Genomic DNA, 57671 nt, shown 5'->3' with positions numbered 1-57671 from the left:
CAGTGCATAAACACTGGGTTAGAGCCGCCCCAATATGTCCCATAACTTAAAAATAATGGGACAAAATTCTAGAGTCTTATTCCCCACCCCAGATTTTATCCGTAAATACATAAACCCTGGGTGTTCCTACTCCTTTGACTCTTGGTTTATGGGTTGGCATGCCATCTGTTGCCGGCTTTAACCAGCCTTCATTTATTAACACACGAGCAACTGTTCGTGGTTCAAATCCCTGACATAATTCTTTTTTAAATACTTCTGTTAAAACCATATACACACGAAACCCCGCATCATCGGTTGAATAAAACCCGGCACGATTTTGAATCCGTTCGTTGTTTGGCGTTCTTATATTATCAAACCGACTGGCGCCATGGGACTCAAAAAAGGCTCTAACTTGAGCCAAGATTGCCCTGTCTTCTCGATTACCCTCTATGCCAAAATGCTCCAGCCATGCTCGATAACATTTATAGGCTGCGTATGTAGACTCGCCTTCTTTCCATCCGGTCAATTCATATTGGCTGGCCAATTCACCTGCAACAGCAACCAATGCAAAACGTCGCGCCACGCGGATAATTTGTCCCGTTGAATCTGGTAAAATAACACTATTTACAAATTCTTGTATCCCATCAGCAATGCGTGTTGCAATGCTTTGTTGGTTTGTCACCACCTTTTGAAGCCATGCCATACCCACACCACCATAATACTTACTGGAATATTCCTTTAAAGATAAAGCCATGCTAGCGGGACTGAGTTGATTATGGATTTTTTCAAAAATCCCTTTATGCAAACCAGCATCAGCTTCAATATCCGCTAAACGTATTTCTTGTCCTGCATTAGTTTTCTGCCCTGCTCTGGCCATGAGAGACATTAAGGACTCTTCCCCAGCAGAAAGAAAGAATAAGGACCATCGAGACGATTGTTTCACTGTTCCATGTCGCGATGCCCGTGTTTTTCCTTGACCATTGGCCAACAAGTAAGCGGCCTCCCCTGCTTCTTTAGGATCTATCTGGCTTAACTCATCCAAAATTAATAAACCATCATTATGCAAAGCAGCCAGCCCTTCAAGACCATTAGTTGTACTGCGCCATAATCGGCAATAAGTCAGTGGATTCCCCCACACCGAAGCCGCTACTTGTAACGCAGTACTTTTGCCGCTTGAAGAAGCGCCTCTGAAATGAAAACCACCTGAGTCTTCACCAGCAATTTTTGCCAATGCAGGAGCAAAAGCAGCAGAGATGGCAAAAATTAATCGAGAATTACCCGACGCAAGACGTCCTATTGATTCTCGCCAATCTTCTACAGTACCTGATACAGACATGGCTGATTCGACCGCATGACTGTTTTGAAAAACAATTTTCTCAGATGAATGACCAATGATTTGTGACCCAGTAACAAAGAAGTTTTCATGCCAACCCAGTTTGTCGACACAACGTGCTCGGTCTTCTACAGGAAAGACCTGCAAATAGGTAGTCAGTAAATCCCGGGAAATTTTATGGGGCGAGATACTTAAACCAAGGCGCGCCAATTCTCGCCTGACCTCAGAAGCATCTCCTTGTAACAAAGCCAGGGGCATTGCCCATTGATGAAGCACCCCATCATCATCCTGCCATTCAAGTAATCGCCCCCATTCACCACTTTTGGAATCACGCGTTTTAGCCACCACATACAAAGGAGAACAAATCCAGCGTGGTGCCATTGGGTTGCCATCTTTGTCTTTTCCAAGGAAAGATACGCCCTGCTCATTTAATTTAAAACAACCTCCAGCGTATTCACAGGTTATAGGACTATGACCGTTTTGGTTTTTTAACGTAATAATTTGATTTTGCAGCATCACTGTTTCTCCAACCACGCTCATGGAAGATAGAAACCTATCCATCCGTGAACAAATCTATTGCTATATTTATTCGTTGACCAGTGAAAGGAATTCTCCTTCATCACCAGTAGAGCGATAAATTTTTTGTTGTTGGAGAAAAGACAGCACATCACTTTTGCGATACAAAACCTTATGGCCTATTTTAAGATAGGGAACACCCTTTCCTTCCCAACGATTGCGCTCCAAAAGTTGGGTAGAACAGTCTAAAACAGCGGCCAAAGTGTGTTGATTAAACAACGCGGAAGTTGGTGCAGACTCAAATTCATTTAACAGTTGTAAACGAGATGGTTTTTTATTCATATAGAACCTCATCAAATGATTATTCATTCAGCTTAATGCCGACGCTATGCGTCCTGCTCGATGAATATCAGTTGACTGTCCGGCCGGATAGTAGTCGTGATATTTCATTTTCCGTGACTTTTACAGGAACGTGGACCCGTAAAAGTTTACAGCTCGCAAGAAGTATTGCTTGGAATTTAAAAGGGAGTCAAGCGCTTTCAAGGCCTGTGATCTCATTGTTATTCAATGATATTTATTGTTACTAAAAAAATTTTTCTGGCAGAATCTGTCCCATTTGTCCCAAGTGAATATTTTACCTTGGGACACCTAAAATATAGTGTTTATGCGATTGTCCCGAGGCCCCAATTGTCCCAATTTTTAGATAATGAGTTACATTTAAATTTCTGCAAATCATACTTGGTTTCAACACATGACACATTGGAACTATAATTTCTGGTATTCAAGGTTTTGAGATTAAGAAACTTCGTTCATTTTTTATGCTGTTCATTTTTAATGAACACACCATAATTTTGAACAAATATTTATGAAAGAACACCATGAAATCTAGTGATGATGCAACAATTTGGGGCAAAATCTGATGCTCAAATACGATAAAGCTGGGATTCAATGATTGAGCTTGTATTTGTTTGGTTGCACTTCATTTAGCCAAGTTGACTTGAAACAAGTATATAAAATCAATTATACTGTACATGTACAGGAAATATGGAGAAAACCATGCAAACAGTGTCTTATACTCATATGCGCGAACATTTATGTGAAATCATGGAAAAAATCGCCAATGGTGAACAAATCTGCTTTACTCGCAAAGGACAAGAACCTTTTATCATAGCTAAAGTTGGCACACCAACCGAGGCTCAGCTTGAAGAAGCAAAACATAAAAAACGCGCCCAAACTGTGGCCAAATTAAAAGAGCGACATGCTGCGACTATTAAAGCCTTAGCGGATAAATAATGGAATTAATTTTTTTAACGGTAGAAGATGTGATATTTATTCAAAGCGAAATCTTATCTAATGCTTCTGCTACTAATATAGGAAAACTTGAATCAGCGCTTAAACGTGCGGAACAGTATCATCATTATGAAAGTATCAATGATATTCTTGATTTAACAGCTATCTACATCATTGGCATTGCCAAAGCACATGCTTTTCCCGATGGAAATAAACGAACTGCCTTTTTGAGCGCAACTTATTTTCTTGACTTGAATGGTTATGCCTTGGAGGAAAATAGTGAATTACCAGATATTATCGAACAAGCAGCTTCAGGAATTGTTGATAGACATCGGCTCGTTGAGCTTTTAAAACCCTATATTTTTACTAATGAATAAGGTCAGTTAAATCCCGTTTGCAAACAAACGGCTAGCTGGGTAAAGACCCAGATAATCCAATCTTGGACATAAAAAAATTAAAAGGCGAACCTTATTTTCGTCTGCGTGTTGGTTCATGGCGAATTATTTTCGACAGAGATGATGAAGTAAGAATTATCTCTATTGAGAAAATTAAACCGCGTGGAGGTGCTTATAAATGAATTTGCAAACAATTAAATCACTTGATGGCAAAGTAGAGTATGTTTTATTACCTGTAGCCACTTACAATGCCTTACGTCATCAAATTATTGAGCAATTAAAACATACTCAAGAAAATGAGGATTATGAGATCTTTAATCCTGCTGATTACGTTGATAATCCAGTAGCCTTGGTTCGTATTCATGCTGGGTTGACTCAAGAAGAACTAGCCACTTTGATAGGCGTCACTCAAGCCTACATTAGTAAAATTGAGAATCAAGAGAAAGTTACACCTAAAATGTTAACTAAAGTCAAACAGGCTTTATCTAATTGTCATGATTAACGAGCCAATAATCCCGTATCACGGCACTTGCCTAATACGAATTACGTTTACTATATTTTGCTCCTATCTCTCCAATCTCCCTATTGCCCATTGTCCAGCTTAGTGAAACAATCCAATTTCTTTAAATTGAGGTTTTAAATAAGTGAACCAAAATAATCAAGATAAAATATACTTTTCTTGCGAAGAGTTTTACAACTCCTGTTTGAAAGCATTGAAAAAAGCATATACTAGAGGTGGCCTAAAAGATTTACGAGGAATGAACAAAACAAAAGACAACCGTCCTTTCAACGATGACTTAAAAAAAACCAAAGAAGAGCTTTTTCCTCTGGCTCTTTTCCTTAAAAAAACCCCTCAGATTTCTAGTATCTCAAAAATATTACTTCCAATTGACAACAGCAACTCAGGATTTGATGCTCAAATATGTCTAGATGATGGAGATGAAATTTTTATAGAAGTTACCTCTACTTTAGACGGTAAAGCTCGAATAGAACATTTTCAATATCTAGAGGCCATGAAAGATGAGACGAGAACTTCCTTTGATAAGAATACAGAGGAATTAAGCTGTAAAATTGAAATCGATTATGAAAAAGAAATAAATCGAATTAAAGAGGTCATTTTGAAAAAAGCGAATAAAAAACAATATGAACAATACAAGCCTGTTTTACTTGTTAACTTCGATAACAATATGAGTATGAATTTTTTATATGAATATGAGTTTAATCGCCTTAAAAAAGACATTTCTGAATTTATTCTTGTTCAAAAAAGTCTCTTAGAAAAGTTTTCAAAAATAATTCTGATAAAATTTACCCATCATCCAAGTTTTCTAAAAAAATTTTATAATGAAGAAATTGTCACTGCACCAAATGAAAACGAAGAGGAGGTTTTCATTTGGTGTGCTTATCCGCCTATCCAACAGCAAGCATAAATTTGTCAGAAAAGAGTCTGATTGGAATTTTTCGAGTATTTATAAATACATACGCATGGTAATCATCGACTAGAATTGGGCTTGGAGTGATATATTACAAATAGTGGATCAATTTGGTGAATAGGCACAACTTGTCGGGTCAAGGCCCGTCCTACGCGAGCTAACGATGACATCTCTAATCTGCTTCCAGCACTAATATTTTTTGGGTAGATAACTGTAACAACTATAATTTTTCATGTTTATCAAAAATATCCACTTCAAAAAAAACAGGGAATTTATCCCACAACAATTTTTTCTCCTCTTCATGTGGCATAGCAATGCAATTAATTAAATTATTTTTTTGTACTTCATTCAAAGAATCAAAAAATGATGGTTGAATAATAACATCCTCAGACTCAAGAAATGACAATATATTTAATATACGCTCAACTCCTAATTCTGTAAGTTCATCAAAAAAATTCTTCATATAGGATGAGTGTTTGTCGATCCAGGCTATACAAACAATGCTTTTTGTTTGTAATGGTACAATATTTAGCGACATCAATGGTTGAATCGGATAATCATAAATAGCTTGATACTCATCAAAAAGAGGATTAAAAAGTGTTGAAATTGAAACAGGAAGTTTATTTGTCATCATGAAAAAATATTTTATTTGGTTATATTCCTTCGTAGCTTGAATTTTTTCAAGTATCATTCTTAGCCTTTTGATATCCTTGTTTAAAAAGAGTTGGATTCCCTGTATTTTGTATTTTATATCTCCAATATAATGAGCTAAATCTAAAATATCCTTTGTTGAGAATTCTTTGCTTATTTGATTCAGTTGAAATTGATATTTTTGGAATGCTAATTCTTTTCGAAATTGTTCATAGCATAATGCTCTAAAAAAATAGAGAAAAGCATCTTTATCATCGATTTGATTCTTTTGTTGGTCAATTGTTGAAAATAACTTAGTATCATGATCATTACAAAAACCTTTAAATACAGATGATTGACTAATAGGTGTTAGTTTAATTGGATACTTACAGAAATCAAAAAAACTTCTAGCAAGACCATAAACTTTTTTATTATTATCACACAACCTTGCAACTAGGCTTTCTGTTTGAGAATGTGATTCGATAGCCTTTTTTGAACAGCCAAAAGCAAAGCATGTATGCTGATAATTTTTTAGCTTAAATTTTTTCTCCAATTGAGCTAATAATTTTTTTTGTTCGAGATTCATATATTAGCCATGCATTTAATAAATGTTCATTTCATCTTCATGTTACCCGTATCCCATATTAAATCACTAATGCTCCCTCTTCTAAAAATACCTATTCAGGCCTAGCTAGAGCTACCATAAGGCATATGTAATTTTAATCGATAACATATTAAGGTTTTTTAAATCCTTCATAAGTCCATTTTATTAACAATCCGACTATATAAAGAAATACCAAAGGTAATATCCACATTAGAAAAGCATTTTCTAATATACTTATTTGCTCATTTCGTAATTGTTTTTGCGCAAACTCTTTATCAATCGCAAGATCACAAAATGGATTTTGAGAATCATTACATACATATTCTTTAGTAGTTTCTGTAGGAAAAATAGTCCATGTCATAAAAACTATGACAAAAAAATAAAGTATTCCAGTTGTTACCCATAATCTTTGCCATCCATTTATCTTAATTTTCATTCCTCTATTCCATTATTAATGAGTAATATTTTGTTAAATTATAGAGCTATTTTATTTATTAGTTTATTTCCACCTTGCATAAGGTCGAGCCAATGTTCTGGAAAAATTCTTTTGATAAACAGAAACTGTTCCAATTCTTCTTTTATTGCAAGTTTAAGGCTTAATCATTTCCATGATTTCAATTCGTTATCTAATTAAAAACTCAAATCGGTAATACTAGTGAATTTTAGAAATTAAACCAAAGAAAATAAACTAATTAAATGGCAATTTAATTGCGACACAGATGCGACACAAAAAACTTACCACAATGAGAAATTACGTAACTTATTGATTTTACTATGCCGCTGCGCAGAATCGAACTACGGACCTTCTGATTACGAATCAACTGCTCTACCGACTGAGCTACAGCGGCTTATAAAAAAGTATACTTAAGTTTAATGATGATGCAACAGCTTATTGTCCTTATCTAAACGAGCGTAGAATTGTTGGATTATTAATTTTATTGAAAAATTAAATAAAAAGGACTTTTTTAATGGGTTGTTGTGAATACTAATTATGAATGCTCAAGCTTTAGCTCATAATAATTTTTATCAAATTAGCAAAAAAATATTCAAATAGTTGAAAAATGATTTATAATATCGCGTTGAATCTGCTTTTACATTAGTAGAAGAAAAATTTAATGTAATATATGAAATATTTTTCAGCTTTTTTAATTGAGAATAGTTTTAAATTATTGCAGATGAATATAACATAGCGTCACCCAAAATCATGGCAACCTGTGAGAAATAAACAGCTCGTGAAAAATAGTACCGTAGAAACAGATAAAACCGTTAAAGACAGTGGCTATAGCCGCCGACTAAAAGACCGTCATGTGCAGCTTATTGCATTAGGGGGAATTATTGGCTCAGGCTATTTTTTAGGTACAGGGGAGGTTATCAACCTGGTCGGCCCATCTGTATTTTTAGCTTATATACTGGGCGGTTTAATCATTTTCTTAACTATGCTGTGTATGGGTGAACTTGCTGTAGCTATTCCCATATCAGGTTCATTCGTTACTTATACCGCTGATTTTATATCTCCATCCGTTGCTTGCGGCGTAGGGTGGTCCTATTGGATTAGTTGGGTAGCCTATATCCCTGCTGAATGTGTGGCGGGGGGTATAATTATGGAAATGTTTACCGGGGTGAATGGTTATTTATGGGCTATTTGTTTTGGTTTTCTGATTACTTATATTAACCTTGCAAAAGTCGATACTTTTGGTGAAATTGAGTTTTGGCTTGCTTTAATTAAAATTTTAGCTTTATTCGGCTTTGTTATTTTAGCAATTTTAATTTTCTTTGGTTTCATCCATGGTCCAGAGTCTCAAGGCATAATTGGGACTAAATATATTATAGGTGATGGAGGTTTCCTTCCTAATGGAACTATGCCATTGTTAACTGCTATGGTTCTCTTGCTTGTAAATTATCAAGGATCTGAAATCATAGGCCTTGCTGCTGGAGAATCAGAAAACCCGGCAAGAATGATTCCACATGCCATCAGAAATGTCACTTTAAGAATTCTTTTCATCTACATCATCCCAGTATTTTGCTTGGTATTAATTTTTCCTTGGCAAAAAGCGGGGCTATCAAATTCGGTATTTGCTGATGCACTTAACTTCTACAATTTAAAATGGGCCGGAGCAGTAACAAGCTTTGTGACCCTTAGTGCAACTTTATCTTGTGCCAACTCTGGATTTTACGGCACTGTACGTGCCCTGAATGCCTTAGCCCGTGATGGAATGGCACCTCATACCTTTGCAAAATTTAATGAAAACTCCGTACCTCAAAATGCTGTTATTGCTACATTAATAACTATTTGGATCCTTTTAGGTGTAGGTTATTTTTTTGGACAAACAAAACTTTATATAGCCCTACTTCTGGTATCTGGTTTTACTGGCACCCTTGCATGGATTTCATTATGTACATCACAAATTCGCTTTAGAAGTAGATTGTATCAAGCAGGATATACAACAGAAAATCTCCGTTATGTAACCCCTTATTCCCCGTATACAGGAATTCTTGCCATCGTACTTATGTTTATTGCTTTGTTTTTCCTTGTACTCAATAAGGATCCCACCTATAAACTCGCTTTTTATATTGGTACAGTTAGCTTTGTGATCCCCATAATAATCTATAAAACCTTTGACCTATCTAAGAAAAGGAAAAAAGCATTACATTTAAAAACCAGAGTTAAATTTCAAGATCTATTTCCTCCAGTTTGATTGATTTTGCTAGAAATATGATAAAACTCGAAGTAAGTTATTCTATTAGCTAATAATTTACTGATTTTATTAATATAAAATGACTTGAGTATATATGAAGGGAATTCATAGCAATAGGATTGCAAGACACAGTCGTTTAAAAAATATCAATAGCCGCTGGCCAACTTGGCTTGCCCTTATTATTATTGCTTTATGAAGCTTTACCGCAAATATTTTATTGGGGTCCAAGAGGCTTACTCCTTGGCTTAGTAAGCTTACTTCTGATTCCACTAATAATCACACTATGGAATAATAACAATCGTATTAATCACTACCTTATCTTGGCGATTAATATTCTCATCACCCTCTATACAGTCATTTCAGTAAGCCGGTTGATACTTGCTACAATTCATGGACAAATTGGCCCAAACCACTTACTACTTTCTTCAGTCATCTTATGGACAACTAACATCCTGGTTTTTGCATTATGGTATTGGAGTTTGGATGCTGGGGGCCCAGTGCAGCGAGAATTAAAAGAAAGTGCAGGCTCAACTGCTTTTTTATTTCCTCAAATACAACTTTCTCTAACACAAACGATTGGAATAGCCGAGCCCCTAAAAAACTGGACGCCAAATTTTGTAGATTATTTATTCCTGGCTTTTAACACCACAACGGCCTTTTCCCCAACAGATACACCAGTATTAACCCGTTGGGCAAAATGCATGACCATGCTCCAGGCTCTTATCTCATTAACCATTATCTTAATGCTTGCGGCGCGCGCGGTTAATATTCTGAATTCTGGTTCGGATTATTTCGTATCATAGAATTTAAAGTGGCCATAGGCTAATGTAACTTTTGTCCATTAGGTACTTTGGGGTCGGCCGTAATCAAACATATCGCTCCATTTTCATCTGAAAATCCAACCAATAAAAATTGTGAAATAAAGCCTGCGACGTTTTTTTCGCCTAAATTAACACATCCTACTACAGAGCGGCCTAATAAAGACTCTGGGGTGTAATGTATCGTAACTTGTGCGGATGTTTGCAATACACCTATTTGCTCACCAAAATCAACCCATATTTTGTATGCTGATTTTTTTGCACGTGGAAACTCTTCAACCTTAACAACTGTACCTGAACGCAATTCTATTTTTGCAAAATCATCATAAGAGACTATCATTCAAAACCTCTTGCCCTTAATATATAAAATCAATTAAATACTTTATCTAGAACAGTTGCATGTAATTCGGGAACTAAACTTCTTAATAAAATAAGTAACTCATCTTCCTGGTTTTCCATACACGCATTATTGAGTAAGTGCATTGTTTGCATTAGTTCATCCCAGTTTAATTCACGAAATTTTGCTTTAAATAATTTTTCATGCTCTGTTGACTCCAATTGTTCTGATTCATGGAAAAGTTCCTCAAACAATTTTTCTCCCGGACGTAAGCCTGTATACTCAATCATGATATCTTTTCCAGGCTCCTTCCCAGCTAAGCGGATCATTTGTTCTGCCAAGTAGCTAATTTTAACTGGCTCCCCCATATCCAGCACAAAAATTTCACCGCCTTTTCCATTAACCATAGCCTGTAAAATTAACTGGCATGCCTCTGGTATAGTCATGAAATATCGTTGCATATCAGGATGAGTCACCTTTATTGGGCCCCCATTTTGCAATTGCTTTTGGAATAGTGGAACCACACTTCCTGCAGAACCTAAAACATTCCCAAAGCGAACTGTAATGAATTGAGTCTTTACCCTGCTATCGAGATTCTGACAAAAAATTTCTGCAACTCTTTTAGTGGTTCCCATAATATTAGTTGGATTTACTGCTTTGTCAGTGGAAATCAAAATAAATTTTTCAGTATGGGCGGCCACACTTGCTTTTGCAACTATCTGTGTTCCTAAAATATTATTCACAACAGCAACCCGTATTTGATTTTCCAGAAGAGGAACATGTTTGTAAGCTGCCGCATGAAATACAATTTCAGGAGAGTACTCATTAAATAATTGGTTAATCGCTATTTCATCAGTAATGTTTACTAATTTAAGCTGTAATGGAATATCTGGAAAATTCTGTTTCAACTCAAGTTCAATTTGATATAAGTTAAATTCACTGTTTTCAACAATGACCAAACTTTGCGGTTTAAGCGCTAAAATTTGCCTGCATAATTCAGAGCCAATCGAGCCCCCTCCTCCGGTTACCAATACTCTTTTTTCAGAAATCTCCGCGATTAATTTATCCCATTGCAAATAAACTTGTTCCCTGCCTAATAAATCCTCTATATTTACTGGCCTCAAAGCATTCACTTCTACTCTACCAGCAGCTAAATCATTAAGGCCTGGAAGTGTACTAAAAGGAACTTTGCTGCTTTCGCAAGCGGTGACAATACGCCGCATAATCGAAGAGCTTGCTGATGGAATTGCAATAAAAATCAAATCAATCGCATACTCTTTAACTCGCATGGTAATTTGGCTAGTAACGCCCAGTACAGGAACTCCATGAACCTCCAAGCCTTTCTTCGATAGATTATCATCAATAAAACCAATCGGTTTGTACTGATTGCTCCGTTTTAAATCCCGGACTAATCCCTCCCCTGCCATACCAGCACCGACTATAAGCACGCGCTTCATTTCAGTCGTCTTACTGCCCCTGGCGCGTCGGTCCCAATAAAGTCTCCTTAATAATCTGGCACTACAAAGAAAAGCAGTTAAAATAACGCAGTACAAAGGGAATATTGAACGAGGCAGCTCATGAAGAATTGAAGTTAGGTATAATACAGGAATTGCTATTGTCGTGGCAGTTACAGATGCTTTTAATATTCGAATTACATCGTTTAATGAAAAAAAACGCCATAACCCGCGATATGTTTTAAAATAGAAATAGCAAGTAAGCTGAATTACAGTTAACAAAGCCAGTGCATAAAAGGAATGTGTGGACGTAAACCTATCTGGGAAAGGCTGTAGATTGTATCGTAACCAATACGCAGCATACCAAGCTAGGGGAATTGCTAGAAGATCATTCAGAAGAACGGGGGATTTTATATACAACCTCTTCAAAAAAATTTTCACAATTTCTATCATATAATAGTCCTTCTGAACCCATCTGTGGTCCAGGGATAGTACATTAGGTTTATCTTTATAACATCAAAAAATTGCTTTTTATAATGGAAATCCCTAATAAATAATATATTGTCCAATCGGCAAAATCTCAGAAGAGTTTGTATATATTTCATAACGATAAATTGAATCATGGTTATTAGCCATATAAATTTAGCTTAATGTATAATTATTTGGCTTGTTTAACAATTTTTTTGTATCACCAAGTCTATATATTACTTTCCCTTGCTCAATTAATGAAGTCAAAATAATAAGCACGCCCCTTCAGACTTAATAGATATAAAATCATTAAATAGAAAAATAATACAATGAAATTACAATCATACTCCCCTAATTGCAATTTCATTGCGCTAATGCCATAAAAGTTAAAATAACGAAACACCAAAGATTGATTCGTGATAATCGATCATGTAAAAAAACAATTACAGGATCGTCATTTTCAATATCCTGCATTGCCAACCAAGCAAACCGCCATAACGCGATCGCTGCAAAGGGCACAGTCAACATAAAGTAAAACGATTGATCTCTGGCATAAATAATATAAAAGACATAAGTAAGAAAACTAGCGACGCCTATAATCATTATTAGCCAATGAAGCATGAAAGGATTATATTTCTTCAGTACCTTACGTGTTGTATGTTTTAGGCCTAATTGCATTTCCATTCTACGTTTATTTAACGCAATAAAAAGGCTCACTAACGTTGCAGCAACTATGAGCCAAACAGAGATAGATAAACCAATACCTGATGTACCTGCTAAAACCCGTAACATGAATCCTGCAGCAATACAAAGTACGTCAATAACAGGAATCAACTTAAAAAGATGGTTATAGGCTATATTTATTACTAAATAAACACACAGGATAATTGCTAATGTTTTGGAAATTAACCAACCTAAAGTAAGCCCGACAAGTAAAAGCAAAAACAGCATGAAAATTGCCTCAGAAACTGTAATTTTCTCACTTGCTAATGGCCTATGTCGTTTATGGGGATGTAAACTGTCTTCAGTTCTATCTTCAATATCATTATAAATATAAACGGCACTGGAAATAAGGCAAAATGCTAAAGTAGCTAACAGTGCGGGAATAAAATATCCCGGGATAGGTGTATAGCAAAATCCGAGCATCACAAATGCACCTTTAGTCCAATGCGAGATGCGAAGAAGCCTAAACAAATGATTAAGCCTTTCTATTAGGTCTACCTTTTGCGTGTTGTTTATCAATTCACTTACCTTATCATAAAAAACTTGGTTTGATGAAAAATACTATAGTCAATAAATTAAAAGTATCACAATCTTAAAAAAAAGCATCATTTCAATAGGTTAATCTTTAAATAAACTAAAAACATTCAATTTATTACAACAATTTAGTAAAAAATAATCAAATAACATTGCATTTATACAATTTAGAAGTAAGATAAATAGTTAATGGAACACTAAGTACATTACGTACTTTACCAAAAGGACGAGGAACATTATGCACTTTATTCTTGCACCAGGGAATCTTGCCAAATTCGATAACATACGTAAAGCTTATGAAATTGAAAAACATGTTGATCTGAATGCAAAACCTTCACTAATCGGTACCCCTATCTTTTTTGGTGGAACTGATGTTATCAGTAGAAACAAACAAGTTTCATTTTTGGAAAAGGTGAATGCAATTCTTAAAATTCATTTATTAAATGAAGAAGACATTAAAACACCACAACAGCGGCAAGTTTATCTAATTGCGGCACGGTTCATGGTTGCAGCCTGTCTTTATGTACAATCCCAAATTAATGGCTCAAAAAGAAACTCGGCCTTATATAGAATAATCGAAGATAATTTAGGAATAAGCCCTGAAAACTTCCTAGACGATGAAGACAAAGAAACATGCTATTTAACAGCTGGACGACTTATTAGTACCCCCAGTGCCTTCGAGCATTCTAATATGACGTTACAGAAAAAGGGAATAGCTCCATTTACTGAAAAAGAATGGGAGCAATTCTCGACATTTTTAAAAGAAATGTGTCATAAAAAAGAAATAAAAGATCCATCCGCAAACTTCCCGATTATTTCACTAACCCAGCCTTTATTTGGCACAGCTTTTTCCTATGTTGGAGCAACTGTTGGCGTAGTGTTAGCAGAAGGGGTAAGTAACTCAACCTCAGCGATTAGCCCACGTGTGCAGTTAACAGCCCTGGTTGGTAGTACCTTATTAGTATTCAGTCCCGCAGGGACTACTGGTGTCGCTCTTTTTGCACCTGTCATAGCGACAAAGCTTCTTACTTCTTTTTGTACTATCAGTTTGGCCCATGTTATGGGTAAAGCAGCAGGATATTTGGGGCAAGGAGTAGGGATAGGAGTAGGACTTCCTTTCGATCTTGCTTATAATCTATTGTGGTCCGTTTGTTCCTTGATTGCTCGGTACTACAGTAAGGCACCTCAATTTGCAGTTATGGATGGGATACGTATTGTGGATGGTGCCACAATTATCGCAGGGATTCCTATTCAACTTGTACCTGAAAATGCATTACCTACTGGATGTACCAAAAAAACCCTCGAAATCACCGAAGAAGGTGAAGTACGCATTGAAGGTGAAGAAGTCCAAGACTTGCCGATGCAAATCCCTCCTGAAGTACTCGAAGAGCTCAATAAACAAATAGTCCTTTATACCCCAAATAAAGGGGGCACCGAAATAAAGCAATCAGAAAATAAAGAGCCTATAATCACTGAACCTGATGAGGTTGAAGGATTATCCCTAATTTAAAACAAAAAACAGTTAAATCGTGGGAGTATTACTCTGGAGATTTAACTGCTTTTTAGCTCTTAATGAAATCATTTACTCATTAATATCCAAGCACGCCCCAAGGCTACACCATTAAGGCCGATTATCAATTTCCTTGCGTTGACTGGGCAGGAAGTCTTTTCTATCAAGTCCCATAGCCACAGCCAAAGCTCCGGCCACATAGATGGAGGAATAGGTACCAATAAGGATACCAATGATCAGCGCTAAAGAAAATCCATGTATAGCCTCACCACCATAAATAAACAAAGCAAGAACGACAAACAGGGTCAGTGTAGAAGTCATTATAGTTCGTGAGAGCGTTTGGTTAATTGAGATATTCATAATTTCAATAGAAGTAGCGCGACGAATTTTAACAAAATTTTCACGTACCCTATCAAAAACTACAATCGTATCATTTAATGAATATCCAATTACTGCTAACAATCCAGCTAATGCCTTTAGATCAAATTCGACACCGAAAAAAGCAAAAATTCCCAATATCAAAACAGGATCATGTACAAGGGCAACAGCAGAACTCACCGCAAGTCTATACTCGAACCGCATTGCAATGTATATCATTGTCGCTAATAAGGAGACAACAACCGCTAATGCGCCTTTAGTTGCCAATTCCTGCCCTACTTGAGGACCAACAAATTCAACGCGTTGCTTGTTTGCTCCTGGTAAAGCGGTCATTACTTGATCGACCAAACGCGCTTGTTCTTTGTCTTCCCGTGGAGCAATACTGATTAATACATCTTTAGACGTACCATAACTTACAACCTGCGCCTCTTTAAATCCGGCTTTAGCCAAGCTTTCTCGAATTGAGGGCAAATCAGCAGCGGAAGAATAAGAAACTTCAATTTGAGTTCCACCCGTAAAATCCAGTCCCCATTTCAAACCATGAATGGTCAAAGCACCAATAGAAAGAACAAAAATCAATATAGAGAACATTGCCGTCCAACGACGAGCCCCCATAAAGTCCACGTTTGAATTTGGATTAAAAAATTCCATCTGAGCCTCGTCTTCAAATACCTATAGATAGTTTTTTTACGGTTCTGCCACCATAATACCAATTTACAATTGCACGGGTATAAGTAATACCGGTGAGCATGGAGGTTAATAATCCTAATGAAAGAGTTACTGCAAATCCACGCACAGGCCCAGTACCCACTGCAAAAAGAATGATTGCCACAATCAGGGTAGTTATGTTCGCATCAAGAATGGTTGAAAAAGCACGCTCATATCCAGCATAAATTGCTGCTTGAGGTGACAAGCCATGTCGTAACTCCTCTCGGATACGTTCATAAATCAGCACATTCGCATCTACAGCCATACCTACCGTCAATACAATTCCAGCAATACCTGGAAGCGTAAGGGTTGCATCAATTACAGATAACAAGGCACTTAGCAAAACCAGATTAAGTAATAGAGCAACATCTGCTATAAGCCCAAAAAAACGGTAATAGCTCAGCATTAAAATTAGAATTAAGCCCATACCTACTTCGAGGGAAATGATGCCTCTGCGGATATTTTCTTTTCCTAAAGTTGGTCCTACGGTACGCTCTTCTATCGGATAAATTGCTGCTGGTAACGCTCCTGCCCTTAACAATAAAGCCAAATTGCTTGCTTCTTTAGAATCAGTAAGCCCGGTAATTTGGAAATTATTGCCTAAAGCATTTTGAATCACAGGGGCGCTAATAACACGCTCTTCACGATGGGTAATTCTCTTTTCAACCCCATTTACGGTTTGTATGTTATTTTTAGTTTCAACATACACAATGGCCATACGTTTACCAATATTTTCGCGAGTAACTTTAGTAAACAAACTTTCACCGCCCCCACCAAGTTGTATTTGTACTGCTGGAGTTGCCGTTTGCTGATCATAGCTAGAAACTGCGGAAGTGATTGAATCACCACTAAGGACTACTTGTCTCTTTAGTAAGATAGGATATCCATCCATCATCAACAATTTATCATTGACAGGGACAACACCCGTTTGTTTAGCAATTTGTGGGTCATTATCCTGATCTACCAAATAAAATTGTAGGGTAGCAGTACCGCCCAGAATTTGCTTGGCACGTGCCGCATCCTGTATTCCTGGTAAATCCACAGCAACTCGAGTCGCCCCTTGTTGTTGTACTACCGCCTCACCAACTCCTAGTTCATTCACTCGATTACGCAAAATACTCATAGTTTGTTCAATGGTATTTTGTCGCATGGTATTTAACTCAGTAGGAGAAACTGATGCCATAATTCCATTATTTGCTTTACTTTTTACAAAAATAAGATCAGGTATTTTTTCTTTTAAACCTATAAAAGCATTATCCATAGATTGAGGATCACGGAAACGTAGCTCAACACCTTTATCAGGTATAAAACGTATGCCGGTGTAACGAATACCAAGCTCACGTAACTCCTGACTGATATTTTTCATGATTCCTTCATAGCGGCGACTAATCACACTTTCTACATCAACTTCTAATAAAAAGTGCACTCCACCTCTAAGGTCCAGACCTTGCTTCATTGGCGCAGCATGAATGGCATCTAACCAGCCTGGGGTAGAAGGTGCTAAATTTAAAGCCACTGTGTACTGAGATCCTAAAGCATTTTTTATAGTGTCGCGAGCTAATAATTGAGCATCAGTAGATGAAAAAACCACTTCCACACCTTCGTTTTGAACAACAAGGGATGTATAGTGCAGCTTATCCTTATTTAAGATATTTTCTACCTGATTTTTTAATTCATCATAATCTACTGGTGTTTCAGATGATATTTGTACTACAGGATTTTCTGTATACAAATTAGGTATGGCGTAAACTAACCCAACAACTGCTATGACAATCAGCATCAGGTTTTTCCATAAAGGATATTTATTTTGCATTTTCCGTGTACCTATGACTTTTTAAAGAGATTTTAAAGTACCTTTTGGCAATACAGCACTCACCGCGCCTCGTTGTAAATTAATCTCCACACCTTCTGCAAGACTGATTTTGATGTATTGCTCATCTAAACTAACTACTTTGGCTAGTATTCCCCCTGAAGTAATTATTTCGTCACCTTTTTTTAACTTACTTATTAAATCACGATGCTCTTTTGCTCTTTTGTTTTGCGGTCTAATGAGCATAAAATAAAACAACACAAAAATAGCGGCGATCATAATGAGTGAAAAAGTTCCATCTGCTTGGGGTGTTGGTGTAGTCCCTGCAGCAGCCATAGCATCGCTAATAAAAAAACTCATACTATCTCCTTTAATCTACGATTGATAATCGCGTGACATCATATAGCGAATTCCTCTTAAGGTAAATGAATCAAAGTGGAAATTAAAACAGTTTTTCATAATATTACCTTCAATTTTCTAAGCTATAATTTCCAATAACAGTTTAAAAAGGGATATAAATGAGCAATCTGATGCTTGTTCTACTGTTAATTTCAATGAGCTACCCAGTATCGGGCTATACATTAGCTGAAAAAAATTTCAATCATTCAAAGCAATCAACAATACTTATTATAAAAAAAATTCCTCTTGTTATTCATGGAAAAAAAACTGAAGTATTTAAAATCGAACAACCCGATGGTACTTGGGGTTATAAAGGAGTAAAGGGACAATACTTTGATGCAGTAGTTAAAAATTTGACTGATCATCCTACAGTCGTTCATTGGCATGGACTAATTCTACCTAACGCAGAAGACGGTGTTCCCTATGTCACGCAGCAACCTATCCCACCACAAGGAGAGTATCACTATCGTTTTAAATTAAATCAGTCAGGAACTTATTGGATGCATTCTCATTTTGACTTGCAAGTCCAGCGGTTTCTTTCTGCTCCATTTATCATTTATGAACCCCAAGAAATAAATAATGAACATGACGTGGTTTTATTTCTCAGTGATTTTAGCTATAAAAAACCAAAAACCATCTTATTTAAATTAAAACACAAAGGAACCGCATCTTTAAAAAAGATGAAGGATATGAATCAAAAATCAGAAATAAATACGACCGCGATGAAAAGTAATGCGTCAGAGCCTGATTTAAATGATGTGAAATATGATGCTTTTTTAACAAACTATCATAGTCTTTCCAATCCAGAGATACTTACAGTTCATAGTGGGGAAGTAATTCGCCTCCGTATTATTGACGGTGCAGCAATGACTAATTTTTTTATTAATCTGGGAAAACTTCAAGGTAAAGCAATCGCTGTTGATGGGCAACCTATCAAAGAAATCTCCGGAAATCAATTTCAGCTTGCAATTGGACAGCGTATTGATATTCTCATTAAAATCCCTAAAGGTGAGGGAGCATATCCTATTTTGGCTCAGGGAGCCGGAACCCAAATGCAAACTGGGTTAATATTGGCTACTCCAGATGCCCCCAAAATATCAGTGCCTGAAAAAGCAGCTACGGTTGCAGGGGGACTAAATAATGAACAAGAGTTCAAAAGTCATGCATTAACCCCTCTCTCTATAAAACAGCCAATGCAAACATTAACTGTCACTTTAGAAGGTGACATGATGAATTATGTTTGGAAAATGAATAATCAGGCTTGGCCTGATATCACCCCATTAAGTGTTGATAAAAACAAAAGAACAGAAATAGTTTTAATCAATCAAACGGACATGCCCCATCCAATGCACTTACATGGCCATTTTTTCGAAGTCACAGAAATTGATGGCAAATTACTTAAAAACGGGCCCAAGCGAGATACCGTTTTAGTTTTACCTCATTCTACAGTCAAAATACAATTTGATACTGATAACCCCGGAAACTGGATGTTTCACTGCCATATGCTCTACCATGAAGCGACTGGAATGATGACTTTTATTAATTATAAGGGCGTAAAAGTTCCAGACTTTAAACAGGATGCTTTCCATCAATGAAAGCCTTCTAATAAAATAGAACTTCATCTGCCACATTCCACTCATCCCGATAATGAATCAATACCATGAGCCAAATGATAAACACTACGAAACCCAGCCTCTTTTAAGCAGATTACTGCTTGCTGGCTTCTGCGACCCGACTTGCAATAAATAAGGATAGGCTCTAGGGGATTCAGCTCATTTAGACGTGCAGGCAATTGTGCCAATGGAATTAATTTCCCCCCCAAATTTTTATCGCTGTGTTCCTCTGCTGTACGGACATCCAGCAATAATATTCCTGGATTAGCCTCTAAAAAATGGGATAAATTCTCTCCTGAGACTGTAATCTCATGATTCGACTGAAGACACATTCCAAAATCACGCTCATTTAGACTTTGACCATAAACACAAAACGGACACTCTTCATTTTTAGTAAGCTGAATGTTTTTTATATCCATGGTTAGAAAGTCGATACAAAGCAAGCGATTCAGTAATGAAACACCACTGCCAGTAATCCATTTAATTATTTCTGTTGCCTGCAAAATACCCAATAGCCCGGGAAGAGTGCCTAAAACACCACCAGTCTGACAACTTTCACCCGTATTAGGAACAACTGGAAATAAACAATGTAAACATGGATTTTTTTTTCCATGAAATAAAGAGCAATGTCCCTGGAACTGATAAGCGCTTGCATAAACGTAAGGCTTTTCGAGCCCATAACAAATATCATGAACTAGATAGCGTGTATAAAAATTATCAGAACAGTCAGCGACAAGATCGTATTGGGTAATGATTTCTTCAGCATTATCTGCAGTTAAACGAAATGCATACGAATGTATATTAATATTTGAATTTAACGCCTGCAATTTGATTTTTGCAACATCAGCCTTTGCCTTGCAAACATCTTTTTCCTGATAAAGAATTTGGCGATGCAGATTACCTTCCTCAATGGTATCATCATCGATAATCCCTATAGTCCCAACTCCTGCACCAGCCAGATAAGCCAACAACGTAACCCCTATTCCGCCAGCACCTACGCACAATACTCTTGCATTTTGCAGATTTTCTTGCCCAGGAATACCTAGTTCCTCTAATTTAATTTGCTGAGTATATCGTTTTAACTCAGGTAAAAAAGACATTTTTAGTTCCTCTCAACATAGAGCTAAATAGTTTAACAAGACTAGGGAGCTCAGAAAACAGCATAAAAATCCATTTACGTTTAAAAAAAATGGTACAATTATTTATACTCACTATCACAAACACCATAAATTTGTTTACAGGTCATGTGAAGACCTTTACCATTTAGCTTTTTCCAATACTAATTGGAAATGGGGAGAAATGAGAGTATTAGTCACAGGAGCTCGAGCTCCAGCAAGCATGGATATTATCCGTACTCTGATTCGAGAAGGCCATGAAGTATTCAGTGCAGACAGCATGAACTTTCCCTTGGGTCGTTTTGTCACAGGTATTCAGAAACATCTGACTTTCCCAAAACCCAACCGAGATTTAGATGCTTTTTTAAAAACGCTCAAGAGCTTATTGATTGAGTATCAAATTGATTGGTTGATCCCCACATGCGAAGAAATTTTCTTTATTAGCCAAGGCCATGAAGAGTTATCCAAACATACTCAATTGTTTTGTGAACCCTTTCACAGACTCAATCCATTGCATAACAAATACGAATTCAATCAACTTGCATTACAATATGGGCTTAACGCGCCCGAAAGCTGGTTATTACGCACTGAAGAGGATAAAAGACATATTCCCGCAAATACAGATATTGTTTTAAAACCTATATTTTCACGTTTTGGGGAACATGTAATTCTCAAACCCAGTCAAAAAGTGATTGATGAATTAGTTTTGGATGTGCCTTATCTAGCCCAGCGTTTCATTACCGGCAAGGAATATTGTGCCTATGCTATAGCGCATGAAGGAGAGGTATTAATCCACTCATGTTACCACCCCAAATATACCGCAGGACCTGCAGCTGGAATTTATTTTGAACCTGCAGATCCAGAATCGATTAAACAATTCATGCAGATATTTTGTAAGCAATATCAATTCAGTGGGCAAATTGCCTTTGATTTTATTCTGGATGAAAATAGAGCCTTTGTTTTGGAATGCAATCCAAGAACAACCAGTGGCTTTCATTTGGTTGCCCCCTACCTCAATTGGCTACACATTTGGGATAGGAAAAAGCAAAATTATCAACTAACAGAACAAGCAGTAATGCTTGGACTTGGAATGATGATGCATGGATTGCCCTATTTGCGTAAAAATCCCAAACGATTTATCGCTGACTATCGTGCAGCAAAAGATATTTTAAATGATCCAGCCTATCCCTGGTTGGAGCTTAAAAGCATGCTGACCTTGTTTAATATCGTTTTTCGTATGGTGAAAGAAAGAAAAAGCTTTCACGGAGCCTCTACAGATGACATTGAATTTAATGGGCATTTATGAACTTTAATGAAAAAAGTCAAAAGTACAGCGAGCCCTTTATTCAAGGTCCAACGCAAAAATGGATGCTCAACGTAGAGTCATGCATGTTTTCTTTAAACATCGGCGGCTTTATCTTTCCTGTGACTATCAATAATCAGGAATATCACTCTTCATACGTCTGTTCCCCATACAATGCTTTAGTCACTTATGGACAAGATGAGCTTTTTAAAATTAAAAACTATCCTTTAAGGTTGGTTTTAAACGGACTGATGAAAGCTCTGGGTGGTTTTTTAAGAGCAGTGCATATTAATCAAAATATATGCATCAATAATTTCTACTTGTCGACCAATCCCTACCCTGATTGGAAGGGTAAAGGTGCGGAAGATGCCTTAAAGAGCTTATCTGCACGTTACCCAAATCATGCGATCATGTATCGTTCTCTCAATGAGTATACAAATAAAGAACTTATTGAGTATTTACGTCAGTTGGATTTCTTCTTTGTGGCATCACGCCAAGTTTATATCTTTGATAATAAACTCTGTATGTTCAAGAAACGCAATAACACGCAAAATGATCGTAGGGCTTTAGCTAAAGGAGAGTTTGTGCTTGTAACGCACGAGCAAATTACAGAGCAAGATTATCCTGTTATTGTACACTTGTATCATCTGTTGTATCTAGAAAAATACTCCCAGCATAATCCTCAATTTAGCGAAGATTTAATTGCTTATTGGCATAAAAATAAGTTACTGACTTTTTTTGGCCTCAGGGACAAGAACGGGGCGCTACAAGGAATTATGGGAATATTTGATAGTGAAACAGTAATCACTGCACCACTGGTTGGCTACAACACTCATCTTCCCAATCAATGTGCCCTGTATCGCATGCTGATATATTTAGTATTGGACTATACCGATAAAAAAGGGATTTGCCTGAATTTAAGCTCTGGTGCTTCAGGTTTTAAGCGTTTGCGCGGGGGACAGCCTTTTATTGAATATTCTGCAGTGTACACCAAACATTTACCTCTTTATCGACGGATAGCATGGAGAATGATTCAAGGTTTACTCAATAGCCTTTTTGTCTCTCTTTTAAAAAGGTATCAATTATGAATTTAAAGAACCAATGGTTGCCTGTAGCTTGGGTTAAAGAGATTAAAACACGTCCACAGCGTTTTTTATTGTGCAACATGCCTTTGGTGATTTTCAAACTGGAAGAAAAAGTGATCGTACTGCAAGATCGCTGCCCACACCGAGGAGTGCCCTTGTCAGAGGGCACATTAACAAAAGATGGCATTCAATGTTGTTACCATGGTTGGCGTTTTAATGCGCAAGGACTCTGTGTCGCAATTCCTGGCCTTAACAAACCTATAGATACCCGGCATTATTGTGTCCCTGCTTATGAAGCTCAAGTGCATCTAGGCATGGTTTTTGTTTGTTTAGAGCCTGATGAACTTACTCTGCCCTTATATTCAGTGCCCATACTTCAGGGTCAAGATTACACCTCACATAGCATGCAATTTCAATTAAAAGGTGATTTACTGAATCTATTGGAAAATGTCTTGGATGCGACACACACCCATTTTGTTCATTCAGGTTTATTAAGACATAATAATAAGAGGCAACTGATAACTGCAACCTTAACCGTTGAAAAATTTCATGCGGAGATTCGTTATGAAAATGAAAACAAACAATCGGGTTGGGTCAGCGCTCTTTTGGAAAAAGATCGCCAATTTTCCATAGGGCGATTTCATTCACCATTAATTGCTGAGTTAGAATATCATGGCCATCAACATTTGACTGTTGGATTTACTTTTTTCTTGAGTCCTGTTAATGATTCGAATGAATATCGAGTATTTGCATTAATTATTTACAGAAATCATTGGTTCAATCGATGGGTAAAAAAATACCTTCTGTTGCCTTTTATCCATGCAGCATTCAAGCAAGATAAAACAATTTTGAACAAACAAAGGATGAATGGGTTATATTTTCCAAATAATCTTTTTAAATCGACAGAATTGGATATTTTGCGCCCCCATATTGAACGAATTTTATTAGGGAAAAGCATAGCGACAAAGAAAGTGTTAAAATTTCTTTTGTAGAATTCATTGTATTAAAAATCAAGAAAGTTTTCTATTTCCAAATAGGAATAGCTTAGTTTAAATACTCTTTAGGTCTTAAGAATTCCCTCATACCTTTTTACTACAATACCGTCCAGGGTCTTATAGTTCATGCCCCTATATCTCGTGTTCTATATGGCGAATGATATTGCAAACAGATGCAAAAAATAACAACTTTAATACCAATTGGAGAAAATATAAAATGAAAAATGAACAAAATCAGCAAGATATTTATGGAGTATTAGGGATAGCACCAACTGATGATTTTACTACGGTAAAAAAAGCATATATTAAAAAAGCTTTAAACACTCATCCTGATAAAAACCCTGGCAAATCTGATGAAGAATTCAAAATAGTACAAAATGCTTGGGAAACAATAAATAGCAAAGAAAAACTTCATTTATATTTTGAGCTTTACCAGCAAAACCGAGTTGACTTGTTTGTCGAAAATCTGTCTGCAAATTTTTCTAACTCTTCATTTTCGTTTCCTGAAGAAAAAAATCAACCAAACAATTCCATACCCTCAGATGCCCTAAGTGAATATCGATCCGGGGAAGTGGATGTGTTTATCCCAGTACCTTTTGCTCCCGCTCATGAGCCTGGACTCACCCAGTATCGAGTTGATCTTTCCCTTGATCCAAAAGACCAAGAAAGCAACCTGGAAAATATCAGTAAATTTATTATGAACTCAAATGATGGCACTTATCAAATTGGTGTTACCCATGAGGAGGCAGTAAAAATTGCCAATCAGCATAGCCATAATTGCATGTCCCTCATTGTCAGGGTTAGATTGCCTATCACACGCTTATCAGATATCAGGGCTTCAGAGCAAGAACTTGAGGGGCCATATATATTGAATGCACGTGCAACTGATAAATATTTTTCTTTACAACCTAATACAGTCATCAACAAGGAAGATATTCATACAGTACAAGCTATGAGTCCTAAAGAGTATCAAAACTCAATTCGTTTTATGCACCTTTTAGCAAGAGCAGGCTCTCGCATCGAAGCAATTTATAGTGAAACACCTGCTGCACTCTATGTCAAAGGTCAAAAGCAAAACGCATTAGAAGAAGTAAAACCAGAGCATTCTTCACATACCATCACAGGGCTTCATGTTCGTGATAATATTCGTGCAGGTTTTAATTGGTTATTCTTCCATTCCTCAACATCAAGCTCTTCTTCTAAAACAAATGCTGAAGATCAAAGCTCAGAAAGAAAACATTATTTTTTAAACAATAAGTAATAAGATTCTTCCCTCATGATGCACCAGGCATTATTGAGCCTAAAAATTTTGGCAACTGTTTAGGATTAAACCTTCTAGACAGTTGCTTATTTAACAACACAATAACGCATGTCGTAATGAAGATTAATCGATATAATCGATTACCACTTATATTTGAAGGATACTTAAAAATTGTTCAGTAGCTCTTCGTGGATTATGGGCTTTTGTAATTGCAGAAATAAGAGCCACCCCCGAAACTCCTGTTGCGACTACGTCCGACATACGCTCAATATTGATGCCTCCAATTGCAACCAAAGGATAATTTAAAGTACGTTGCCAGCGTTTTAATCTTTCAATTCCTTGGGCCAGGAACGGCATTTTTTTACTAGTGGTTGGATAAATAGGTCCAATCGCAATATATGAAGGATTAATTGCATGCGCTCTTGCCACCTCGTAATAGCAATGGGTACTGACGCCCAATAGTAATCCTTTTTTTCTAATAGCATTGATGTCAGCAGCATCTAAATCAGATTGCCCCAGATGCACTCCATCGGCTTCATATTTTAATGCTAATTCCCAATAATCATTAATATATAAAGTAGCGCGATGTTTTTTAGCCAAAGCAATACTTCGCTGCACCTCTTTTTCTAAAGTTTCTGTTTGTTCTTTTATCCGTAATTGAATGGTTTTCACCCCCACATTCAACAACAGCTCAACCCAAACGGAACTATCCACAACAGGATAAAGACCCAGGTGATGACAAAGCTTAAAAGGTTGTGGCTTTTCATATAATGGCATTGACGCAAGATAAGGTAAATCGACTTCATCTTCAGGAAATCCCCCAAAATCAAAACCTGTATGTGTTCGGCGAATAACCTGATGAGTATACATTCTTGCTATAATGATTGCGTCTTCTAACGAATAACCAAGAGCTAAAGATGCAGTAATAGCCGCTGAAAGGATTGAGCGGAGCCCGGAGTATTTTGTATAGGAAATACGACTTTGAGTCAACCAAAATGAAGTTACACCATTAGTCCAATAATCATGGCACCAAGCCTCATGCAATTGTTCGCCTAAAAGAAGAATACTTTGGTTGCCCAGACTTAATAATTCGTGAGCTGCTTCTTGCATCGACTGATGAGAAGCAATCTTATAACCTAAAATAAGTTCCGCTTCATGGGTATCCAACACCAAAAGGTTAGCTAAAGAAAACCAGGGAATTAAGTCACTTCTTTTGTAATATACTTTTTGTAGTAATACATATGCATCTAAAACAACAGGAATTGAATAACTCTTGGTTAAATAAATCTCTTCTAAAGAGATTTGCAAATTTACTTTTATTGCATCAGGCATACTTTTAACATGAAATGGGGATCGGTGTACTTCAACCCCAAAGTCTCGAAAAGTATATGAATCTTCCTCTATTTCCGCATCTGCCCACACTATTTGCATTAGGGAAACTCCCGATGCCAAAATGGCGTATCAATTAAAGGGGTACATGATTGGGCTGTCATTCGCTCAGCCATAATCCCAGCTTCAAATGCATTGCGACCTGCAATAACCGCATGGGCAAACGCTTCTGCCATAGTCACTGGATGGATTGCCAAGGCAACTGCGCTGTTAAGTAAAACTGCGTCAAAACCTAACTCTAAAATATGAACCGCATGAGAGGGTTTCCCAATTCCAGCATCGACGATAAGCGTCATATCAGGTAATCTTTGCCGTAAAGTTTCCAATGCATAGGGATTCAATAGGCCTTTCCCAGAGCCAATAGGCGCAGACCATGGCATCAAAATACGACAACCACAATCAATTAACCGCTGGCACAATATCAAATCATCAGTACAATAAGGAAATACTTCAAATCCCCGTTTTACTAATTCTGCAGCAGCAGCTACTAACTCAAACGGATCAGGCTGTAAACTATAATCATCCCCTATTACCTCTAATTTAATCCACGGAGTTTGAAAGAGCTCTCGCGCCATTTCAGCAGTAGTAATCGCTGTTTGTGCATCACGGCACCCTGCTGTATTAGGAAGTAAATGACAAGGTAACAATTGGATTGTTTTCCAAAATAAATCACTTCCTTGCCCATAGGACATCTGACGCTTCATAGAAACAGTGATTACATTTGTTTTGGAAGCATGGATTGCCTGGGTCATCACCTCAAGTGAGGGGTAAGCAGCCGTCCCTAAGAGCAGGCGACTCGTAATTGTTTTATCGGCTAAATTCCACATGTTTTAACCACCCTGCATGGGTGTAATCAAATCAATACGATCACCTTCTTGCAAAATCGTGCTGCAAAACATGGATTTAGGAATAAATTGATTATTTATAGCAATCGCAATGTGTGCTGCACTCTTATTTTTTTGCTCAAGCATTTCGTGTAGCGTACACGAAGAATCTAAAGATAAGGGTTGATTATTAATATAAATAATCATACATAAACCTCCCATAGTTCTGGATAATAAACCTTTTTATAATTGCTTTTGAGTCCACGTAACACCTCTTCTACCAATGCCGGGGCAATTAAATATCCATGACGATAAAGCCCATTAACCGCAATAAACTGTTTTGCATATTTAATACGGGGCTGATGATGAGTTAAAGTTGGTCGACAATGGGTTACTGTTTTAATGATCCGTGCCTCAGAAAAACCTCGATGTACATAATAAGCAGCTGTTAATAATTCAAGAGCAGTATGTACTGAAATCGAACTTAAATCTTCTGTTTCTATTTCACTTGCACCAAGAAGGTAATAAGAATCCGGACGTGGAACAATATAAATGTTGTATCGTGGATGTAAAAGCCTTATAGGCCGTTGCAAGTTGACATCAGGCGCATGTAACCAAATGAGTTCTCCACGTAATCCACGCAAATCAGAAAACGTCTTTTTCGCACCTAGCCCCCTGCAATCAAAGACAAAATCGAAAATAAAGTTTTGCTTTTCTATTTCGATTTTTCCTGGATATACTGACGAAACAAAAACACCCTCCCGCCATAAGACACCTAGCTGACAAAGATGCTTTTTCAATACAGATAATAAATTCTGATTATCTAACTGTCCTTCTTGTGGAAAATAATAGGCCGTTTGAAAGTGGTGCAATTCAGGTTCAATCTGTTTCAAAGAATGATGAGTCAACAACTCATAACACGAGTTACTCAACTTAGAGACAATCCGCGCACTGAAATGCTGCCATTCTGCCTTGTCTTGTGGATGATGAAGAATAAGAGAGCCCTGACGGCGAAAGTAAATTGGTTCGCATAATTGGTTAATAATGGGCTGCCATAATTTTGCAACAGACTCCATCCCTAAATTAAAGATCACTTGCTCCGCCTTATCGAGCTCAGACATAGGAGCTAAAAGTCCTGCTGCCGCATTACTGCAATTATTCAATGAGACTTCTGATTCAAATACAGTGACCTGCCAACCCTCATTATGCAAACGTAGAGCGAGCAGACACCCCATAATTCCAGCACCGACAACAGCTGCATTTTTCATGTTGCTCTTATTCACTCACACAACAAGCGATAGGTTCTAAATCAGAATGAGGCATTTTAGGCAACCATTCATTGGTATAACAAGAATGGATATCAAAAGAATCATTGATAATTCCTAAATGTTTACCAAACCTCCCAACTTTATTCCAATCACGATCCACATTTAATAATGTTCGCGAGAAAAAGGGTAAACTGCGAATAAAAATAGTATGATACATTGGAGTTCTTAATTGTGGCTTTGCACGACATAAAAGCTCATAAGCTTCATCTGGATTTTCTGTAGTAAATGCAGCGCCCCTTTGAGTGGCGTTGAGAAACCCTTGAATTAGCTGGGGTTGAGCTAGCATACGCTCAGGTACAATAAACTGAATCGAGCAAAAGCAGCAGCAACCTAATCCAGCAAGTTGATCCAGACGTAAAAATACAGTTTCACCCCGCAAATGTTCTAATTCAACCCGCTGAAAATTAATAAAACCAATACCGGTATCAATAAGATCGCGACAAATCGCATCAGTTACATTCATTCCAATACGTACTGTTTCATAACTTGAAGTATCAATGCCCGCTAAATTTGCTAAATTATCAATAATAATTTTGCCAAACTCACCAATATAACCCACGCGCTTACCAACAATATCTTGAAACGAATTAATGCCACTGGATTTAAGTGCGATCAATCCGGTAGGCGGTTCATCCAGCAATGTCCCAATTGAAGTTACAGGATAACCCTTCGCGCGAGCAGCCAAAGTATGAATCATTGCCTTAACACCAAAATCCACATGCCCCCTACCCACAATCTCAGTGACATCACTGGGATCACTGGGCTCCAAAATAGCAAGCTTTATGCCTTCTTGTTGGTAGTATCCTAAAGCCTGCGCAATGAAAATTGGAGTGTGATAAGGGTTTGCATACCAATTAAGTAGCAAAGTTGTTCGTGTAGATAAGGCGTTCATACCTTGGCTCCTTGTGTTCGATAATAAGAATTACAGAATGGCAAGGAATATTTGCGGTAAGAAAAACTGAAACGTTTTAGTCTGAAACAAAATACATTTTTGAGAGAGCAAGATCAAACTTAACTCAAGAAGCAAAAAAATGCTTTTTGGACATCAGGCGTTCTTACGCTGGTATGAACCAGATCAAGTTCAACGGGTAATTCTCAGCCGCTTTTACGACACCCCGCGCCATCTATTGGTAGCTATGCTAGCGTGGATAAAAAAGACTGTCAAATATTATGATTGGATAAAATTGATTATTTGCTGTTGCATATATTAAGATCTCTGATTTTATAAGGAATTATCATGATATCTTTCGCACAATTGTTAGGATTTAGACGCTCTAATAGACCAACAATTGCCCAAGATAATCCTGACCCCATTGTTCTGGAAATAATCCCCGACAACTGCGACTTCATCCGCGAGGGAAGTGGGTTAACAACCATTACTGGAGCTGTGGGACACAATGTCAACTTAACTATTCGTGGAAATAGCAGTCTAAGAATTATAGGCAACGTAGGCCATGGCTGCAAAATTTTCAAAGAGGGTAATGGAACTTTGACTTTTGAAGGTGCTGTAGCAAGCGACTTGGAATTAACGCTCTATGGCGGAGGAGATGTAACCTTTACGCAACAACCTGGTGAGGAAGTCATCAGATCAATCAAAAATCGAGGTACTACGGCACGAATCAATTGCGCAGGCATGATTTTACCCCAACCCAGTCAAGGATATAGGCATCACAATTTAGGCATTCCAGTGAGGCAGCCTACACATGAACATTATGAGCAATCAGCACAGATTTTAAATCAGCTTTCATATAACAGAACACCTCCCCCCCCAAACCCGAAAATACAGAGGATTATTATCAGCCGTTCACCCAGAACTACATTGAACATTGTCACACGAGTAAACTTGAAACAATAGCTGTTCAGGAGATAAGCTGAATCTTGATAAAAGGATGGATTGAGTTGCTAATAGCATGATAGTCATCCATCCATTTATCACTCTGTTAACTCGCCTTGAGGGCATTTTAATTCTTGTCATATGTTTCCCCATAGAACCTCGGCCTTTTTGCTTCTCTAAACCCGATCCTCTATATAAATATTGCCAATATTGACTTAATTCTAATCTATTACAATGTCCCTGTTTTTAAAACAACATAAAAATACTTTCTGTTAATTAAGTATATTTATGCAAGCCTTAACATTTAAAAAGAGAAAAGTTTATGAAATTTGGATTTAACGATTTAACTAACGCAATAAAGTATTGTAATTCTGTAACAGATACCACACCCGTTACCTATACTAACATCCCTATGTATCAAGCTGCGATTCAAGCAGCTACACATGTTCTTAACAATTTAAAGACAGACATTAATGAAGAGCAAATTTCTGAACTGAAAGATGCAATTAGACAATTAAAATCAGATCTATATCTGTATTACCGAACTGAACTTAAAAACGCTCCTACACTAGTAAAATCAAATCTAGATCAGTTTTTTAAAAATGAATCCCTACAAGAATATTTAATGGATCATGCAGAAGAAATTATTAAAAATGATCAAGAAATTCAGCAAAAATTCATTCTTAGAAATTTAGGAATTTTTACCAAATTCGATAAGAACGACATTACTCCTGAATTTCATGACATCAAGGCCAAATTTAATTAATGTAAAATTTGTATCATTCTTTCTACTTCGGTATGAAAAAATGTAGGTTGGGTCATTTAGACCCAACAAACTCAATTTCTAAAACCTTTCAATGTTACCTCAATAGGCCTCACAAAATCAGCATCAGGGATTTTCTCTCTAACGCGACCCAAAGCATGCTGCATAGTAATGGAGTGCTTACAAAGTACATTGATAGGCACTTCTCTAGCTTTCTGTTGGCCTGTTGTAGTCATTGTATTGCTGTTTTGACAAATCATCCGCATTAATTTTTGCATTCCAGTGCCATGAATATAATTTATATCAGGATGCGATTCCTCCAACACCTGTAAAATATGTTGGCAACGCCATGCAGCGTGATCATAGGATTGAGCCTGTTCGATTTGTTGTACAAGTAAAGCACGTACCCCATGACTATAACTCAAGAGATGGTTTAACCATGCCACTACCGCTCGCGAGTCACTTAAAGGGTTTATTAATTGCTTCTCATTGCACCATGTAACCCTATCTAAGAGTTGATTCACGAATACATTCATGGTGACATTCACCCATTCGTGTAGAGGGCTTTCAACCCCATAATCTTTTTTTATTTTCATAGCAGTGTCATAAAATGCATCAAACACACGCGTATTTTGGGGAGATTGTACTATTGTGTCGTATAAGTGGAGTAAATCATCAATAACAGAATGCTCAGAGAGTTTTATCTGCTTTTTGATCTCCTTAATAACGGATTGCACATGTTCCATAGGTAAGAGATCATGATGCCATTCGCGTTGTACAAACTGAGTTAATTTTAAATGTTCACGCGCTTTGATACTTAAAGACGAATCATAGGTGTCATGAATACGAGTCCGTTCTAAAATGTTTTCTCTCACTTCTTTGGATACGATTAACTGATAACAGAAAGTGCATTGTAAAAGGAATGCTTTGTGTGACTCATTCAATTCATAGTGGTTGAGAATCTGTTTTTCATTTCCAGGTCTGGATAAGAGCTCCATGAGCACCTCCCTCATACTCTCAGGGAGTTCTGCAACAATATCACTTAATGTAAATTGATTTAGCATCATTTGATATTGCCCCATAAAACTGGAGAATAGGGTTTCTAATCCCCATTGAATATCAAGTGCGTTATTTATCCATGTTTGAATTTTATGCAATCCTTGCTCTTTTTCTCTTAGTTTTGCAAGTGCCGGGCCATTAAAACGGAACTGAGCTATATCTTTTCTTTTAGCATCAGGATTATTCGCATAGTAAACAGCCAAAGCGGTTAAGGCTTTATCCTGCGGTTTTTTTAATTTGTGTTTGTCAATTATTACTTTAATCTTTTCACGAGTCTCTTGCTCAAAATTGGGCATAGTTAAGCATTCATAAAGCGCATAAATTAACACATTATCAATTTGCAAGACGTGCTTATTGATAATACGTTCCAAAACTTTATTGTTCCCAATATCAATCACTGGAACGAATAATTGTTGCCATTCAGAAGCTTCTAATGGAAATGCATTTAACAAAATTTGTTTATAGCGAATTTCTTTTGTGATCCGTCCAGAAAATAATGATGGATGTATTTTTTTAACATGATCCAGTAACCGATTAATTAACTCTTCCTTTGATAGGCTGTGGCCATTCACTGTTGCCATGAGCTGCAACAAATGATCACGGATATCCATAATCGCCTGAACACGTGCTCCGGGCTCATTACTCGGTGCAGAAGAAATAGCCAGGCTATGATCTGCTTTTTGTTGCTGTATGGTTGAAGTAAATAAACTATTATAAAGAGTCCTGGGGATTGAACTTAACGCATGACTTGCACCTAAGCCCGTGCCATAAACAAAACCACCAATGCCAGAACCGATTGCCTTTAATAATTTGTAGCGTTCTTGAGTACTGTATTTTTGATAACCTGCAATATAAGCCTGAGCGAAAGGTTGGGTGATCAGGCTAAAAAAAGTCTTATCGCGGCGGATTAAAGGCAATAAAGCACCCCCGGTTTTGACCATTTTATCTAACCAAGCTTCACGAATTGAGGGCCTTACAATTTGATTTCCATCCAAATCACGATAACCGGAGTAGAAGTTAGTTGCATGACGTCGGCTATAAAAATCTTGGCTTATCACAGGAGATGGCGCTTGATATTTTAAAGCATCATACATAAGCCCCGGTGACACTTTGGGTGAAATATTCGCAGCTGGATTTTTACTTAGATCTGCAAAATACTCTTTGACCTCTTGCAATGCCAATAAGGGTTTAACATGTAATCGCGCTTGCTCTGCTATGGCTTTTGCCATTTCATCACTCGGAGCAGGATAGAAAAAGTCAGTTAATTGCCCCAGATAATCCAACGTATTTTCATAATGTTGTAACCCCATTACATTTTGTAAAGGTTTGAGCGTAGTGAGCTCGCGAATCAGCCGATCACAAGTAGCACGATTTTGAGAAGCAAATGCTTCAGGTGAGCTTGTCAACTCAACAAAATAATAATACAAATCCGCATCTTCTTGGGTTAAGGGATATAAACTGTAGATGAGCTCTTTAAATAAGGAAAAAAATGCTTTATGACAGACTTCTGCCGTTCGTTGAGGGTCATGTAAGATCTTATCAAGTTTTTGCCATTTACGATTTATTTCGAGATTAGCATGAATGGGCAATGGTGGAACTGTTCTATCAATAGGCGGTAAAAATTGTGTTACAATCGTAAAATAATAAGCGCTAAATACAGGACAATAGGTCATTAAACGCGACGATTGGAGCATGCGAATGACAAATGAAGCACAAAGCTCTACCTGTTTAAAATGTTTGTCGAAGTTTTTGGGTATCACCCCTATGAAAGGCACAAAGAAATCTTCTGCTTCACGTATTACCTGGCCATAAAACGCATCCGGTATAAATTCATCTGGCCCGATGGGATTATAAACGAGATGCCCACGCATTCCTGAAGAAGATGATTGTGCATATTGCAATTGCAGAGGCCACAATGGATTAGCGACAGAAAGTGATTGCGCACAGTCGCCAGAACCCGTATCTCTAGGAAATGCCTCTACCACCAATGAGCCAGCTTGTCGGAACATAGGCGTTTGTTTGTAGTCACATTTATTCGTTTTAAAATAGGTACCTTGAGGATCTGGTTGGTAAAAAAAATCAATTTGTTGCATCCCTTCGTCGGTATCATTCACCACATAATGGCGACGATACTTGGTGTAAGCAGTATTTTCAAAATAAGGCGGTTCAGGGAAAAGTCCCGTGACCAAATTATCCACCAAAGCATTATAAAGCGTATTAGAATGTTCTGAGGGTTGTAGTTGAGTCATATACTCAAAACTTGATAGAAGTGCCTGAAATTCATATTTAATCCCAATCGCTGCATTCATACGCGCCTCAGAGGGGCCTTGTCTATGGAGGCTTAAATTTCTGAAATGAAGAGCCCACTCAGGATCATTAAATCTAAATGCATCAACTCCCGCATCATTAGAGTCACTAACAACGCCACCCCAATTGGCACCAATTCCTAAAGCTTCTCCTCGATTAAATTGAAATCGCTGTAAGAAGCGCATTAAATAGCGACCGATTATGGGTAAGTTCTCCGCTCCAATAGTTATGTCTGCCTGCTCACACTGCTCTTGTAAAATGCGAAGAACCATTTCTTCATTTAATGAATTTAATATGGTCTTATGATTGAGAAAAGGGCTAACATAACACTCATAAGAATACGATTTTAAAGTGATAAACTCTAACCCCAAACGTTGTAATACAGTTTGTAACCAATCAAAAAACTCTTCATTAAGGGGTAGATTAATGAGTTGGGACAATTGGCGTCTAATGTTAGATTGCCATTGTACCCACGGTAAGAAATCAGGAATTCTCTTGGCCAATGCATCTGCATGACCACCTGGTTTTAAAGCAAATCCATGAAGTGACAAATAAACACTTCTATCTGCGATACGTCCAGCCTCATTAATCTGATAATCAAAGTTTGCAGTAAAGGGTTGTTCCTGCGCATTCTTGTTTGTGGAAAGATGTTGGGCGATCGGCTTAACCAGTTTTTTTGAAAACGATATTGATTCGACCTGAGCTGGATTATCTGTGTGAGCCACAGGTGACAACAGGTAAGGATAGTTCGGTAAAAACATTTCTATAGGTGCTGTTGACCAGGCGCTCATCGCTTTTAGCAATTGCCATAAGCTATTAATATTACACCCCATGTAATGATTTTTTAAGGCAAGTAAGACGTCTTGATAGGCTTTATCCAGTGCGGATGTATCTAACTCTTTGGCAAGCTCATCAGCATGGTATGCCTCAATGAGTTGATTAAATTTTTTGATCTTACTGTTAATTTCCCTGCTGTGAATAGGGTATTCACCTAAGAAATTGGGCAAGCGATACTTGAAGGGAGCCAAATGATTGCATGGACTTTCTTGTAACTGGGTGATTAATGATAAAGCTTGTTCTAGTGAAGTTTTAGAAGAAGGTTGTACTTTGTATTGCCCTTGCAATTGCTCACAAAGTCGATGAACACAGTCATCATCACTCAACATAGCTAATAAAAAGTAAGCGCGGGTTTGTGTGTTCCGATTTAACTACTCCCGCATCACGTGCGGTAGTTTTGTTCTTAGCATCCTTAGTAAGGCACTACTGCCATCCTGATCATCACTAATATCAAAAGTGTGATAGTTATACATAATTTCGCTCTGTTTTTGATCCATGCTCTACATCGAGAGTTGGAGTTTAGGCTGCGTAAAGCGCTGTCGCTAATCCTCGTATTAAGCCTCCTTTTCTCAAGGTCGCTGCCATTGAGGATAGCGTTACGTCATTCCCTCGAAGTCAGAAATCAATTTCTACAGGGACACTGTGCCATTATCAACATGACTCCCGCTTTCGCGATGAGGACAACAGATTTCTTGATTCAATCACAGCGTTCTTCAGGCATAAAACGCGGGGCATAGGGAATGAGAAACCCACACTCCCTTGACTACTCATCTTTTACATTCTTGGGGTACTGGGTTGATGAACTTCTTCTAACTGGGGCTGCACCAAACCTATATCAACTTGGAACTCCTGTCGGGTAGGAAGTTTTCTTTTAGTAGAGTTATGGCGTGCGAGATCACTCATTTTTATTTGTTTATAATGTTGAAAAAGTTCTTCAAAAACATGTTCATACAATATCTGGGCTTTTGCACTTCGTTGGTCTTGGGGTAACGCATCATATAATGCTTTCAGTAAAGACAAATCATCTTTAGATTTATCTATAAATTTACGCAGTATGCCTTGCGCATCATCTTCATTTGCAAATTGAGCCACAAACCTTAAATCAGGTACAGGCTCATCGCTGTAAGCACCAAATTTTGAGTGATAACTTGATAAAGAAACCCCGCCAAAATTGAGTCGCCTAATCAAACTATCAAGATCCGTCGTCTGAACATTAGGCACCAATAAGCGAATAATGATTTTATAAAATTCTTTCAAACCTTTTTTATGATTAGACTGCTCTTCATCATCTTTTAGAACCACAAGCCCAGCAATCTGTTGATCAATCACATCTTGCAATCTGTTTTGGGCATTTAAAGTAGACTGAGTAGCACTACATTGATCAAGTGTTTTAAAAGCTTCAAGCATATTCATTAAAATGGCACTCGTTCCCGCGCTAGAACCAACACTTGGCTGGCTTAATGTATTTATCAACACACCATTAGGATTGGAAGAATCATTGGTTTCCAACCGCAACGCAATATGCGAGTCTCGATGCAAGCTAATAATTTCCAATATTTTAATAAGCCTTAATGTAGTATCAAGGCCAATTAAACCACCTTGAGCCAAAACTTTAAGTATGTTAGTGACTGTTCCGGCAACAAGATCAGTACTAAACCCTGTGGATTGGGAAGTGTCACTGCTTCTTTTACTGCAATTTTCACTCTCATGTGTTTGTGCGGGATGTAAATGGGCATCAGTAGCGTGAACTTTTTTATGTATCCAATTTACCGAACCATTTAAGCTTGCGGGAGATGCAGAAACAGCACCAGTTGCTAATAATGAGCCCTCTGCAAGATAAAGTGCAGCATAAGCACTGGAAGTCAGTAGGCTTTGTTGTAACGTATGCATTGCAAGATCTCGTTGTTACTGTATCCATGTTATTTTTCAATGCATTATGTAAATCCAGTGCGATTCGCATCAGAGCAATCCCCGTATGCGATAAAGTTAAGCGTAACGCACTTATTGTATGAGTAGCGCTATAATCTTGACCTAAATGACTATCCCACCCAATCTGGTCTGTGGATTGGGCAGACTCCTCTTTGCCAGGCACCTGACTGACTTTTTGTGATATAGCTTGCAGACGATTTTGATCAATTAAGGTCAATGAACAGCAAATGCTTAGCATTTCATCACATAATAGAGCTAAAGTACTTGCCGCCCAATATACCGTTGCAGTGTTACTGGCAACCGATTGGTGTGTTGCTAATAAAGAGCCCTGCTTTTCTGATTTTCCCGACTTTGCTTCTTTTTCAATTTCCGCGATAAAGTTTCGCGTCGATGCTTGAATAACATTTAGCATCTGCGTCATCCCAGGAAGTGTTTCCATCAAGGCTTCATTTTTTTGTGCCTCATTGATTTTGGCTACTGCTTCTTTAGAGGCTTTCGTAGCCAGCGTCACAGGATTGCTAAATAGACTATGCGTCGCTACCAAAGAGGAAACAGCACCGTGTGCAACAGAACTTAGTTGGCTTGCCATATCTTGATTAAGGCCTGGAATAATATTTTGTTGATTTTCCTGTTCAATTCGCTCAAGCACTCCTTTGATAGTCGCTTCAAATCGATCCAAGATCTTGAGATTGGCCATATCCATCGAGCAATTAACTATTCTTGAAGCATGATTTGCTTCATTTTCTTGCGGCGGACTAACAAGCTGGCGTATCGCTTCTGCTAACTCACTCACATGGCTTATCAATACACTTATGGAACGGCTTGAGATTACCTCGCTACCTCTTCCTGCGGCCAAGATTGCAGGTGATCCCCCCAGATTTTCGGCGCAAAGACGCATGATATTAGAAAGAAAACTAAGATTAGAATGTAAACTGTTACTACGGTCTACACCACCGGAGGAGCCTTGAGCTGTTGCCTCAGCAAGGGCTTTTTGCACACGCCCATCGGTGGTTACAATGGCTGTTTTGTTGATGCCTCTTGACGATTCAACAAAAAAAGATAAAACAATTAAACGAAGCAGTGCTGTAGTCCATGGACTGGTAACGCTGTAATCGGACATTAAATCAGCTGCAGGTGCAGTATGAGATAAAGCTGCTTCAAGATCGCGCAACTGCTGTTTTGATGCGTGGCTATCTCCATTTTGTGTTGCTTTAGATACACCACTGCTGGCATGGTAGACATTTTTTTCGTTATCTTTGCTTGCTGATTCATTTCCTGAAAAATGACTAACCGCCTCCCCTTCCCTAAAAATTTGACCAATCAAATCAGTTAGCAATGCTGTAGCGGTTGGGAGGACTGCAGTCGTTGCTACGCTGGCTCCAGCTCCTGTAGATGCTGCAGCGCGAGCATGGGTTTCTGCATGGGAGTTTCCATCTATGTTGATCGCTTTAGCAACCTCATCCATAATGTGAACGCCTTGGTCACCAATTCCTCGAGATACACTACTAATGCTGATAGATGCTCCTTTACCTTTATCATCGAATTTAAATGCTTGTTTGATTGCATCCTGCATTTTGTCAGTAGGAATTTGTACCTGGGATAGGCCATGCCCGGTTTCTTTTACGACCGTTGCAACATCAATAGGCACTTGTGCCAGGTGACCTACTCCACTTAGTAAACCCAATAAAGCATTTCTAACAACAAAAGCTACGGAGTCATTGGTTGCAATGCCCCCTTCTCTTATTTCTTCTATATAAGTTTCTAAAGCACTGTGATCCAGTTTAGGATGATTCTCAAATAAGACTTGTAATGCTCGGAGAATCGAATCACGCTGACCGCTTTTTTCGCACAATACCGCAGAAGCATTATTTGCAGCCAATACAGATTGGGATAAGCCACTACCTACCCCTAACACAGTAGCGCTCGGTATACCTGTAATTGCGGCACCAGTGACAGTAAAACTACGAAAGAAATTATCACGCATGATCAACATCCCTGCTTTTATTAAAGTGGCGCAATGTATATAATCGCTTTTTAATTGTCAATGTGTTTAGAATAGCCTGACAGTCTCATTAATTACGATTATTATTCTGCACATAAAAAACATTATGTTGAATTAAAAATCGTTGGCATAATAAGGGCGTATGTTGCAATAAGTGATGCAAATAAGCTCTGGTAAACTGTTGGCTGCAGGTAGGACAAATACATTTAGCATCAATTGGTTCAAACTGCATTTGTGTGTTTAAATCTGTTAAATCTATAGCTCCAGATTGAGTGTATACCTTTCCTTGTAGTGCGTCTTTTGCGAGTTCATCGGTCTCAACGAACTCGACTCCTTGATGAGTCAGCTCTTGAATATATCCTGGTTCAAAACTTCCTGATATATAGCGCGGTATGTTAGGCCAGCGAGCTAATTGCTCCCAATCCAGTTTACTGTTCTCAGCATTAAAATAAATACCATAGGGCTGGCTTATATTTTGCTTTTCTACATCATTTTGATGAAAAAAAGGAAAAATGGAACCATTCCAATGATCCCAAAACTGTGGAACATTATTCAAGATATTTTTAGGTAGAATAACTGCTTTAGGATTTAAATGTTGAATTAATTCAAGTAAATCAAAAAGTGTAACCTTTATTTTGGAACCATCATAAGGAGATTTAAGTACAACAAGACCTTCCTTATTTACGACAAGCGACATTCCATTGAATATAACAAAACCAGGACAAGCTAAATAATGTCCAATGTCGGTTATTTTCTTTAAAACTTCGATGCCTGGTTTACACAATAAACTTTCCAGGGAATAAGAGGCTGCAGTTACATTTACCTCCTGCCAATTTTTCGAAGTAAGGCATAAACCTGCTTCTGAGGTTAAAATGGGTATATAATTTTGAGTGACGGCAAACATTCCTATTCTCCTGATTTACAGCAATAAACTGGTGTCACCATAGCTAAAAAATCGATACCTCTTCTCAATCGCTTCATGATAAAGTTTCATTGCTTGTTTATGGCCTATAAAAGCTGAAACCAACATAAGTAAAGTCGATTCAGGTAGATGAAAGTTAGTCATTAAACCATCGCAAATTTTAAACTCATATCCCGGATAAATGAAAATATCTGTGTCTCTGCTACAAGGAGTTAAAGCTCCATTTTGTACTGCACTTTCAAGGCTGCGCAAAGCGGTAGTACCTACAGCAATCACCCGATTTCCCGCGGCTTTTGTCGCATGAATCGCGGCGCATAATTCCGCACTAATGGTAAAATGCTCACGATGCATTTTATGATCTTCAATATTATCACAGCGAACCGGTCTAAATGTTCCCGCACCTACGTGCAATGTTACATACCCTACAGAAATACCTCTGGAACGTATATTTGCCAAAACTGCTTCATCAAAATGCAATCCAGCAGTTGGCGCTGCAACTGATCCTGCATGTTTAGCGTAAATTGTTTGATAACGATCTATGTCTAGGGTTTCATCATTTCGCGCAATATATGGAGGAAGAGGAATATGACCTACTCCGTTGAGTAATTCCAATACTTCTATATTGGCCTTACAAACAAATAAATCATCTTGCCTATCAAGAATTTCAATGTGTTTATTTTGCTCCAATTGAATAATAGAACCCGCTTTCAATGCCTTACTCGCTTTAATATGAGCCAGGAAGGTGAACTCTCCTGTAATACGCTCAACTAATAGCTCTACCTTTCCTCCGGTAGTTTTATGGCCATACAATCGTGCCGGAATGACTTTAGAATCATTCATAACCAGCAAATCACCAGATTTTAAAAAATCAGCGATTTCACGAAACTGATGATGGCCATATTCGCCTATCTTACGGTCATAAACCAAAAGCCTTGAATCGCTCCGATTTGCTAGAGGGTATTGGGCAATAAGCTCATGGGGTAAATCAAAATAGAAGTCCTCTTTATTCATAAAACAACCTGAAAACAAATTATCGTCATTATACACTAAAGAATGAATTCAGCACTTAAATAGTGTAGGGCATTCAAGTTAAAATGCCCTCTAATTCTTTATTTAGTTACATCTTAGTTGTGTCTGAGTTGGCATAGGATTGAATCTATTAAACTGCTCTTCTGTTGAAGGATCATAAAATAATGAAGCTTTTTGTATCGGATTTTGGCCTAAGTTTGTATTTTGTGTGTTTTTTAGACCAAGATTTTTCATTTGAGAATGTGACGTTTTTATCTCTTCCAACTCTATTTCCTCTTCTTCTTTTGATTGAGAAAATCTCGAGTTAAAAGTCTGCGCAACCGCCCTAGCCCCCATACCTGCCAATCCTCCAATAAGCAAAAAGGGTGACCATAGAATTGCGCCAATGGATTTTATCGCACCTGTAAAACTCAAACCATCTTCGTTAACAACCTGTGATTTAAACATATGGAACGCATTATGATTATTGATATAGCATTCTTTGGCACTGAAATATAAATAAAGCATTCCGATAGTGCCGTAAACCAAAAGAGCACCTATTCCCAAAGCAGTACTAAAAGCAAGTGTGCTACCCATGACTACTCCTGAGCCAGTAGTTGCACTTACTCCTGCCCCTATTCCTGCACTTATCCCCATTTTTGCCCCAACGAAACCAGCAGCTGTCATGGATGTCGTTGCAAAATGAAATGCCCCCACAGTCAATTTAAGAATTAACGCAATAAGGATGATAGGAGTAACTATCATAGCCCCGATTAATAATGAACCAAAGCCCCAACCAGAAGTATTATAATAATGTCGATGATAGCGACCGTGGTGACTATGATGATGCCTATGAACGTACCCCTGGGTTCCTTTATTTTTTGGCTCATAATGCACTCTAGCGAACACTTTAATCTCCTTTTATTGCTTTCAAATGATTTGAAACCTGGAGTATATGAAAGAAAACTTAAGGTTTTATTAAAAAAATTATTGTTTAGTAAAAGTTGCTTTACAGAGAGCAAAAAGTTGCGTGATTAACAAATAACTCATTGACTTTATAGACATTTATATATTGAAGTTCAATTGCCAACAGGACCCATCCGTTTGCCCGGGATGACGTCTTAATCTATTTGCAGTACCCCCAATTAAAGATTAGAAGAGATCAAATTATAATCAGCAAAACGACACATAAAATCCAAATAATCCAACTAGTAACATAGGGATATTTATACTTTGTAAAGTTTTTCCTTCGTGACTGGATATCAAGAATATGTACTGGAACTACAGAAACCGTTGTGATTACGATAATTAATGCAACTGAGTCTGCACCTTTTTGAAAAGGCATGATACTTATTAGAAAACTCATGACATAAAGTAACGTTTCACGTAAATAAAAAGCAGCCCATAAAAACCAAAAATCAAAAGTATAAATAAGCCAGGAAGCAAGAAATAAAGGTATAAATAGCCTGGCTCCTTTTATCGCGAACAATTTCTTAAAAATTTTAATGAATTCTTCTGAAAAAAAGACCAATATGGAACCCATAAAAACAAGCAATGCTAAAGTCACTAACATTTATGTGTTCCTTTTCTCAACAGCTTCTAGGGTTTCCCAACGTGCATATAGTTGTGCCAATATAGTTTCATTCTCCGCAAGACTTTGATTTATCTTAGTAATTGTCTGCGCATCTTGTTGATAAAATTTAGGATCAGCCATTTGAAGCTGTAAACCAGCTATTACTGCCTCTAAGTGCTCAATTTTCTGTGGTAATTGTGCCAATTCGCGCTGCTCATTAAAACTTAATTTATTTGCAATTGTATTCCGTTTCACAACAGGGGCTTTTGTCATGACTTCGCGCTGCTGTTGTCGTTTATGCATTTTATATTCATCATAGCCCCCAACAAACTCATTGAACTTTCCAGCTTCTTCATAAACGATAACGCTTGTAACGACTTGATTTATAAATGCCCTATCATGACTAATTAATATTAAGGTTCCAGGATAGTTAATCAACATATCCTCAAGGAGTTCTAAAGTTTCAATATCCAAATCATTAGTTGGCTCATCCATCACCAGTAAATTTACTGGTTTTGCAAAAAGTTTAGCTAATAATAATCTATTTCGTTCACCACCTGACAATACAGAAACAGGTTGATTAAATCGTTCCGGTGAAAATAAAAACTCTCTTAAATAACTCGCGACATGTTTTTGTTTACCATTAATAGTTACATAGTCAGCGCCATCACCAACATTGGCCATAACTGTCTGCTCTTCATGTAATTGGCGACGTAATTGATCAAAGTAGGCAACACTTAAGGAAGTTCCCATTTTTATCTGTCCCGAGTCAGGCTGTAATTCTCCCAGTAATAATCGTACCAATGTTGTTTTGCCACAACCATTAGGGCCTATAATTCCAAGCTTGTCGCCACGTGTTAGAAGTAACGAAAAATCGCGTAAAATGGTCTTTTGCCCTAAAGTATAATTGATATGATTCGCCTCTATAACCACCGAACCAGAACGCGTCACATCTAAGGAAAATGCTTTTACCTGCCCCAACTGATTACGACGAACCTTATATTCATCTCGCATTGCTTTTAAGGCACGGACCCTGCCCTCATTTCGGGTGCGTCGTGCTTTAATTCCCGTACGAATCCATACCTCTTCTTCAGCCAGTTTTTTATCAAATAATTCATTTTGTTTTTGTTCACTAAGGCGAATAGATTCGCGCCTGTCAAGATAAGTTTCGTAATTACAATCATGTTGGTATAATTTTCCACGATCAATTTCAACGATACGATTGCTGACTTGATCCAAAAACTCTCTATCATGAGTCACCAATAAAACTGTACCTTTAAACTCTTTTAAGTAGGATTCTAACCACTCAATTGCTTCAATATCTAAATGGTTTGTAGGCTCATCCAAAAGCAGGAGATCAGGAGTGGCAATCAGCGCTGCACCCAGTAGTACACGGCGTTTCATACCTCCAGATAAATTGCTCATACGTTCATTGGTCATTATGCCTAAACGACTCGCCATCGTTTCTATTAGTGGCAATTTATCCCAAGCATGTAAATTATCCATTTGTTGTTGGCATGCCACTAACTTATCCATATCACCTTGTTGGGACAGTTGATAAAACCGGGATAAAACCTCACCTACTTCACCGAGGCTTTTCACTAAAAAATGATAAACCGTGTCATCTTCAGTAATAGGAACTTCCTGGGTTAAACCGGCTACTCGTAGTCCGGAAAGGCGATTAATTTGGCCACTATCAGGAATTAGCCCTCCCTGTAATAATTTGAGAAGAGTCGATTTCCCAGCACCATTTCTCCCTACCAACGCAATGCGATCTTGGGGATGTATTTGCCAGTCCGCTTTATCTAATAATTGGTTACCTGCAATATTAAGGGAAACACCATGAAGAGAAATAATACTCATAAAAATGAACTCTAACTTTTTAAAGTGTAGCCTGGTTCGAATAAATCATAATATAAAGCATAGCATGCCTACGTTATGATGTTATTTGTATCCAGACTACTTTTATTGATTTACTTTGAAGACAAAACCATAATTCCATCCATCTCAACCAATGCACCGCGTGGTAGTGCTGCAACACCGATAGCGGCCCTTGCTGGAAAAGGAGCAGCGAAATATCGACTCATGGCTTCATTAATCAAAGGGAAATGATGTAAATCGGTAAGATAAACATTTAATTTCACCACATGAGCCAAGCTACCACCAGCAGCCTCACATACTGCAGATAAATTTTCTAAAACCTGCGTAATTTGAAGCTTAATATCTTCACTACAGATTTGCATGGTTGTCGGATCAAGTGGTATTTGTCCAGAAAGATAAACTGTATCACCACATTGAATCGCTTGTGAGTAAGTTCCAATAGCCTCTGGAGCCAATTTTGTATGTATCGGTCGCATTAAATCTCCCCTTGTTTTTTTCTATAAAGACGCATAACCACTTTATTGGCTCGCAACCTACGCATAACACGAGCTAAATGCGTCCTGTCAACTACACTAATTGAAAATGTAACCGCATTGTGCCGCCCATCACGAGGATCTACATTGATATTTCCTATGTTTGAGCCTGATTCTGCAATTGCGGTTGCTAAAGCCGCTAATACCCCTCGTTCATTAACAACTTCGACCGTAATATCAACCCAATATTCGCCTTCAACTTTTTCATCCCAGCGTAGCGCCACATACTGTTCTGGGTTGGTACAGGAGTTTTTTAAGGTGACACAATCACTGCTATGCACAATGATTCCCCGTCCCTGTTGAAATTTTCCAACGATATTATCACCTGGAATTGGTTGGCAACATTCACCAAAATGAATAACCATTCCTTCAGTCCCTTTGATAGCCAGAGGATGAGCTTTAATTCCTTTATCTAACTCATTAGAATCTTGGGTCACAATTAATCTTTTGGCGATAACCATTGCCATTTGGTTGCCCACTCCAATGGCATATAACAAATCATCCATAGCTTTATAATGTAAATCACTTAATAAAGCCTGCAGTGACTCGGGAGGAATTTTCGCGTAATCACTGGATAATTCATTTAAAGATTGCTCTAATAAACGTTTTCCTAAACTAATTGATTCGGTATTTTGTTGGCTTTTCAAAAAATGACGGATATTAGAGCGTGCTTTTCCGGTAACCACAAAATTTAACCAGGATGGATTAGGATGTGCGCCTGGCGCAGTAATGATCTCTACCGTTTGACCATTTGATAAAGGGATACTCAGTGGGACTAATTTTCGGTTTACTTTAGCAGCGACACAACTGTTTCCTACTCCCGAATGAACTGAATATGCAAAATCAACAGGAGTGGCTCCTTTAGGTAATTCCATAATGTGTCCTTTTGGAGTAAAAACATATACTTCATCAGGGAATAAATCAATTTTCACATTTTCAATAAATTCTAATGAATTACCAGTACTGCGCTGCATTTCTAATAGGCTTTGCACCCATTCCCTAGCCCGCAGCTGCGCTTCATTCACTTCAAGACCAGAGGACTTATAAATCCAATGAGCTGCTACTCCATTGTCAGCAACTTTATCCATATCACGAGTACGAATCTGCACCTCTAGAGGCACTCCAAAAGGACCAAACAACGTCGTATGCAAGGATTGGTATCCATTCGCCTTGGGAATACCGATGTAATCTTTAAACCGTTGCGGAACTGGTTTATAAGTACAATGTAGCGCACCTAAAATTCGGTAACAGGAATCAATATCTTCAGTAATCACTCGAAACGCAAATACGTCGGTAATCTCCGTAAATGAAGCTTTTTTTTGACGCATCTTTCGGTAAATACTGTATAAGTGCTTCTGCCTGCCAAATACTTGTTCATAAGGAATATTTAACTGAGCCAGCGCAAGCTGCAAATCTCTTTCTATGGTCTGGGTTAACTCACGACGGTTGCCCCGAGACTTTTCTACAGCTGATTTAATGGCCCTATATCGCATAGGGTAGAGCGCTTGAAATCCTAAATCTTCAAGACCTACATAAATTGAATGCATACCCAAACGGTTTGCAATGGGTGCATAAATTTCCAGGGTTTCGATGGCAATGCGTCTGCGTTTCGCATAAGGCATTGCTCCAAGTGTTTTCATATTATGCAAGCGATCAGCTAACTTCACTATAATGACACGAATATCTTTAACCATAGCCAAAACCATCTTGCGGAAATTTTCCGCTTGAGCTTCTGCTTTTGATTCAAATTTAATTTTAGTCAGCTTCGTTACTCCATCTACGAGAGAAGTAACTTCTTCACCAAACTGGCGGGTTAAATCCTCTTTACTCACCGCAGTATCTTCAACTACATCATGGAGCAAGGTGGCCATAATGGTTTGATAATCGAGGCGCATTCGCGCAAGAATTAAAGCAGCGGCTACAGGATGAGTAATATACGGCTCGCCTGAACGACGGGTTTGACCTTGATGCGCTTTTTCAGCGACTAAATAGGCCTGGTAGCATTTTTCTATTTGCGGCTGCTCAAGATAGCATTTTAGCTCTTCATCGAGCTCCTTAAAGTAGCTCACGCAGTACTCCCTAGTATCTAACATGACCTCACCTCTCATTTACAGTATAGGGCATCCCCTCCTTTACTGCATTGCACAAAGAAATAGATTTCTTAATAATTCGCTATCTTGAGTCAAAATGACTTGATTTTCCAGCATCATAGTACAATATACACAAAGTATATGGTTGATAACATGCAGAAAAACAAGTCATTTTAGCCAAGAGAATATAATCGTAAACAGCCTTACTCTTTATCCAAAATTTCAGGAGTAATTAAACCTTCTGCGATTTCACGTAAAGCCACTACAGTAGGCTTATCGTTTTCCCATTCGACCATTGGTTGATCGCCTCGAACAGCAATTTGTCGCGCACGTTTGGTAGCCACCATAACTAGTTCAAATCGATTTGCAACGTGCTCTAAGCAATCTTCAACTGTAACTCGTGCCATATTCTCATTCTCCAGTAGCAAAACTTCTTATTTTACTGTGATGACATCAGGAAAGAAAGCAATTTTGCTTGTTTATTTATCTGTCGCTCGATACGCAAGCGGTTTGCAAGCACAATTGCACCTAATTCCATCGCAGCTCGTTCAAAATTATCGTTAACGATTAAATAATTAAACTCAGAATAATGACTGAGCTCATCCTGTGCTTTTTTCATGCGATCGCTAATTACTTCATCTTTATCCTGACGTCGATTCAGCAACCTTTGTTTCAACTCTTCCAATGAGGGCGGCACAATAAAAATACCCACTGCATCTGGAAAAGAATGCCTGATTTGCTGAGCCCCTTGCCAATCAATATCCAAAACCACATCGATTCCTTCGTTAAGACGTTTGGTAATCTGCTCCATCGAAGTTCCATATAAATGGTTAAAAACTCGAGCATATTCCAAGAATGCGCACTCATTGACCATGCAGATAAATTCTTTTTCATCAACAAAAAAGTAATCTTTTCCATGTTGCTCTCCTGGTCGCATAGGCCGCGTCGTATGTGAGATAGAGACCTCGATACTATCAAGAGTTTCAACCAGTCTTCTTACCAAACTTGTTTTGCCCCCCCCTGAAGGTGCAGCCACTATAAACAAATTACCTAAATAATCACCCACAATTATACTCACTCAATATTTTGAATTTGCTCACGCATTTGCTCAATCAAGACTTTCATCTCAACTGCAATCTGAGTTAAAGCTACAGAATCAGATTTTGAGCTGAGCGTATTCGCCTCCCTGTTTAATTCCTGCATTAAAAAATCAAGTCGTCTTCCAACTATTTTATCGCAATTTAACGCCCGATTCACTTCATTAAGATGAGTTTGTAATCTGTCTAATTCCTCACTGACATCAATACGAGTTAAAATTAAGGCTATTTCTTGCTCTAAGCGTGATTCTTGCACTTCTAGTTGCAGTGTTTGCAAACGTGTTAATAATTTATTTTTGGCCTGCTCTATTTGCTGAGATGCGATAGAGCGCGCCCGCTCAACTTCTCTACCCAAATCACTTAGACGACCTTCCACATGCTCTTTTAGGGCATTGCCTTCAGCGATTCGCATCTGCATTAATTGTTCAATAGAGCTTTTAAATAAGGCAATTGCCTGATCTCCTAAAGAATCAGCATCAGGTGTACTGACTTGAACCACACCAGGCCAAGATAAAACCCGGCTTACGCTCAAATCACTGGTCAAACCGTGAGATACAGATAACTTATCACCCAAATCCACTAATGCATCAACCATACCTCTATTTATAAGCATAGCTTGATTATTAAAACCTGTGTCCTGGAATTTAAGTTGACATTCTAATTTTCCACGAGTTATTTTATCTCGTAATTCATTGCGCAAATGAGGCTCTATAAAGCGAAAAGACTCAGGCAGTCGAAATGAAACATCCAAATACCGATGATTAACTGATTTAATTTCCCAACAAAAATGACCTTCTTCGATCTGTTTTTGCACTCGGGCAAAAGCTGTCATACTTTGTAGCATATTGATACCAATAAATAAACCTTGGGCGAATATACCTCAATTAAAAGGAATTGGACAGAGATAGGCTACTTGAAATTAACAATAAGTTTAAGATGCAACTCAATGAGTAACACGTTATAATCTCGGATTTTAGCGAGGATTATTTCATGCGCCCCAGTAATCGTGAAGCAAACCAATTACGTCCCATTCAATTAACCCGAAACTATACAAAGCATGCTGAAGGCTCTGTCCTGGTTGAGTTTGGACAAACCAAAGTTTTATGTAATGCTTCTGTTACTGAAGGAGTCCCACGCTTTATTAAAGGAAAAAATCAAGGTTGGGTAACAGCAGAATATGGAATGTTGCCACGGGCAACACATAGCCGTACCGAACGTGAAGCAAGCAAAGGAAAACAAGGTGGTAGAACCATGGAGATTCAACGTTTAATAGGACGATCTTTAAGGGCTTGTGTTGATTTAAAATTCTTAGGCGAAAATACAATTACCCTGGATTGCGATGTAATTCAGGCTGATGGTGGCACAAGAACAGCAGCAATTACTGGTTCTTGTGTGGCTATGAGAGATGCTATTAGTTGGATGGTAGAACGGGAAAAAATACGTAGAATGCCTGCTTTTAACTATATAGCAGCCGTTTCTGTTGGGCTGTATCGAGGTCAAGCTGTACTTGATTTGGATTATGCAGAAGATGTACTTGCTGAAACCGATATGAATGTTGTCATGAACGAAGCAGGACATTTTATCGAGATCCAAGGTACTGCAGAAGACCGTCATTTCAATCGAGAAGAGTTAAACAACATGCTTGCATTGGCTGAAATAGGTATTCCCCAATTAATCGAAATTCAGAAAAAAGCATAAAATGTCTTAATGAAGCGAAATATCGCTTCATCCACTAAGTTCTGGATAAGGCGCAGGTGAAGTGAAGGAATGTACAAACGTTCATGTCAGAACCAACCGAGCTTGCAACGATGTATAGAACTTAGTGGATAACTCTAAGAGACCGAAATGGCTATGTATGTATCTGATTTACAGGCCTGCCTCTTGATGAAGGGCTGGATTAGGACGCAAAATAGAAACCGATGTGGCTCTCGAAGCATGATACGCCAACGTTTGCCTGCGAAAATTCGGCGCTCCATCGCTTCAAATTCTTATAGCTATCCTGTTCTTAAAATCAGCCAGAAGGCAGTTTCCCAAATTTCTTAAGTTCCTGTTCGCAAGGAGCCACCGCATCATACTTGTGATGAAAAAATCTTTGTGGTTGTTCTGTTGTTTGTAGCATTGGGTTGGCCTTTACCTTTTCTTGCAGCTTGTCAAAGTCATGACTCATAGTGCTATAAGTAGGAAACAACTTAGTCAGATAGAGTTGAGCGTTATTAACATTGTTTCTTATGAAATCGTTGGCTTTTGTAAATACAATGCTGTCTGGATATTCGTGTTGCATGTGCCATAGTCTTCCCCAGCAAAAGGTTTTTATATAATCATCCGCATTGGTATGATGTAGCGCATTCATGTAATAGTTAATGGCTGAAAGAGCACAGGCTTCAGCATGAGTGTAAGCCTGCACTACGGCGTTTGAATCTTCCTCATAAAAAACAGGGATCAATTCTTGTTGTATCAATGCCGCAGCAACCAGTGCCCAAGGTGTATTTTGGGCTATTAATTCTTTGATAAAGATTGCTTTCTTACGAGCATCAAGTTCAATAGGAAAGTTACTAAAATCTGTATAGAACTTATCCGTAAATGAGTAACCATCTTCTGTTAATGGTTGTTGTATGGCTGTGATCAAGCGTTCTACAACACAATTTTTAGCTGTGCTATTCTCTAACTGAGATAATAGAAAGTCATCAACATTGTAGAGCCGATCATCGAGTTGAATATTATGTATATGAAATGGAAGGGTAATAAAAAAGTCAACTAATTCATTACTGGTTTTATTTACACACTCATTTCCACTCAAATCAAGTGACGACACACTGCCTGGCAAGGCATTAAGAATTTTAGCCAATGTCATGCTATTTATTTTATTTTCACCCAAATTAAGTGAAGTCACTGTGTTTGGTACCGCCTTCATAATTTCAACAATTTGTTCTTCTATTTTATCGCCCAAAAAACTTGCACTCAAATTAAGTGATGTCACATGATTTGGCAGGGCATTGAGGAGTATCACTAATTCCTCGTTTGATTTTTTACTAAAGTTTCTACTCAAATCCATTGAGGCTAATGTTTTTGGTAAGGCATTAAAAATCTCTAACCATTCCGAACTATTTTTATCAGTAAGATTATTGCGTCGCAAATCAATTGAAATTAAGTTTTTCGGTAATTCATTGAAAACAGCGACTAATTCGGTACAGCTTTTTTTACCGAAGTTGTTCCCGCCCAACATAAGAGAGGTAACGCTGTGTGGAATAGATTTGAAAATTTCAATCAATTTTTGGCTTTTTTTCTCACCTAATTGATTCGAACTCAAATTAAGTGAACTTATGTTTTTTGGTAAAGCCTGGAAAATTGCAATTAAATCTTCTTTGGATCTTTTATTAAGATTATTAGAGCTTAAATTTAGTGAAGTTACACTCGTGGGTAAAGCATTAAGTATGTCAATTAATTCTGAGCCCGTTTTGTCACCAAGATCATTGTTACTTAAATCAAGAGTAGCTACTTTTTTTTGCATCGACTTAAAAATAGTGACTAACTGTTCGCTGTTTTTTTTACCAAAGTTATTATGGGTCATCGCTAGCGAAGTAACGTTATTAGGCAAAGCTCTGACCATATTAACTAACTCCGTACTGCTTTTGCTAGCAAGATTATTTCCACCTATATGAAGCATCGTTACGCTATTGGGCAATGCGTTGAAAATAGCGATTAGTCCGCTGTTGTTCATAATGTCAAGTTTATTCCAACGTAAATTAAGGGAAGATAAGCGACCAGGTAGTGCATTGAAGATACTACTTAATTCTGACTCACTTTTGTTGGCGAAGTTATTTCCGCTCAAATCTAAAGAGGTGATTCCGGAGGGCAAAGACTGGAAAAGGGTGATTAACTCCTCCGTCTTTTTGCTGCCAAGATTATTCCAACCCAAAACAAGCCAAGTTATTTCATTAGGAATCTCGTTAATAGCCCGCAGGCTATCTTTTTGTGATAAACCATCCAATTTTAAATTATGGTACATGAATCTTCTCTTGATATTTTAAACACCAGATAGGACATACATTATACATTGGGTATTTGATAAAAGATCAATTTCAGAAGTAATTTCCAGCTCTGTTAACTATGCGACAAATTCCAATAACTACTCTTTTTGCACAACTTATGCTCTTTACTTAAGTAACGCAGTAAATTCAGCTTGAATATCCTTGGGTGATTCAGTTCGGTTTTTAGTCTGGCTGTTCGGAAAATCAGAGTTATCCTCTAACGTTAAAGGGACAAACCATCATCAGCCCCCATGGTTGACTTAAGTTTTTTGTTGCGAATAAAACGACCAGGAAGTAATACTCTGAGTTAGAGCAGTTCAAATAGGATAGATTAGTCATTTCAATGCTACTTCATCTCGCCTTTCATCAATTTAACGCAATCCACAAAGGACGTTTAAAAATTGTGGCTAAATCACTAGCTGTGGCATGCCATGCACTGTTTTACAAGCCATTGCTTAAAAAAACTGATGTTACTCCTGTACCTATTTCGCATCCCAAAGCAAAATTAGGGATCAGGAGTTCACACAATCGTATGCATGATTATTTACTATATATTATCTATTAATAATTCCTCATCACAGATGACCTGGGAAAGAGCATCCAAGTCTCTAGCTTCATTCATAATAAGGTATGGTGATTTATTCATTTCACTTATATTTGTACTTGTGTTATGTACATATTTATTCATAAAATTTTGCATAACATGATTAATTCCTGAATCCTGTATCGAACGTAAATCATCAGCATAATAGCTACCCCGATTAAAATTACCTGTAATAATTTCATAGGAAGGGAAGTAACTGACAAAATCAAAGGCTTTATTAAGGTTATCAGCAACTGCTCTGAGAATTGATTTGCTAGCAACGGTCGAAGTAAGGACATGTCTTTTCTCCTTGGTAGCAATAAGAGGAACCGGAGATACAGTAAGAATAATTTTTGCTTTTCTATTAATTTTTCTCAACCTGTCAATAAAAAGACTAAGATCTCCAAGTGTGTCCTCATAATCAAAATTAATAAATCGATATTGGCAATTGTCAGGGTTATTGCTTATTACCCCAGGTGCAACTGGATAAACAGCATTATCATTTGTATTTTCCCAAGTCTCGGTTAAACCCAAAGTAAATACAAAAACATCTAAATTGGTAAACATTTCTTTAACTTTGGATAGATGCTTCTGCAAGTCTATCAGCACTTCTTCGGGTGAATTGAAAAATTCACCTATATTCGGTCTAAATGGATCGACAAAATACCCTTCTTTTGTTTTCCAATATTTTTCGCAAGGTTCATAAAAACCTAAAGCCCTATCAATAAGCTGTAATAACTGTCTTGCAGTATATATATTTCCATATCTTGCTGAAAATACCCCATATCCTGCTTTTTTCTTGTCTTCTTCACTAAAATTTTCCGGTCCCAACTCAGAAACATAATAGTTCATATTCGATTTTAATAAAAATTTAGATACATGCTGGGCAAAGCAACTCCCAGCAGTTGCTATTTTGGTTTCAGAGGTAAGCAGAAATTCTTGTTCTAATGCCGGATTAACTCTACTTGGCTCAACAGACGAAACAGCTCGAGACCAATAACTATGATCAGGAAGATCTTTGTATGGGTGCTTAAAGAAAGTTGTAGCTTTACCTGAGATTGACTCCAAGGCTCGTTTAAAGTTATCTGAAATTTTTATATCGGGTTCTAATGATTCATTTTCTTTATATATCTGATAAGAACCATGTATAAAATCATTAAGAGACATCCATTTTTCGTAATGATTTTGAGTAAGGTCATTTGCAATCTTAAAAACTAAACCATTGTGATATTTTTTACTCATTGGTTGTGATGGGTATATTGGAAATATGACGTTGGTTTTATAAGGATCAGATAAAAAATCATCAATTTTTAGATGTTGGTCATATTTTATTTGATTTACATCAAGTAAATGCTTTGCGATATCCTCAAGAACAAAGAGTTTAGGATGATTTATAGTGTGCATAAAATGTCCTAACGCAGCCCATTTTTGGGTTAAATAATCTCCATCTAAACCAGTCTCAGTTAATCTTTGGGAAAGGGCTTTTAAATGAGCGTAGTATTGTTCGCCAAATCCAAGTAAATTAAAAAATTCAGGTATGAATAATTCCCTGCATTCCTTCTCAGTGAGCCCATGGGAATAGGAATTAAAAATGATAGCAGAATGGTAATCCCCTATTGGCGACTTGATAGTTTTAGAGTTACTTCTAACATAAATACAGTCAGGATGACTGCCTCTGAATACAACGTTTGGATAAAAAGAGATTTTTTTTGTCTATATTATTAACACAATCAAGCTCCTTATCAGGAGTCAATGCTGAAAAGATATAATCATACTCACTTAAATCGATTTTTTCATTCATTGAGATAAGTTTTTTGATGTGATTCCAGTGAATTTGCGTGCAAGTGCTATTGCGACAGATTACTGAGATTATTCTAGCTATATACGCTTGACAATTCCCTATCACAGCTATTTTCATATTCCTACCCTATTCGTTCTGCCACAAGATTAGAGAAATGAGTGGCTATTGCATAAGACCTATTAAGGTTTCGCCGGAATCTCACCGGTCTCGTCAGTTATGCTCAATATTACATTAACAAAACGATTTGTCTTGGACAAGAGCTTTTAATAAATGACTATTTATGCGATCGCGTTGCACGAGCTTGCACCACGATAAATAGTAGATTGAAATTATCTAAAAAATTTCACAGCCTTAATCAGATTATTGGTTGCATAACGCAATGGAATGCCAAACAACCCACCAATCTTCATCAAGACCCAAGACTTATTATTGGATGGACAGATAAATTTGTACAGAAGCCACTTTCTCATTCAATGAGTATAATTTTATTAAAATTGATTTGGACTGCAATATTTCAAATATTCAATGTGATATTAATACATTAGTTCCAATATGTAATACAACATCTTATTCAGATTACCCCACCAATGTCGGCACAAGAAAACCTGTGAACCAACGCCTAATATTTTCTTAACAAACCAAAAGTATAATTTATGATTATATAGAACAAATTATTTACACAATTAAATGCCCAAATAGATGCTCATAGGAAAAAATTATGCGTGAAAAAAATGAAAAAGCTGCTTATTTGCATGCTTTAGAAGCAAATCCAATAGATTCATCTGATTTTATTCTATTGACTACAGCTCTTCTAAAAAAAGAATTAGGTAGAAAAATTGAGAAAGAAACGGATGAAATTATAATCAGCTATTTTCATCTTGATAAGGATAAGGCCCTATTAGCGATTGAAAAAATTTGTGAAACTCATCCAGAAATTAGTGAAAATCCTCAATTATCAACAACTATTGAAAAAGCAAAAAAGCGTATTGCAGATGACCCTAAAGAAAATCAAAGTCGACGGTATTTTGAAACCAGAGTTGCTACAAATCTATTCGAGTCTTTGGAGGAGGCATCTCCTGTTTTCTACGAAAGCATGCAAAAGCTTTCTGATTTAGTGAAAGAATTAAATCCCGAGTTACATGATAAAGACATTGGTAAAGGTAGAGATGATGTTGCAATTATAACAATGGATTTAGCAAAAAGTGTTGTGGGCACCATACGTGAATTAGGTGATACGACACCAGATTTTACACAGAAGAGAAATATTGTTCGACGTAACAGCCCCGCCGCTTATAAAACCAAAGACAGGCTTAATGATCCCGTGAGAGGAACTAATGAAGAGAATCAAGTGTTCACTCAAAATCCAGGTATCATGAAATCCGTTCATGGAATGCCATTAGATGAACGAATTCCTGAAGAACAAAACAGAATTGTTGATTCATATACATTAAACCCTGAAGTCAAGGAAGGATATTCTGCCACTAAACCTCATGTTCCTTTTGTTAATTCTGTATCAGGAACAGCCTTTTCTACGGTAACTCTCGCGGGGGCTTTCATTGAAAAGCATCCTCAAGATCCTGATTTACAAGAACATGTGGATAATATTGTGCGTACTTTTGTCGGTAGAGCAGTAAATGAGGGCTTCCATAGTCTGAGAGAAATAATGGATGTCTTTAAAGAGCCTGCGGTTCAAAAGGTAATTACAGATCACAAACTTGAGTTGAGGATAAAATTTCCCCCTGAAGTACTGAACAAGAGTTTTCAAGAGGCGGTTCAGTATTCTACTAAAATTTGTTTGGATCGTTGCGTTAAAAATGAGTTACAAAGCGTACGTGACCATGCAGGTAAACACAAAGGAGCAGAAAAAGAACCACATAAACTACCTTTCCCTTCAGAAATTGGAATTCGCCACAATAAAGTTACTGGACCTCGTGTAGAGGCAGCACTTAGAGAAATGGCTAAAAGAAATCCACAACAAGCACTTGAATCTGCTCAAAAATTCTTAGAATGGAAAAACTATCATCATAGGAATTTCAATGTTAAAGGCATAAAAGAATTAATAAGCGAATTGAAACCCCAAAATTCATTACTGGATTCTTTTAAAAAGATGAAAGATGTATTACAGACTTCTAAAAAACAAGAAATGGCCAACATTAATAGTATGGGGCAGGATATGAACAAGACTTTTTAGTAACGTTCAATGAACACGCTGTCGAGAAAATTTCGTCAGAGGAGTTATCACACTCCAATTGCTAAAGCATAGAAAATCACTCGTACCTTTTTCTGCATTTAAAATAAAGATTTATCAAAAGCAACCGCATGGGCCGTATTACGTGAAATAATATTTTTATTAACTAATTCTTTTAAATGTTGATCTAAAGTTTGCATTCCCTTAGCTTGTCCTGTTTGGATGGAAGAATACATTTGTGCGACTTTATCTTCTCGAATTAAGTTACGAATGGCTCCTGTACAGATCATTATTTCTAGAGCAGCTACTCG

48 protein-coding genes, 1 tRNA gene, 1 pseudogene and 1 riboswitch (1 of these 51 running past the window's edge) are annotated in these 57671 nt (G+C 37.6%); of the genes and pseudogenes, 16 read left to right on the top strand and 34 right to left on the bottom strand.

What is annotated here, in order from left to right; all coding sequences use genetic code 11:
- Positions 1–76: 76 nt before the first annotated feature.
- The gene (locus tag EKG34_RS04690; RefSeq protein WP_080619976.1) at positions 77–1828 is read right to left on the bottom strand and encodes a DUF927 domain-containing protein; all 1752 of its coding nucleotides are present in this window, start codon (positions 1826–1828) and stop codon (positions 77–79) included.
- Between the two features lie 69 nt (positions 1829–1897).
- Positions 1898–2170, bottom strand: a complete 273-nt coding sequence (locus EKG34_RS04685; protein WP_080619806.1) for a MerR family transcriptional regulator — start codon at positions 2168–2170, stop codon at positions 1898–1900.
- A gap of 714 nt (positions 2171–2884) precedes the next feature.
- Between EKG34_RS04685 and EKG34_RS04680 the strand changes: the two genes are divergently transcribed.
- The 4 genes from EKG34_RS04680 (at position 2885) to EKG34_RS04660 (ending at position 4940) form a co-directional block, all read left to right on the top strand.
- Positions 2885–3121: a hypothetical protein gene (locus EKG34_RS04680; RefSeq protein WP_080619807.1), complete on the top strand. Its 237-nt coding sequence runs from the start codon at positions 2885–2887 to the stop codon at positions 3119–3121.
- The gene (locus EKG34_RS04675; protein WP_080619808.1) at positions 3121–3495 is read left to right on the top strand and encodes a type II toxin-antitoxin system death-on-curing family toxin; all 375 of its coding nucleotides are present in this window, start codon (positions 3121–3123) and stop codon (positions 3493–3495) included. Before EKG34_RS04680 ends, EKG34_RS04675 begins: the two co-directional genes overlap by 1 nt.
- Before the next feature lie 196 nt (positions 3496–3691).
- A complete protein-coding gene (locus EKG34_RS04665) occupies positions 3692–4015 on the top strand; it encodes a helix-turn-helix domain-containing protein (RefSeq protein ID WP_080619809.1) in 324 nt (107 codons plus the stop codon).
- 142 nt (positions 4016–4157) lie between these two features.
- Positions 4158–4940, top strand: a complete 783-nt coding sequence (locus EKG34_RS04660; protein WP_080619810.1) for a hypothetical protein — start codon at positions 4158–4160, stop codon at positions 4938–4940.
- A 223-nt stretch (positions 4941–5163) separates the two neighbouring features.
- Here the strand turns inward: EKG34_RS04660 and EKG34_RS04655 are convergent, their stop codons facing one another.
- From EKG34_RS04655 to EKG34_RS04645, 3 genes are all read right to left on the bottom strand, one after another.
- Entirely contained in the window at positions 5164–6159 is a 996-nt protein-coding gene (locus EKG34_RS04655) for a hypothetical protein (RefSeq protein ID WP_080619811.1), read from the bottom strand.
- 148 nt (positions 6160–6307) lie between these two features.
- Entirely contained in the window at positions 6308–6613 is a 306-nt protein-coding gene (locus EKG34_RS04650; RefSeq protein ID WP_080619812.1) for a hypothetical protein, read from the bottom strand.
- Between the two features lie 339 nt (positions 6614–6952).
- Positions 6953–7025 (bottom strand) — tRNA-Thr (locus EKG34_RS04645).
- Positions 7026–7391: 366 nt separating this feature from the next.
- Between EKG34_RS04645 and EKG34_RS04640 the strand changes: the two genes are divergently transcribed.
- Positions 7392–8873 carry an amino acid permease gene (locus EKG34_RS04640; RefSeq protein ID WP_003632400.1) on the top strand — a complete coding sequence of 494 codons (1482 nt, stop codon included), beginning with the start codon at positions 7392–7394 and terminating at the stop codon, positions 8871–8873.
- A 170-nt stretch (positions 8874–9043) separates the two neighbouring features.
- Positions 9044–9676 carry a membrane protein gene (locus tag EKG34_RS04635; RefSeq protein WP_012978932.1) on the top strand — a complete coding sequence of 211 codons (633 nt, stop codon included), beginning with the start codon at positions 9044–9046 and terminating at the stop codon, positions 9674–9676.
- Positions 9677–9695: 19 nt separating this feature from the next.
- On the opposite strand, the gene EKG34_RS04630 is transcribed toward EKG34_RS04635, so the two are convergent.
- The 3 genes from EKG34_RS04630 to EKG34_RS04620 form a co-directional block, all read right to left on the bottom strand.
- Complete coding sequence (locus EKG34_RS04630; RefSeq protein WP_012978931.1) at positions 9696–10031, bottom strand: tRNA-binding protein; 336 nt, start codon at positions 10029–10031, stop codon at positions 9696–9698.
- 29 nt (positions 10032–10060) lie between these two features.
- Entirely contained in the window at positions 10061–11935 is a 1875-nt protein-coding gene (locus EKG34_RS04625) for a polysaccharide biosynthesis protein (protein WP_003632404.1), read from the bottom strand.
- 378 nt (positions 11936–12313) lie between these two features.
- The gene (locus EKG34_RS04620; RefSeq protein ID WP_003632406.1) at positions 12314–13192 is read right to left on the bottom strand and encodes a decaprenyl-phosphate phosphoribosyltransferase; all 879 of its coding nucleotides are present in this window, start codon (positions 13190–13192) and stop codon (positions 12314–12316) included.
- 253 nt (positions 13193–13445) lie between these two features.
- Between EKG34_RS04620 and EKG34_RS04615 the strand changes: the two genes are divergently transcribed.
- On the top strand, positions 13446–14717 hold the full coding sequence (locus tag EKG34_RS04615; RefSeq protein WP_003632407.1) for a hypothetical protein: 1272 nt from the start codon (positions 13446–13448) through the stop codon (positions 14715–14717).
- A 111-nt stretch (positions 14718–14828) separates the two neighbouring features.
- On the opposite strand, the gene secF is transcribed toward EKG34_RS04615, so the two are convergent.
- The 3 genes from secF to yajC are packed head-to-tail and all read right to left on the bottom strand — an operon-like array spanning position 14829 to position 17973.
- Positions 14829–15746, bottom strand: coding sequence for a protein translocase subunit SecF (gene secF / locus EKG34_RS04610; protein ID WP_003632408.1), 918 nt, complete (start codon positions 15744–15746; stop codon positions 14829–14831).
- 13 nt (positions 15747–15759) lie between these two features.
- Positions 15760–17616, bottom strand: coding sequence for a protein translocase subunit SecD (gene secD, locus EKG34_RS04605; RefSeq protein WP_003632409.1), 1857 nt, complete (start codon positions 17614–17616; stop codon positions 15760–15762).
- Positions 17617–17637: 21 nt separating this feature from the next.
- The gene (yajC, locus tag EKG34_RS04600) at positions 17638–17973 is read right to left on the bottom strand and encodes a preprotein translocase subunit YajC (protein ID WP_003632410.1); all 336 of its coding nucleotides are present in this window, start codon (positions 17971–17973) and stop codon (positions 17638–17640) included.
- 158 nt (positions 17974–18131) lie between these two features.
- Between yajC and EKG34_RS04595 the strand changes: the two genes are divergently transcribed.
- Entirely contained in the window at positions 18132–19607 is a 1476-nt protein-coding gene (locus EKG34_RS04595; RefSeq protein ID WP_003632411.1) for a multicopper oxidase family protein, read from the top strand.
- Positions 19608–19648: 41 nt separating this feature from the next.
- Here EKG34_RS04595 and EKG34_RS04590 read toward each other — a convergent pair whose 3' ends face one another.
- Positions 19649–20725, bottom strand: a complete 1077-nt coding sequence (locus tag EKG34_RS04590) for a HesA/MoeB/ThiF family protein (protein WP_003632412.1) — start codon at positions 20723–20725, stop codon at positions 19649–19651.
- Positions 20726–20924: 199 nt separating this feature from the next.
- On the opposite strand from EKG34_RS04590, the gene EKG34_RS04585 reads away from it, so the two are divergent.
- From EKG34_RS04585 to EKG34_RS04570, 4 genes are all read left to right on the top strand, one after another.
- Positions 20925–22046, top strand: a complete 1122-nt coding sequence (locus tag EKG34_RS04585) for an ATP-grasp domain-containing protein (RefSeq protein WP_003632413.1) — start codon at positions 20925–20927, stop codon at positions 22044–22046.
- Positions 22043–23131, top strand: coding sequence for a hypothetical protein (locus EKG34_RS04580; RefSeq protein ID WP_003632415.1), 1089 nt, complete (start codon positions 22043–22045; stop codon positions 23129–23131). Before EKG34_RS04585 ends, EKG34_RS04580 begins: the two co-directional genes overlap by 4 nt.
- Positions 23128–24120: a Rieske 2Fe-2S domain-containing protein gene (locus EKG34_RS04575; protein ID WP_003632416.1), complete on the top strand. Its 993-nt coding sequence runs from the start codon at positions 23128–23130 to the stop codon at positions 24118–24120. The genes EKG34_RS04580 and EKG34_RS04575 overlap by 4 nt, the downstream gene beginning before the upstream one ends.
- 220 nt (positions 24121–24340) lie before the next feature.
- Positions 24341–25384, top strand: coding sequence for a J domain-containing protein (locus EKG34_RS04570; protein ID WP_003632417.1), 1044 nt, complete (start codon positions 24341–24343; stop codon positions 25382–25384).
- 147 nt (positions 25385–25531) lie between these two features.
- On the opposite strand, the gene thiE is transcribed toward EKG34_RS04570, so the two are convergent.
- The 5 genes from thiE to EKG34_RS04545 are packed head-to-tail and all read right to left on the bottom strand — an operon-like array spanning position 25532 to position 29817.
- Entirely contained in the window at positions 25532–26815 is a 1284-nt protein-coding gene (gene thiE, locus EKG34_RS04565; protein ID WP_003632418.1) for a thiamine phosphate synthase, read from the bottom strand.
- Entirely contained in the window at positions 26815–27600 is a 786-nt protein-coding gene (locus tag EKG34_RS04560) for a thiazole synthase (protein WP_003632419.1), read from the bottom strand. Before EKG34_RS04560 ends, thiE begins: the two co-directional genes overlap by 1 nt.
- A 3-nt stretch (positions 27601–27603) precedes the next feature.
- Complete coding sequence (gene thiS / locus EKG34_RS04555) at positions 27604–27804, bottom strand: sulfur carrier protein ThiS (RefSeq protein ID WP_003632420.1); 201 nt, start codon at positions 27802–27804, stop codon at positions 27604–27606.
- On the bottom strand, positions 27801–28865 hold the full coding sequence (locus tag EKG34_RS04550; RefSeq protein ID WP_003632421.1) for an FAD-dependent oxidoreductase: 1065 nt from the start codon (positions 28863–28865) through the stop codon (positions 27801–27803). Before EKG34_RS04550 ends, thiS begins: the two co-directional genes overlap by 4 nt.
- A gap of 7 nt (positions 28866–28872) precedes the next feature.
- The gene (locus tag EKG34_RS04545) at positions 28873–29817 is read right to left on the bottom strand and encodes an ABC transporter substrate-binding protein (protein ID WP_003632422.1); all 945 of its coding nucleotides are present in this window, start codon (positions 29815–29817) and stop codon (positions 28873–28875) included.
- A 143-nt stretch (positions 29818–29960) separates the two neighbouring features.
- Positions 29961–30053, bottom strand: a riboswitch (TPP riboswitch).
- Between the two features lie 109 nt (positions 30054–30162).
- On the opposite strand from EKG34_RS04545, the gene EKG34_RS04540 reads away from it, so the two are divergent.
- Positions 30163–30780, top strand: a complete 618-nt coding sequence (locus EKG34_RS04540; RefSeq protein WP_003632424.1) for a hypothetical protein — start codon at positions 30163–30165, stop codon at positions 30778–30780.
- Positions 30781–31081: 301 nt separating this feature from the next.
- On the top strand, positions 31082–31525 hold the full coding sequence (locus EKG34_RS04535; protein WP_003632425.1) for a hypothetical protein: 444 nt from the start codon (positions 31082–31084) through the stop codon (positions 31523–31525).
- A gap of 71 nt (positions 31526–31596) precedes the next feature.
- Here the strand turns inward: EKG34_RS04535 and EKG34_RS04530 are convergent, their stop codons facing one another.
- From EKG34_RS04530 to EKG34_RS04475, 13 genes are all read right to left on the bottom strand, one after another.
- On the bottom strand, positions 31597–36054 hold the full coding sequence (locus EKG34_RS04530) for a hypothetical protein (protein WP_003632426.1): 4458 nt from the start codon (positions 36052–36054) through the stop codon (positions 31597–31599).
- A gap of 445 nt (positions 36055–36499) precedes the next feature.
- Positions 36500–37591 (bottom strand): hypothetical protein, encoded by a 1092-nt coding sequence (locus EKG34_RS18950; RefSeq protein ID WP_396426635.1) that lies wholly within the window; start codon positions 37589–37591, stop codon positions 36500–36502.
- Positions 37479–39638, bottom strand: coding sequence for a hypothetical protein (locus EKG34_RS04525; protein WP_003632429.1), 2160 nt, complete (start codon positions 39636–39638; stop codon positions 37479–37481). The genes EKG34_RS18950 and EKG34_RS04525 overlap by 113 nt, the downstream gene beginning before the upstream one ends.
- Before the next feature lie 88 nt (positions 39639–39726).
- On the bottom strand, positions 39727–40560 hold the full coding sequence (locus EKG34_RS04520; RefSeq protein WP_003632430.1) for a tRNA-guanine transglycosylase: 834 nt from the start codon (positions 40558–40560) through the stop codon (positions 39727–39729).
- Between the two features lie 15 nt (positions 40561–40575).
- The gene (gene queA, locus EKG34_RS04515) at positions 40576–41589 is read right to left on the bottom strand and encodes a tRNA preQ1(34) S-adenosylmethionine ribosyltransferase-isomerase QueA (RefSeq protein WP_003632431.1); all 1014 of its coding nucleotides are present in this window, start codon (positions 41587–41589) and stop codon (positions 40576–40578) included.
- Between the two features lie 102 nt (positions 41590–41691).
- A complete protein-coding gene (locus tag EKG34_RS04510; RefSeq protein WP_003632432.1) occupies positions 41692–42495 on the bottom strand; it encodes a hypothetical protein in 804 nt (267 codons plus the stop codon).
- Between the two features lie 253 nt (positions 42496–42748).
- Positions 42749–43159 (bottom strand): hypothetical protein, encoded by a 411-nt coding sequence (locus tag EKG34_RS04505; protein WP_003632435.1) that lies wholly within the window; start codon positions 43157–43159, stop codon positions 42749–42751.
- Entirely contained in the window at positions 43160–45022 is a 1863-nt protein-coding gene (locus EKG34_RS04500; RefSeq protein ID WP_003632436.1) for an ATP-binding cassette domain-containing protein, read from the bottom strand.
- 110 nt (positions 45023–45132) lie between these two features.
- Complete coding sequence (locus EKG34_RS04495) at positions 45133–45516, bottom strand: Rid family detoxifying hydrolase (RefSeq protein WP_012978927.1); 384 nt, start codon at positions 45514–45516, stop codon at positions 45133–45135.
- Positions 45516–47642, bottom strand: a complete 2127-nt coding sequence (gene spoT, locus EKG34_RS04490) for a bifunctional GTP diphosphokinase/guanosine-3',5'-bis pyrophosphate 3'-pyrophosphohydrolase (RefSeq protein WP_003632438.1) — start codon at positions 47640–47642, stop codon at positions 45516–45518. The genes EKG34_RS04495 and spoT overlap by 1 nt, the downstream gene beginning before the upstream one ends.
- Before the next feature lie 224 nt (positions 47643–47866).
- The gene (rpoZ, locus tag EKG34_RS04485) at positions 47867–48070 is read right to left on the bottom strand and encodes a DNA-directed RNA polymerase subunit omega (RefSeq protein ID WP_003632439.1); all 204 of its coding nucleotides are present in this window, start codon (positions 48068–48070) and stop codon (positions 47867–47869) included.
- 32 nt (positions 48071–48102) lie between these two features.
- Positions 48103–48732 (bottom strand): guanylate kinase, encoded by a 630-nt coding sequence (gene gmk / locus EKG34_RS04480; protein WP_085956286.1) that lies wholly within the window; start codon positions 48730–48732, stop codon positions 48103–48105.
- Positions 48733–48737: 5 nt separating this feature from the next.
- Positions 48738–49604, bottom strand: coding sequence for a YicC/YloC family endoribonuclease (locus EKG34_RS04475; protein WP_003632441.1), 867 nt, complete (start codon positions 49602–49604; stop codon positions 48738–48740).
- A gap of 146 nt (positions 49605–49750) precedes the next feature.
- On the opposite strand from EKG34_RS04475, the gene rph reads away from it, so the two are divergent.
- The gene (gene rph, locus EKG34_RS04470; protein ID WP_003632442.1) at positions 49751–50458 is read left to right on the top strand and encodes a ribonuclease PH; all 708 of its coding nucleotides are present in this window, start codon (positions 49751–49753) and stop codon (positions 50456–50458) included.
- 313 nt (positions 50459–50771) lie between these two features.
- Here the strand turns inward: rph and EKG34_RS04465 are convergent, their stop codons facing one another.
- The 3 genes and pseudogenes from EKG34_RS04465 to EKG34_RS18525 all read right to left on the bottom strand — a co-directional run.
- Positions 50772–52766 (bottom strand): leucine-rich repeat domain-containing protein, encoded by a 1995-nt coding sequence (locus EKG34_RS04465; protein WP_003632443.1) that lies wholly within the window; start codon positions 52764–52766, stop codon positions 50772–50774.
- A gap of 569 nt (positions 52767–53335) precedes the next feature.
- Complete coding sequence (locus tag EKG34_RS04455; protein WP_223800105.1) at positions 53336–54613, bottom strand: GSCFA domain-containing protein; 1278 nt, start codon at positions 54611–54613, stop codon at positions 53336–53338.
- Between the two features lie 159 nt (positions 54614–54772).
- A pseudogene (locus EKG34_RS18525) lies at positions 54773–55027 on the bottom strand (GSCFA domain-containing protein); the annotation flags it as partial.
- An 863-nt stretch (positions 55028–55890) separates the two neighbouring features.
- On the opposite strand from EKG34_RS18525, the gene EKG34_RS04450 reads away from it, so the two are divergent.
- Positions 55891–57363 (top strand): hypothetical protein, encoded by a 1473-nt coding sequence (locus EKG34_RS04450; RefSeq protein WP_003632447.1) that lies wholly within the window; start codon positions 55891–55893, stop codon positions 57361–57363.
- Positions 57364–57461: 98 nt separating this feature from the next.
- On the opposite strand, the gene EKG34_RS04445 is transcribed toward EKG34_RS04450, so the two are convergent.
- Positions 57462–57671 carry the 3' end of a type IV pilus twitching motility protein PilT gene (locus EKG34_RS04445; RefSeq protein ID WP_003632448.1) on the bottom strand. Its footprint extends 825 nt past the window's final position, so only the last 210 of its 1035 coding nucleotides appear in the window; the start codon falls outside the window, past its right edge; it ends in the stop codon at positions 57462–57464.

The organism is Legionella longbeachae (assembly GCF_004283175.1).
GTDB classification, from domain to species: Bacteria; Pseudomonadota; Gammaproteobacteria; order Legionellales; family Legionellaceae; genus Legionella; species Legionella longbeachae.
Note: the sequence above shows the minus strand (reverse complement) of the source record. Positions and strands in the feature narration are given on the sequence as shown.

Bases quoted from the DNA above. Each gene is read 5' to 3' on its own strand.
- EKG34_RS04570 (WP_003632417.1), top strand. From the start codon at position 24,341: ATGAAAAATGAACAAAATCAGCAAGATATTTATGGAGTATTAGGGATA.
- EKG34_RS04550 (WP_003632421.1), bottom strand. From the start codon at position 28,865: ATGAAAAATGCAGCTGTTGTCGGTGCTGGAATTATGGGGTGTCTGCTC.
- EKG34_RS04540 (WP_003632424.1), top strand. From the start codon at position 30,163: ATGATATCTTTCGCACAATTGTTAGGATTTAGACGCTCTAATAGACCA.
- EKG34_RS04535 (WP_003632425.1), top strand. From the start codon at position 31,082: ATGAAATTTGGATTTAACGATTTAACTAACGCAATAAAGTATTGTAAT.
- EKG34_RS04595 (WP_003632411.1), top strand. From the start codon at position 18,132: ATGAGCAATCTGATGCTTGTTCTACTGTTAATTTCAATGAGCTACCCA.
- EKG34_RS04630 (WP_012978931.1), bottom strand. From the start codon at position 10,031: ATGATAGTCTCTTATGATGATTTTGCAAAAATAGAATTGCGTTCAGGT.
- yajC (WP_003632410.1), bottom strand. From the start codon at position 17,973: ATGAGTTTTTTTATTAGCGATGCTATGGCTGCTGCAGGGACTACACCA.
- EKG34_RS04580 (WP_003632415.1), top strand. From the start codon at position 22,043: ATGAACTTTAATGAAAAAAGTCAAAAGTACAGCGAGCCCTTTATTCAA.
- EKG34_RS04465 (WP_003632443.1), bottom strand. From the start codon at position 52,766: ATGTACCATAATTTAAAATTGGATGGTTTATCACAAAAAGATAGCCTG.
- EKG34_RS04685 (WP_080619806.1), bottom strand. From the start codon at position 2,170: ATGAATAAAAAACCATCTCGTTTACAACTGTTAAATGAATTTGAGTCT.
- secD (WP_003632409.1), bottom strand. From the start codon at position 17,616: ATGCAAAATAAATATCCTTTATGGAAAAACCTGATGCTGATTGTCATA.
- EKG34_RS04455 (WP_223800105.1), bottom strand. From the start codon at position 54,613: ATGAGTAAAAAATATCACAATGGTTTAGTTTTTAAGATTGCAAATGAC.
- queA (WP_003632431.1), bottom strand. From the start codon at position 41,589: ATGAATAAAGAGGACTTCTATTTTGATTTACCCCATGAGCTTATTGCC.
- EKG34_RS04625 (WP_003632404.1), bottom strand. From the start codon at position 11,935: ATGATAGAAATTGTGAAAATTTTTTTGAAGAGGTTGTATATAAAATCC.
- EKG34_RS04520 (WP_003632430.1), bottom strand. From the start codon at position 40,560: ATGTTTGCCGTCACTCAAAATTATATACCCATTTTAACCTCAGAAGCA.
- rph (WP_003632442.1), top strand. From the start codon at position 49,751: ATGCGCCCCAGTAATCGTGAAGCAAACCAATTACGTCCCATTCAATTA.
- EKG34_RS04590 (WP_003632412.1), bottom strand. From the start codon at position 20,725: ATGTCTTTTTTACCTGAGTTAAAACGATATACTCAGCAAATTAAATTA.
- thiS (WP_003632420.1), bottom strand. From the start codon at position 27,804: ATGATTATTTATATTAATAATCAACCCTTATCTTTAGATTCTTCGTGT.
- rpoZ (WP_003632439.1), bottom strand. From the start codon at position 48,070: ATGGCACGAGTTACAGTTGAAGATTGCTTAGAGCACGTTGCAAATCGA.
- EKG34_RS04650 (WP_080619812.1), bottom strand. From the start codon at position 6,613: ATGAAAATTAAGATAAATGGATGGCAAAGATTATGGGTAACAACTGGA.
- EKG34_RS04495 (WP_012978927.1), bottom strand. From the start codon at position 45,516: ATGCGACCGATACATACAAAATTGGCTCCAGAGGCTATTGGAACTTAC.
- EKG34_RS04665 (WP_080619809.1), top strand. From the start codon at position 3,692: ATGAATTTGCAAACAATTAAATCACTTGATGGCAAAGTAGAGTATGTT.
- EKG34_RS04560 (WP_003632419.1), bottom strand. From the start codon at position 27,600: ATGTGGAATTTAGCCGATAAAACAATTACGAGTCGCCTGCTCTTAGGG.
- EKG34_RS04655 (WP_080619811.1), bottom strand. From the start codon at position 6,159: ATGAATCTCGAACAAAAAAAATTATTAGCTCAATTGGAGAAAAAATTT.
- EKG34_RS04505 (WP_003632435.1), bottom strand. From the start codon at position 43,159: ATGTTAGTGACTTTAGCATTGCTTGTTTTTATGGGTTCCATATTGGTC.
- EKG34_RS04585 (WP_003632413.1), top strand. From the start codon at position 20,925: ATGAGAGTATTAGTCACAGGAGCTCGAGCTCCAGCAAGCATGGATATT.
- EKG34_RS04530 (WP_003632426.1), bottom strand. From the start codon at position 36,054: ATGTTGAGTGATGATGACTGTGTTCATCGACTTTGTGAGCAATTGCAA.
- secF (WP_003632408.1), bottom strand. From the start codon at position 15,746: ATGGAATTTTTTAATCCAAATTCAAACGTGGACTTTATGGGGGCTCGT.
- EKG34_RS04575 (WP_003632416.1), top strand. From the start codon at position 23,128: ATGAATTTAAAGAACCAATGGTTGCCTGTAGCTTGGGTTAAAGAGATT.
- EKG34_RS04525 (WP_003632429.1), bottom strand. From the start codon at position 39,638: ATGCGTGATAATTTCTTTCGTAGTTTTACTGTCACTGGTGCCGCAATT.
- EKG34_RS04475 (WP_003632441.1), bottom strand. From the start codon at position 49,604: ATGCTACAAAGTATGACAGCTTTTGCCCGAGTGCAAAAACAGATCGAA.
- EKG34_RS04615 (WP_003632407.1), top strand. From the start codon at position 13,446: ATGCACTTTATTCTTGCACCAGGGAATCTTGCCAAATTCGATAACATA.
- EKG34_RS04680 (WP_080619807.1), top strand. From the start codon at position 2,885: ATGCAAACAGTGTCTTATACTCATATGCGCGAACATTTATGTGAAATC.
- EKG34_RS04500 (WP_003632436.1), bottom strand. From the start codon at position 45,022: ATGAGTATTATTTCTCTTCATGGTGTTTCCCTTAATATTGCAGGTAAC.
- EKG34_RS04545 (WP_003632422.1), bottom strand. From the start codon at position 29,817: ATGAACGCCTTATCTACACGAACAACTTTGCTACTTAATTGGTATGCA.
- thiE (WP_003632418.1), bottom strand. From the start codon at position 26,815: ATGCAAATAGTGTGGGCAGATGCGGAAATAGAGGAAGATTCATATACT.
- EKG34_RS04450 (WP_003632447.1), top strand. From the start codon at position 55,891: ATGCGTGAAAAAAATGAAAAAGCTGCTTATTTGCATGCTTTAGAAGCA.
- EKG34_RS04690 (WP_080619976.1), bottom strand. From the start codon at position 1,828: ATGCTGCAAAATCAAATTATTACGTTAAAAAACCAAAACGGTCATAGT.
- EKG34_RS04675 (WP_080619808.1), top strand. From the start codon at position 3,121: ATGGAATTAATTTTTTTAACGGTAGAAGATGTGATATTTATTCAAAGC.